General features: G+C 69.5%; 45 protein-coding genes and 1 pseudogene (1 of these 46 running past the window's edge). 21 read left to right on the top strand and 25 right to left on the bottom strand.

Going from position 1 to position 43,748, the window contains the following annotated elements; all coding sequences use genetic code 11:
• Positions 1-83: 83 nt before the first annotated feature.
• A pseudogene (locus tag BR39_RS27495) lies at positions 84-185 on the bottom strand (hypothetical protein); the annotation flags it as partial.
• Positions 186-420: 235 nt separating this feature from the next.
• On the opposite strand from BR39_RS27495, the gene aspS reads away from it, so the two are divergent.
• Positions 421-2,259, top strand: a complete 1,839-nt coding sequence (gene aspS / locus BR39_RS0125115) for an aspartate--tRNA ligase (RefSeq protein WP_029917321.1) — start codon at positions 421-423, stop codon at positions 2,257-2,259.
• 92 nt (positions 2,260-2,351) lie between these two features.
• On the opposite strand, the gene BR39_RS0125110 is transcribed toward aspS, so the two are convergent.
• From BR39_RS0125110 to BR39_RS0125100, 3 genes are all read right to left on the bottom strand, one after another.
• The gene (locus tag BR39_RS0125110) at positions 2,352-3,299 is read right to left on the bottom strand and encodes a pentapeptide repeat-containing protein (protein ID WP_029917320.1); all 948 of its coding nucleotides are present in this window, start codon (positions 3,297-3,299) and stop codon (positions 2,352-2,354) included.
• A 97-nt stretch (positions 3,300-3,396) separates the two neighbouring features.
• A complete protein-coding gene (locus BR39_RS0125105; RefSeq protein WP_029917319.1) occupies positions 3,397-3,891 on the bottom strand; it encodes a pentapeptide repeat-containing protein in 495 nt (164 codons plus the stop codon).
• 81 nt (positions 3,892-3,972) lie between these two features.
• Positions 3,973-6,741, bottom strand: coding sequence for a ribonucleotide reductase (locus BR39_RS0125100; protein ID WP_035019083.1), 2,769 nt, complete (start codon positions 6,739-6,741; stop codon positions 3,973-3,975).
• Positions 6,742-6,986: 245 nt separating this feature from the next.
• On the opposite strand from BR39_RS0125100, the gene BR39_RS0125095 reads away from it, so the two are divergent.
• Together BR39_RS0125095 and BR39_RS0125090 are read left to right on the top strand one after the other, a co-directional pair.
• On the top strand, positions 6,987-7,382 hold the full coding sequence (locus BR39_RS0125095; protein WP_029917317.1) for an NADH:ubiquinone oxidoreductase subunit NDUFA12: 396 nt from the start codon (positions 6,987-6,989) through the stop codon (positions 7,380-7,382).
• A 1-nt stretch (position 7,383) separates the two neighbouring features.
• Entirely contained in the window at positions 7,384-8,073 is a 690-nt protein-coding gene (locus BR39_RS0125090; RefSeq protein ID WP_029917316.1) for a DUF2155 domain-containing protein, read from the top strand.
• Here the strand turns inward: BR39_RS0125090 and aat are convergent.
• From aat to BR39_RS0125070, 4 genes are read right to left on the bottom strand one after another with little or no spacing between them, the layout of a single operon-like run.
• Positions 8,010-8,663 (bottom strand): leucyl/phenylalanyl-tRNA--protein transferase, encoded by a 654-nt coding sequence (gene aat, locus BR39_RS0125085; protein ID WP_029917315.1) that lies wholly within the window; start codon positions 8,661-8,663, stop codon positions 8,010-8,012. The two genes, BR39_RS0125090 and aat, sit on opposite strands and share 64 nt — an antisense overlap.
• A 21-nt stretch (positions 8,664-8,684) precedes the next feature.
• Positions 8,685-10,028 (bottom strand): acetyl-CoA carboxylase biotin carboxylase subunit, encoded by a 1,344-nt coding sequence (gene accC, locus BR39_RS0125080; RefSeq protein WP_029917314.1) that lies wholly within the window; start codon positions 10,026-10,028, stop codon positions 8,685-8,687.
• A 5-nt stretch (positions 10,029-10,033) separates the two neighbouring features.
• Complete coding sequence (gene accB, locus BR39_RS0125075; protein ID WP_029917313.1) at positions 10,034-10,540, bottom strand: acetyl-CoA carboxylase biotin carboxyl carrier protein; 507 nt, start codon at positions 10,538-10,540, stop codon at positions 10,034-10,036.
• A 40-nt stretch (positions 10,541-10,580) separates the two neighbouring features.
• Entirely contained in the window at positions 10,581-11,024 is a 444-nt protein-coding gene (locus tag BR39_RS0125070; RefSeq protein ID WP_029917312.1) for a type II 3-dehydroquinate dehydratase, read from the bottom strand.
• Positions 11,025-11,103: 79 nt separating this feature from the next.
• Between BR39_RS0125070 and thiS the strand changes: the two genes are divergently transcribed.
• Complete coding sequence (thiS, locus tag BR39_RS0125065) at positions 11,104-11,304, top strand: sulfur carrier protein ThiS (protein ID WP_029917311.1); 201 nt, start codon at positions 11,104-11,106, stop codon at positions 11,302-11,304.
• 50 nt (positions 11,305-11,354) lie between these two features.
• Entirely contained in the window at positions 11,355-12,170 is an 816-nt protein-coding gene (locus BR39_RS0125060) for a thiazole synthase (protein WP_029917310.1), read from the top strand.
• On the opposite strand, the gene BR39_RS0125055 is transcribed toward BR39_RS0125060, so the two are convergent.
• The 3 genes from BR39_RS0125055 to BR39_RS0125045 form a co-directional block, all read right to left on the bottom strand.
• The gene (locus tag BR39_RS0125055; protein WP_029917309.1) at positions 12,167-12,916 is read right to left on the bottom strand and encodes a DsbA family protein; all 750 of its coding nucleotides are present in this window, start codon (positions 12,914-12,916) and stop codon (positions 12,167-12,169) included. The two genes, BR39_RS0125060 and BR39_RS0125055, sit on opposite strands and share 4 nt — an antisense overlap.
• A gap of 19 nt (positions 12,917-12,935) precedes the next feature.
• Positions 12,936-14,366, bottom strand: a complete 1,431-nt coding sequence (locus BR39_RS0125050) for a M48 family metalloprotease (RefSeq protein ID WP_029917308.1) — start codon at positions 14,364-14,366, stop codon at positions 12,936-12,938.
• A gap of 148 nt (positions 14,367-14,514) precedes the next feature.
• Positions 14,515-17,211, bottom strand: coding sequence for a ribonuclease E/G (locus BR39_RS0125045; protein ID WP_029917307.1), 2,697 nt, complete (start codon positions 17,209-17,211; stop codon positions 14,515-14,517).
• Positions 17,212-17,770: 559 nt separating this feature from the next.
• Between BR39_RS0125045 and BR39_RS0125040 the strand changes: the two genes are divergently transcribed.
• From BR39_RS0125040 to prfB, 3 genes are all read left to right on the top strand, one after another.
• On the top strand, positions 17,771-18,970 hold the full coding sequence (locus tag BR39_RS0125040; RefSeq protein ID WP_156035888.1) for an N-acetylmuramoyl-L-alanine amidase: 1,200 nt from the start codon (positions 17,771-17,773) through the stop codon (positions 18,968-18,970).
• Between the two features lie 169 nt (positions 18,971-19,139).
• On the top strand, positions 19,140-21,527 hold the full coding sequence (locus BR39_RS0125035) for a penicillin-binding protein 1A (RefSeq protein ID WP_029917305.1): 2,388 nt from the start codon (positions 19,140-19,142) through the stop codon (positions 21,525-21,527).
• A 99-nt stretch (positions 21,528-21,626) separates the two neighbouring features.
• Positions 21,627-22,746, top strand: a protein-coding gene (prfB, locus tag BR39_RS0125030; protein WP_156035887.1) for a peptide chain release factor 2 whose coding sequence is annotated in 2 segments (ribosomal slippage) — positions 21,627-21,695 and positions 21,697-22,746 — 1,119 coding nt in all. Because the reading frame shifts where the segments join, the coding sequence is not laid out codon by codon here.
• A 58-nt stretch (positions 22,747-22,804) separates the two neighbouring features.
• Here the strand turns inward: prfB and BR39_RS0125025 are convergent.
• From BR39_RS0125025 to BR39_RS26865, 5 genes are all read right to left on the bottom strand, one after another.
• Positions 22,805-23,290 (bottom strand): polymer-forming cytoskeletal protein, encoded by a 486-nt coding sequence (locus BR39_RS0125025; RefSeq protein ID WP_029917303.1) that lies wholly within the window; start codon positions 23,288-23,290, stop codon positions 22,805-22,807.
• The gene (locus BR39_RS0125020; RefSeq protein WP_029917302.1) at positions 23,271-24,425 is read right to left on the bottom strand and encodes a peptidoglycan DD-metalloendopeptidase family protein; all 1,155 of its coding nucleotides are present in this window, start codon (positions 24,423-24,425) and stop codon (positions 23,271-23,273) included. Before BR39_RS0125020 ends, BR39_RS0125025 begins: the two co-directional genes overlap by 20 nt.
• 205 nt (positions 24,426-24,630) lie before the next feature.
• Positions 24,631-25,092, bottom strand: coding sequence for a peroxiredoxin (locus BR39_RS0125015; RefSeq protein ID WP_029917301.1), 462 nt, complete (start codon positions 25,090-25,092; stop codon positions 24,631-24,633).
• A gap of 75 nt (positions 25,093-25,167) precedes the next feature.
• Positions 25,168-26,511 (bottom strand): tyrosine--tRNA ligase, encoded by a 1,344-nt coding sequence (gene tyrS, locus BR39_RS0125010; RefSeq protein ID WP_197026761.1) that lies wholly within the window; start codon positions 26,509-26,511, stop codon positions 25,168-25,170.
• 91 nt (positions 26,512-26,602) lie between these two features.
• Positions 26,603-26,653 (bottom strand): hypothetical protein, encoded by a 51-nt coding sequence (locus BR39_RS26865; protein WP_197026763.1) that lies wholly within the window; start codon positions 26,651-26,653, stop codon positions 26,603-26,605.
• 43 nt (positions 26,654-26,696) lie between these two features.
• On the opposite strand from BR39_RS26865, the gene BR39_RS0125005 reads away from it, so the two are divergent.
• Positions 26,697-27,800 carry an anhydro-N-acetylmuramic acid kinase gene (locus BR39_RS0125005; protein WP_029917299.1) on the top strand — a complete coding sequence of 368 codons (1,104 nt, stop codon included), beginning with the start codon at positions 26,697-26,699 and terminating at the stop codon, positions 27,798-27,800.
• An 819-nt stretch (positions 27,801-28,619) separates the two neighbouring features.
• Here the strand turns inward: BR39_RS0125005 and BR39_RS0125000 are convergent.
• The 3 genes from BR39_RS0125000 to BR39_RS0124990 all read right to left on the bottom strand — a co-directional run bounded on the left by BR39_RS0125000 (position 28,620) and on the right by BR39_RS0124990 (position 31,136).
• The gene (locus BR39_RS0125000; protein ID WP_029917298.1) at positions 28,620-29,915 is read right to left on the bottom strand and encodes an NAD(P)/FAD-dependent oxidoreductase; all 1,296 of its coding nucleotides are present in this window, start codon (positions 29,913-29,915) and stop codon (positions 28,620-28,622) included.
• Between the two features lie 57 nt (positions 29,916-29,972).
• Entirely contained in the window at positions 29,973-30,377 is a 405-nt protein-coding gene (locus BR39_RS0124995; RefSeq protein ID WP_035019080.1) for a VOC family protein, read from the bottom strand.
• Positions 30,378-30,482: 105 nt separating this feature from the next.
• A complete protein-coding gene (locus tag BR39_RS0124990; protein ID WP_029917296.1) occupies positions 30,483-31,136 on the bottom strand; it encodes an alpha/beta hydrolase in 654 nt (217 codons plus the stop codon).
• A gap of 199 nt (positions 31,137-31,335) precedes the next feature.
• Between BR39_RS0124990 and BR39_RS0124985 the strand changes: the two genes are divergently transcribed.
• From BR39_RS0124985 to BR39_RS0124940, 10 genes are read left to right on the top strand one after another with little or no spacing between them, the layout of a single operon-like run.
• Positions 31,336-31,827, top strand: a complete 492-nt coding sequence (locus BR39_RS0124985; protein WP_029917295.1) for an Rrf2 family transcriptional regulator — start codon at positions 31,336-31,338, stop codon at positions 31,825-31,827.
• Positions 31,824-32,969 (top strand): cysteine desulfurase family protein, encoded by a 1,146-nt coding sequence (locus BR39_RS0124980; protein ID WP_029917294.1) that lies wholly within the window; start codon positions 31,824-31,826, stop codon positions 32,967-32,969. The genes BR39_RS0124985 and BR39_RS0124980 overlap by 4 nt, the downstream gene beginning before the upstream one ends.
• Positions 32,969-34,438 (top strand): Fe-S cluster assembly protein SufB, encoded by a 1,470-nt coding sequence (sufB, locus tag BR39_RS0124975; RefSeq protein WP_029917293.1) that lies wholly within the window; start codon positions 32,969-32,971, stop codon positions 34,436-34,438. The genes BR39_RS0124980 and sufB overlap by 1 nt, the downstream gene beginning before the upstream one ends.
• Positions 34,435-34,830 (top strand): VOC family protein, encoded by a 396-nt coding sequence (locus BR39_RS0124970; RefSeq protein ID WP_029917292.1) that lies wholly within the window; start codon positions 34,435-34,437, stop codon positions 34,828-34,830. The genes sufB and BR39_RS0124970 overlap by 4 nt, the downstream gene beginning before the upstream one ends.
• Positions 34,823-35,572, top strand: a complete 750-nt coding sequence (gene sufC / locus BR39_RS0124965; protein ID WP_029917291.1) for a Fe-S cluster assembly ATPase SufC — start codon at positions 34,823-34,825, stop codon at positions 35,570-35,572. The genes BR39_RS0124970 and sufC overlap by 8 nt, the downstream gene beginning before the upstream one ends.
• Positions 35,572-36,603, top strand: coding sequence for a Fe-S cluster assembly protein SufD (sufD, locus tag BR39_RS0124960; RefSeq protein WP_029917290.1), 1,032 nt, complete (start codon positions 35,572-35,574; stop codon positions 36,601-36,603). Before sufC ends, sufD begins: the two co-directional genes overlap by 1 nt.
• A complete protein-coding gene (locus tag BR39_RS0124955) occupies positions 36,603-37,841 on the top strand; it encodes an aminotransferase class V-fold PLP-dependent enzyme (protein WP_029917289.1) in 1,239 nt (412 codons plus the stop codon). The genes sufD and BR39_RS0124955 overlap by 1 nt, the downstream gene beginning before the upstream one ends.
• Positions 37,842-37,846: 5 nt before the next feature.
• Complete coding sequence (locus BR39_RS0124950) at positions 37,847-38,194, top strand: SUF system Fe-S cluster assembly protein (RefSeq protein ID WP_029917288.1); 348 nt, start codon at positions 37,847-37,849, stop codon at positions 38,192-38,194.
• A gap of 14 nt (positions 38,195-38,208) precedes the next feature.
• Positions 38,209-38,601 (top strand): iron-sulfur cluster assembly accessory protein, encoded by a 393-nt coding sequence (locus BR39_RS0124945; RefSeq protein WP_029917287.1) that lies wholly within the window; start codon positions 38,209-38,211, stop codon positions 38,599-38,601.
• Entirely contained in the window at positions 38,601-38,801 is a 201-nt protein-coding gene (locus BR39_RS0124940) for a hypothetical protein (protein ID WP_029917286.1), read from the top strand. The genes BR39_RS0124945 and BR39_RS0124940 overlap by 1 nt, the downstream gene beginning before the upstream one ends.
• A gap of 4 nt (positions 38,802-38,805) precedes the next feature.
• Here the strand turns inward: BR39_RS0124940 and BR39_RS0124935 are convergent, their stop codons facing one another.
• The 4 genes from BR39_RS0124935 to BR39_RS0124920 all read right to left on the bottom strand — a co-directional run bounded on the left by BR39_RS0124935 (position 38,806) and on the right by BR39_RS0124920 (position 40,948).
• Positions 38,806-39,171 carry a hypothetical protein gene (locus BR39_RS0124935; protein ID WP_156035886.1) on the bottom strand — a complete coding sequence of 122 codons (366 nt, stop codon included), beginning with the start codon at positions 39,169-39,171 and terminating at the stop codon, positions 38,806-38,808.
• Positions 39,172-39,254: 83 nt separating this feature from the next.
• Positions 39,255-39,572, bottom strand: coding sequence for a hypothetical protein (locus tag BR39_RS0124930; protein ID WP_029917284.1), 318 nt, complete (start codon positions 39,570-39,572; stop codon positions 39,255-39,257).
• A complete protein-coding gene (locus tag BR39_RS0124925; protein ID WP_029917283.1) occupies positions 39,565-40,353 on the bottom strand; it encodes a 1-acyl-sn-glycerol-3-phosphate acyltransferase in 789 nt (262 codons plus the stop codon). The genes BR39_RS0124930 and BR39_RS0124925 overlap by 8 nt, the downstream gene beginning before the upstream one ends.
• A 34-nt stretch (positions 40,354-40,387) precedes the next feature.
• Entirely contained in the window at positions 40,388-40,948 is a 561-nt protein-coding gene (locus BR39_RS0124920; RefSeq protein ID WP_029917282.1) for a TetR/AcrR family transcriptional regulator, read from the bottom strand.
• 96 nt (positions 40,949-41,044) lie between these two features.
• Between BR39_RS0124920 and BR39_RS0124915 the strand changes: the two genes are divergently transcribed.
• Positions 41,045-42,037, top strand: coding sequence for a glycosyltransferase family 9 protein (locus BR39_RS0124915; RefSeq protein ID WP_029917281.1), 993 nt, complete (start codon positions 41,045-41,047; stop codon positions 42,035-42,037).
• Position 42,038: 1 nt separating this feature from the next.
• Positions 42,039-42,434 carry a DUF6165 family protein gene (locus BR39_RS0124910; protein ID WP_029917280.1) on the top strand — a complete coding sequence of 132 codons (396 nt, stop codon included), beginning with the start codon at positions 42,039-42,041 and terminating at the stop codon, positions 42,432-42,434.
• 5 nt (positions 42,435-42,439) lie between these two features.
• On the opposite strand, the gene BR39_RS0124905 is transcribed toward BR39_RS0124910, so the two are convergent.
• Positions 42,440-43,261, bottom strand: a complete 822-nt coding sequence (locus BR39_RS0124905) for an arginase family protein (protein WP_029917279.1) — start codon at positions 43,259-43,261, stop codon at positions 42,440-42,442.
• Between the two features lie 32 nt (positions 43,262-43,293).
• Positions 43,294-43,748, bottom strand: partial view of an FUSC family protein gene (locus BR39_RS0124900; protein ID WP_029917278.1) — the 3' end only. It continues 661 nt past the right edge of the window; only the last 455 of its 1,116 coding nucleotides appear in the window; its start codon lies beyond the right edge, outside the window — the gene reads right to left on this strand; the stop codon is at positions 43,294-43,296.

Here is a 43,748-nt window from a genome sequence, read left to right as displayed (position 1 = left end):
CCCTTAGGCCCGCGCCCCCGGCGGCCGGGAAAGCTGGAAACAGCCGCCCCGGGTCCGGCTAAGCCTCAACAGGGCTGCCCACCGGACGCTGGCGGATAACGCATCGCGCGGAGCGACTGGCTTCGTCGAAACGGTACACACTTTTGCACTCCGGACGTCGTCCGGCGCTCCGCGTCCCTTTCCATCAGCTCACAGCCATTTGGCGTGGGATCACACCGACTTGCCCCCACCTGGCGGCTTCGCCGCCTGTCCGCCCCCGTAGGGGGCGGAGCCTTCGCACCAGCGCTCTTCCCCCTCCGGGGGAAGACGACCGCGAAGCGGTCCGTAGGGGGCAAGTGATCCGGCCCAGAATCCTTGACATCCACGCCCCCTCATGCGCCTTTCCGCCCCTCGAAATTCACCGCGTTCCAAAGACTTTCCATGACCTCGACGCACGCCTATCGCACCCATACCTGCGGCGCCCTGCGGGCTTCCGACACCGGAAACGCCGTCCGCCTGTCGGGCTGGATCCACCGCAAGCGCGACCACGGCGGCCTGGTCTTCATCGACCTGCGCGACCATTACGGCCTGACCCAGCTGGTGCTGCACCCCGAAACCCCGGGCTTCGACGTGGTCGAGCGCCTGCGCGCCGAGAGCGTGATCCGGGTCGACGGCGAGGTGATCGCCCGCGACGCCAGCGTCGTGAACCCCAACCTGCCGACCGGCGAGATCGAGCTGCGCGTCTCGGCCGTGGAAGTGCTGTCGACCGCCGACGAGCTGCCGCTGCCGGTCTTCGGCGAGCCGGACTATCCCGAGGAAATCCGCCTCAAGCACCGCTATCTCGACCTGCGCCGCGAGACCCTGCACAAGAACATCGTGCTGCGCTCGCGCGTGATCCAGTCGATCCGCTCGCGGATGTTCGCGCAAGGGTTCAACGAGTTCCAGACGCCGATCCTGACGGCCAGCTCGCCGGAAGGCGCGCGCGACTTCCTGGTGCCCTCGCGCCTGCATCCGGGCAAGTTCTACGCGCTGCCCCAGGCGCCCCAGCAGTTCAAGCAGCTGCTGATGGTCTCGGGCTTCGACCGCTACTTCCAGATCGCCCCGTGCTTCCGCGACGAGGACCTGCGCGCCGACCGCTCGCTGGAATTCTACCAGCTGGACGTCGAGATGAGCTTCGTGACGCAAGAAGACGTGTTCGCGGCCATCGAGCCGGTGATGCACGGCGTCTTCGAGGAGTTCTCGAACGGCAAGCCGGTGTCGCCGATCGACGGCGAGCACACCTTCACCAACGACTTCGGCGTCAGCTCGACCCACAAGGGCTTCGAGCGCCTGACCTACGCCCAGTCGATGGCCTGGTACGGCAGCGACAAGCCGGACCTACGCAACCCGATCAAGATGGCCGACGTCTCCGAGCACTTCCGTGACGGCGGCTTCGGCCTGTTCGCCAAGATCCTGGGCGCCGACGCCAAGAACAAGGTGTGGGCCATCCCCGCGCCGACCGGCGGCAGCCGCGCCTTCTGCGACCGCATGAACTCGTGGGCGCAGGGCGAAGGCCAGCCGGGCCTGGGCTACGTCTTCTGGTCGGAGGACCAGGGCGGCTGGGGCGGCCCGATCGCCAAGAACCTGGGCGAGCCGACGCAGGCGCTCATGGAGTCGCTGGGCCTGGGCTCGGGCGACGCGGCCTTCTTCGTGGCCGGCGACCCGGCCGTGTTCGCCAAGTTCGCCGGCCTGGCCCGCACCCGCGTCGGGACCGAGCTGAAGCTGGTGGCCGAGGAGCAGTTCAAGTTCTGCTGGATCGTCGACTTCCCGATGTTCGAGTGGAACGAGGACGAGAAGAAGGTCGACTTCTCGCACAACCCGTTCTCGATGCCGCAGGGCGGTCTGGAGGCCCTGGAGACCCAGGACCCACTGACCATCCGCGCCTATCAGTACGACATCGTCTGCAACGGCTACGAGCTGTGTTCGGGCGCGATCCGGAACCACAAGCCCGAGATCATGCTCAAGGCCTTCGAGACCGCCGGCTACGGCGCCGAGGTGGTCGAGGAACAGTTCGGCGGCATGCTGAACGCCTTCCGCTACGGGGCCCCGCCCCACGGCGGCCTGGCGCCCGGCATCGACCGGATCGTCATGCTGCTGGCCGAGCAGGTCGCCATCCGCGAGGTCATCGCCTTCCCGCTGAACCAGCAGGGCCAGGACCTCCTGATGAACGCCCCGGCCGAGGTCCTGGACAAGCAGTACAAGGAACTGCACATCCGCTCGGCCCCGCCCATCAAGGTGTAGGGCTGGCGGCGTCGCTCCCATACGAAGAGGCCCTCCGATCCCGGATCGGAGGGCCTTTTTCGTTGGGTCGCCTCGGGGGCCTCGAAGGCCGCTCAGTACTTCGGCGGCTTGGGGGGCTTCGGCGGCTTGGGCGGGACCGGCGGCGGGTTGGCGGCCAGGCGGGCGGCGGCCTCGATCTCGGCGCGGTGGGCTTCGACCTCGGCCCGGGCGGCCTCGGCCTGGGCGCGCTCGAAGCTGGGGCTGATGCGGATGCGCATGTTGCCGCCCGAGCAGTTGCGGACGCTCAGGCCCCGCGGCAGGCGGGTGGCGCCGTCGCCGCAGGCCTCGTCCAGCTGGTCCTGGTCCAGGCCGCGGGCGTTGGACAGGTCGGCGCCGCTGAGGCTGGCGCCCGACAGGTCGGCGCCCCGGAAGTCGGCGCCGTTGAAGATCGCGCCGCGCAGGGTCGAGCCGGTGAACTCGGCGTCCTTGAAGCTGGCGCGCTCGAAATTGCCGCCGCTCAGGTTGCTGGCGTTCAGCTCGGCCGAGGCGAAGTTGGCGCCCTTGGCGTTGACGCCCTGCAGGTTGGCGCCGACCACCTCGCTGCTGGACAGGTTGGCGCGCTCCAGGTTGGCGCCCTGGAAGCTGGCGCCGTGCAGTTCGCTGCTGGACAGGTCGACCCGCGACAGGTCGGCGCCGATGAAGTTGGCCCCGCTGCTCTCGATGCCCGACAGGCGGGCGTCGGTGAAGATGGCGTGCGAGAAGCCCGCGCCGCGCATCTCGGCGCCGCGCAGGTCGGCCCGCGACAGGTCCGCGCCGGTGAAGTTGGAGCCGAAGAAGCTGGCGCCGCGCAGGTCGGCGCCGATCAGGTTGGCCTTGGCGTAGTTGGCGCCGGTGAAGCGGGCGCCGGTCAGCTTGCGGCCCGACAGCTCGCAGTTCACGCAGGCGCCGCCCAGCGAGATCATCCGGGCCACGTCCTTGTCCTCGACGCCGGCATAGGCCTGGTGAGCCACGGCCGACAGGGCGAGGGACAGAGCGGCGACAGCGATCCGCAAGCGGGACATCAAAACCTCCAGACCGGTCAAGATAAGCGACCGTGTGGGTTACGATTTGGGGCCCACGACGCTCAAGCGCCACTTAAATCGCGGTAATGACGGAAGTTTAACGGCAGGAGGGCACGGAAAACCCATGCGGCAAACGGGTGGACGGATCGCCGCAGGCCCGGTTCAGCTGGCCCTGGGTCAGGCCGACGGCCCGGTCCATCTCGGCTCCCGAAAGGTTCGCGCCGGTCAGGGTCGCGCCCCGGAAGTTGGCCCCCTGCAGATAGGCGCCGACCAGGCTGGCGTTGGTCAGGTTGGCCCCGGCGAAGCTGGCCCCGCCGAACACGCCGCCGTAGAAATTGACGTCGCGCAGGTCGCCGCCGGCGAAGCTGGTCCGGTTCATCTCGGCCAGGCTGAGATCGGCCTGGCGCAGGCGGGCGCCGGCCAGGTTGCGGCCCTTCAGCACCTTGCCCGACAGATCGGCCTGGAAGAGGTTGCAGCGCGGGCAGTTGGCGCCGGCCCGGACATTGGCGATCTGTCCGGCGTTCTGCGCCGAGGCGGGCGCGGCCAGGGCCAGCAGGCCGGCGGCGGCGAGGATCGGGAGCAGCGGTTTCATTCTGGCGCGCGTCTTTCGGCGGAAACGTCGATCAAACATGGCCTTGCAAGCTTAAGGCCAGGCAAACGACGGCGGGCCACGTCAGCCCGCGTCGCTCTCGCCTTGCGGTCCGCCGTTGGCCTGGGTCCCGCAGCTGTCGCAGACCACCAGCCCGCCCTTGCGGCTGAGGGCCAGGTCGCCGCAGGCCGGGCAGACGTCGCCGCTGGCCCCCGCCGGACGCGGTTGCTCGTCGCGGCGGCCGCCGAACGGCAGGAACACCAGGTTGTCGGGCGCCGCGCCGCGCGAGAAGCCCCTGGAGATGAACTTGCTGGCGGGCAGGGGCTCGGCCTCGGCCGCGCCGTCCTCCACGCCTTCGCCCCGGCCCAGGCCGTCGGCGTTGAACTCGCCCGGATCGGCGTTGGCCAGGTCGTCGCGCCCCAGATACGAAACGCCCAGCTCGCGGAAGATGTAGTCGAGGATCGAGGTCGCCGACTTGATCGAGTCGTTGCCCGTCACCGGACCGGCCGGCTCGAACTTCGTGAAGACATAGGCGTCGACGAACTCGTCCAGAGGCACGCCGTGCTGCAGGCCCAGCGACACGGCGATGGCGAAGTTGTTCATCAGGCTGCGGAAGGCGGCGCCCTCCTTGTGCATGTCGATGAAGATCTCGCCGACCTCGCCGTCCTCGTATTCGCCGGTGTGCAGATAGACCTTGTGGCCGCCGACCGCGGCCTTCTGGATATAGCCCTTGCGGCGGTCGGGCAGCTTGCGGCGAGCGCGGCCGCCGCGCTCCACGACCCGCTCGACCACGCGTTCAACGATCCGTTCCTTGACCTGCACCGGCGGGGCCTCGGCGGCGGGCGCTTCGGCGCGGACGGGCCTGGGCGCCTCGGCTTCGGGCTCGGGCAGGGACAGGGCGAAGCCTGGGGGCGGGACGGCGCGGTTCAGGCGCAGGGCGCGGACCCCGGCGCGGGCCGCGGCGGCCTGCAGGCGGGCGGCGTCGGCGGGGCGGGCGTCGAACGGCGCGTCCAGCACGGCCGGGACCGCCAGGCAGGTGAAAGTCTCGACCGCGGCGATCATCGCCAGGCGATCGGCCAGGGCCGGCGTCTCGAGGGCGGCAAACAGCGCGCGCAGTTCGCCTTCCAGGGCCTCGCAGTCCGACAGCCGGCGCGCGCCGAGGGCGTGGCGCTCTGCCGCCTCGGTCTCGGCCTCGGAGAAGCCGGCGAAGGCCAGGGTGTCGAACTCGGGATCGGCCAGGGCCTCGGCGGGGACGCCCAGCACGTCGCTGAGGAAGCCGGCCCCGATCACGGAAGGAGCGAAGGCGGCGCGCAGGCTGGCGGCGTGGCGCAGGGCGTCCTCGGCCTGCTCGATCTCGTGGGCGGTGAAGCCGCGGGCCTGCAGGACCATGTGGTCGATCGCCGGGGATTCCGCCAGCGAGCCATGACCCATGGCGTGGCGGCGGGCGGCGTCGAAGTCGGCGCCGGCCTCGTTCAGGCAGGTGTGGGCCGCGGCGCTGAAGATCGGGACCAGCAGGCCGTCGGCGGTCTGGGCGGTCGAGATCGGCGCGGCGCCGGCCGCGTGGCCCAGGGTCTTGCCGCCCAGGCGCAGGGCGGCCTCGGGATCGGCGAACGCGGCGACCAGGCGCGACGAGCGCAGGCCGTGCTTGCGGGCCAGGCCGTGGGCGACGGCCAGGGCGGCGGCGGCCTCCGAGGCCAGCGGCGAGCGCAGGGCGGCGGCGCGCACGCGGCGCTCGGCCAGGCCGCGCAGGACGCCCTGGCGTTCCTGGGTGAAGGCGGGATCGGCGCCCAGGGCCGCGGCGGTCTCGGCGCTGGCGCTCATCGCCGCGCCGACCGTCAGCGCCCACAGGGCCGAGGCGGCGTCGCGCCCCGCGTCGCCGGCGGCCGAAAGGCCTTGGACCAGCAGCCAGTCGCCGACCCCGGCCAGGCCGATCTCGGCCGGACGATCGCCGCGCTCGATCTCCAGGGCGGTGGCCCACAGGCCCACCACCTGGTTGAAGCCGGCGGAGTCGAAAGCGTCGTCGTGCTGGAAGGCGGTGACGTCGACGGCGGCGCGGACCGGCGCGTCCTTGGCCAGGGCGTCGGCGTCCTCGGGCGACAGGGCCAGGATCAGGGCGCTGGTCTCCCAGCCGATCTGCGCCGCGAAGCTGGCGGCCTCGTCGACCGCCGCCACGCCTTGGCGCGAGGCCGTGGCGACCAGCAGCGAGGGCGCGCTCGCGTCGGCGTCGATCAGCCCCGTGCGCGGCGCGCCGGCCAGGGCGATCGCGTCCAGGATCATCCGGTCGTCGGCGCCCAGGTCTCGGGCCCGGCGCGCGGCGCGGCCCAGGGCGCTGTTCTTGGTCGGGTCGGCGCAAGCCTTGGCGTCGCCGTGGCAGCGCTGGACGGCGTCGCCGACCTGGGCCAGGGCCGCGTCGAGGCGCGCGGCGGCCCTGGCCGCCAGCCGGGCCGAACGCCAGCGGGCCAGATGCGCTTCGACAGCGGGCTTGAACTCGATCTCGGCGATATCGGGCAGGCGCTGGGCCGCGGCCGGCGTTCCGACCGGCGAGGCCACGCCCGTCAGCATGGTGGCCAGCAGGGCGTCGCGGAAGGCGTCGGCGTCGGCGGCGTCGCCGAACACGCCGTCCGAAAGGCCCGTCTTGGCCACGGCGTCGGCGTAGCGGGCCGGACCGCCGCCCAGCGGGGCCTCAGGGTCGAAGATCCCGTCGTTGCGTTCGGCGGCCCAATCCAGCCAGGCCTCGACCCGGGCGTCGGTCCAGTCTTCCGGGGCCAGCACCTCGACGACGGCGTTCGGGCGCTCGATCTCGCGCGGCGCGATGCGCGGAGCGGAGGCGGGGTGTCGGGACTGGATGCGCATGGGCGATTCCGCGGCCTGGGCGCCCGGGTGCGCCAAGAATTAGCCATCCTAGATCGCCGAACAACGGCCTTCAATAGATGTGGGGTGCCCGAAGGCCGTGATCCACAAGATGTTGAAGCTGGAACGTGACGTCCGATGCTGGACGCTGGAAGGCCGCCGACCTATAGTCCGGCCGCTTCGCAACGCCTCGGCGTTGCCTGGAAACCCTCCCAGTTTGGGACCTTTGCGAGATTGGTGCTGACGCGGTGCTGAAAGCGATCTTCACGTGGTGGAACGGCGCGACTATCGGTCAGCGCTTCCACATTAGCCGTCGTGGCGTGTTCGTGGGCCAGGACGACTACGGCAACCGCTACTACGAGGCGCGGGACAACAAGGACAGCTACGACGCCCGCAAGCGTCGCTGGGTGATCTACGACGGCTACGCCGAGGCTTCCAAGGTGCCGCCCGAATGGAGCGGCTGGCTGCACTATACGTTCGACGAGCCGCCGACCACGGCGCCGCTGAAGCGTCGCGCCTGGGAGAAGGACCACCATCCCAACCTGACCGGCACGATCTACGCCTGGCGTCCGAAGGGCTCGCTGGCCCGGGGCGGCGAGCGCGCGGTCGCCACCAGCGACTACAAGCCCTGGTCGCCCGAATAGGATGACGATCCGGCGGTCCCTGACGGGCGTGACGGCGGCGGCCCTGGCCGCCTCGCTGATCGGCGGCGGCGCCTGGGCGCTGCAGAACGCGCCGCAACAGCCGCCGGCCGCCCAGACCCCACCGACCGCGCCCACCCCGGCCCCCGCGCCGGTCCAGCCGCGCCCCGCGCCGACGCCGCGTCCTGCGCCGACGGGGCCCGGGGCCCAACCGATCGTCCCGCAATCCAGCACGACGACGACCTCGGCGCCGCCCGCGGCCTCGACCGCGCCGGCCCAGCCCGCGCCGGCCGCCAAGCCCGCCGCGACCGAACCCGAGAAGCCGGCCGAGCCCCTCAAGCGCGCCCGGTCATCCGTCGCCATCCTCCAGGCCCTGGACAAGGTGACGACCGAGACGATGCGGTTCGAAGCCCCGGTCGGCCAGCCGATCCGCTACAAGACCCTGGTGTTCACGGTCCGCGCCTGCGAGACGACCGCGCCCGACGAGGACGCCCCGGACTCGATCGCCTACGTCACCGTCGACACCCAGCCCAAGGCGCTGCCGGGCCGCGTGGCGCCGCCCGGGCGTCAGATCTTCAAGGGCTGGATGTACGCCAACTCGCCGGGCCTGAACCCGCTCGAGCATCCGGTCTATGACGCCTGGCTGATCGCCTGCAAGACCTCGGCCCCGGTCGCGCCGGCCGCCAGCCGATAGAAGTCGGCCTGGGCCGTCCAGGCCCGGCCCAGCCGGCGACGATAGTCGGCGCGCGTGATCTCCATCGTTCCGAACTGTTCGAGGTGCTCGGTGATGAACTGGGTGTCCAGCAGCCGGTAATCGCCGGCGATCAGCCGTCCGGCCAGATGGACCAGGGCCACCTTGCTGGCGTCGCGGCGGGTCGAGAACATGCTCTCGCCGAAGAAGCAGGCCCCGAACGCCACGCCGTAGAGGCCGCCGACCAATTCTTCGCCGTCCCAGCATTCGACGCTGTGCGCCAGGCCGCGCGCGAACAGCTGGCCGTAGAGGCGCTGGATCGGCGTGTTGATCCAGGTCTCCAGCCGACCAGGGCGCGCGGCGGCGCAGGCCTCGACCACGGCGTCGAAGGCGGTGTCGATGCGGACCTCGAACGGTTCGGCCCGGACTGTGCGGGCCAGTCGGCGCGGGACGTGCACGCCGTCCAGCGGCAGCACGCCCCGGCGCTCGGGGTCGATCAGGAAGATGCTCTCGTCCTGGCGGGCGTCCGCCATGGGGAAGACGCCGCGCTCGTAGCAGGCGATGAGATCATCGACCGTGAAGGCGTCGTCCATGGCGATCCCAGACGTTGAGCCTTAGCCCTGCGCCTTGATCCAGCGCTCCAGCCAGTGGATGTCGTAATCGCCGGCCAGGATGTCGGGTTGCACCAGCAGGTCCTGGAACAGCGGGATCGTGGTCTCGATGCCGCCAACGACCATCTCGCCCAGGCAGCGGCGCAGGCGCGCGATACACTCCTCGCGGTCGCGGCCGTGGACGATCAGCTTGCCGATCAGGCTGTCGTAATAGGGCGGGATCGCGTAACCGGTGTAGATCGCCGAATCCAGCCGCACGCCCAGGCCGCCGGGGGCGTGGAAGTCGGTGATGGTGCCGGGCGAAGGCGTGAAGGTCCGCGCGTTCTCGGCGTTGATCCGGCACTCGATGGCGTGGCCTTCGAACACTACGTCGTCCTGGGTGAACGACAGCGGCAGGCCGGCGGCGATGCGGATCTGCTCGCGCACCAGGTCGATGCCGGTGATGGCCTCGGTGACCGGGTGCTCGACCTGCAGGCGGGTGTTCATCTCGATGAAGAAGAACTCGCCGTTCTCCCACAGGAACTCGATGGTGCCGACGCCGAGGTAGCCGATGGCCTTGACCGCATCGACGACGATCTTGCCGATCTTGGCGCGGTCCGCCGCGCCCAGGGCGGGCGAGGGGGCTTCTTCCAGCACCTTCTGGTGGCGGCGCTGCAACGAGCAGTCGCGCTCGCCCAGGTGCACCACGTTGCCGTGGCTGTCGGCGATGACCTGCAGCTCGATGTGGCGCGGCTTCTGGAGGTAGCGCTCCATGTAGACCGTGTCGTCGCCGAACGCCGCGCGGGCTTCCGAACGGGCGGTCGAGACCGCCTCGGCCAGGTCCTCGCGGGTCTGGGCCACCTTCATGCCGCGACCGCCGCCGCCCGAGGCGGCCTTGATCAGCACCGGGAAGCCGATGCGCTCGGCGGCCTCGAAGGCCTCTTCCTCGGTGGACACGCCGCCGTCCGAGCCGGGGACGACCGGGATGCCGGCGTCCTTCACGGCCTGCTTGGCGGTGATCTTGTCGCCCATCATCCGGATGTGTTCCGGCTTGGGGCCGATGAAGGTGTAGCCGTGCGCACCGACGATCTCGGCGAAGCGGGCGTTCTCGGATAGGAAGCCGTAACCCGGGTGGATCGCCTGGGCGCCGGTGATCTCGGCGGCCGCGATGATCGACGGGATGTTCAGGTACGACTTGGCGGCCGAGGCGGGGCCGATGCAGACGCTCTCGTCGGCCAGGCGCACCCACATGGAGTTGGCGTCGGCTTCGGAGTGCACGGCCACGGTGGCGATGCCCATTTCCTTGCAGGCGCGGTGAACCCGGAGCGCGATCTCGCCCCGGTTCGCGATGAGGATCTTGTCGAACATGAGCGTTACTCGATGACGACGAGCGGCTCGCCGAACTCGACGGGCTGGGCGTCGGCGACCAGGATCTCGACGATCTTGCCGGCCTTCGGGGCCGAGATCGGGTTCATGGTCTTCATGGCTTCGACGATCAGCAGCGTCTGGCCGGCCGCGACGGTGTCGCCGACCTTGATGAAGGCGTCCGCGCCCGGCTGGGGCGACAGGTAGGCGGTGCCGACCATCGGCGACTTGACCGCGTCGCCGCGAACGGCGGCGGCCGGAGCGGCGGCTTCAGCGGCGGGGGCGGGCGCGGCGGCGACCGGAGCCGGCGCGGCCACGGCTTGCGGGGCGGCGATATAGGTGGTCTGGGCGGCGGCGACGGTCAATTCACGGGCCACGCGGATCTTCAGGCCGGCGTGCTCGACCTCGATCTCGGACAGGCCGGTGTCCTTCAGGATGTCGGCCAGCTTGCGGACCAGGCGGGCGTCGATCGACGGGGTCTCGACCGGATCGGCGGGGGCCTTGGGATTGGACATGGAAGCTTACCTTGCTGTCTTCTGAAGCCGGGGTCGCCGGCTAGTTCGCGCCGATCAGGCCGGCTGCGGCCTCGATCGCCAGTTCATAGCTCGCCGCGCCGAAGCCGGAGACCAGTCCGGTCGCCGCGAGCGAAACGAAGGTGTGGCGGCGGAAATCCTCACGCGCCGCCGGGTTGGACAGGTGACACTCGATGACCGGAATCTTCAAGGTCTTCAGAGCGTCGAGCAGAGCGATCGACGTGTGGCCGTAGCCCGCCGGATTGATCACCAACGCGCAGGCCTCCGTCCGGGCTTCCTGGACCCAGTCGATCAGCACGCCTTCGTGATTGCTCTGCCGGAAGACGACGGAAAGGCCCCGAGCGGCCGCCCGCGCTTCGCAGCGCGCACGGACATCGTCGAGCGTGTCCTTGCCGTAGATCTCGGGCTCGCGCGTTCCCAACAGGTTGAGGTTGGGCCCGCTCAGCACATGGATGGGTTTTGCCATTCGGCTCCGCCGTCGATTCCGGGAGGTCTTGTATAGCCGGTTCCCTCGCGTCACAAGCAGGGCTCGCTTCGGAGGTGACATGAAGCTTCTCTTGAACGGCGAGGAACGCGACATCGCCGACATCGTCAGCATCGCGGACTTGGTCGCGACCCTGGGCCTGGACGCCCGCAAGGTGGCGGTCGAGCGCAATCTCGAGATCGCGCCGCGCTCGACCTATGGCGATACGATCCTGGCCGACGGCGATCGGATCGAGATCGTGACCTTCATCGGCGGCGGCTAAGGGGTCTCCCGGGGTTTGAAACCCCGCCCTCGCGAGCGTACATGCAGGCCATGAACGCGCACGTCCCCCCCGAATCCGCCGTCCCCGCCGATGAGGCGCAAGACACCTGGACCGTCGCCGGCCGCACCTTCCGCTCGCGGCTGATCGTCGGCACCGGCAAGTACAAGGACTACGCCACCAACGCCGCCGCGGCGAAAGCGGCGGGCGCCGAGATCGTCACCGTGGCCGTGCGCCGGGTGAACCTGACCGACCCGACCCAGCCGCTGCTGGTCGACTACGTCAAACCGACCGAATTCACGTTCCTGCCGAACACGGCGGGGTGCTTCACCGGCGAGGACGCCGTGCGCACCCTGCGCCTGGCCCGCGAGGCCGGCGGCTGGGACCTGGTGAAGCTGGAAGTGCTCAGCGATCCCAAGACCCTCTATCCCGACATGGAAGAGACCCTGCGCTCGCTGAAGCTGCTGGTCGCCGAGGGCTTCCAGGTGATGGTCTACTGCTCGGACGACCCGGTCTACGCCCGCAAGCTGGAAGAGGCCGGCGCGGTGGCGATCATGCCGCTGGGCGCGCCGATCGGCTCGGGCCTGGGCATCCAGAACCGCGTCAACCTGCGGATCATCGTCGAGAACGCCAAGGTCCCGGTCCTGGTCGACGCGGGCGTGGGCACGGCCTCGGACGCGGCGATCGGCATGGAGCTGGGCTGCGACGCCATCCTGATGAACACCGCCATCGCCGAGGCCAAGGACCCGATCCGGATGGCCCGCGCCATGAAGCACGCGGTGATCGCCGGCCGCGAGGCGTACCTCGCGGGCCGGATGCAGAAGCGCCTCTACGCCGATCCCAGCTCGCCGCTGGCCGGCCTGATCTAAACCGGAGCCGAGGCCTTCTTGGCCTTGGCCGCCCGGGCCTGGTCGATGGCCAGGTTCAGGGCGTGCATGTCGGCGCCGGGGATCATCATGTCGCCGACGAAGAAGGCGGGCGTGCCTTCGATGGCCAGGGCCTCGGCCAGGGCGTGGGTGTCGGCCAGATGCTGGGTGACGGCCTCGGATTCGCCGACCGCGCGGGCCTTGGTCAGGTCGATGCCCATCTCCTGGGCGATGCGCATGACGGCTGCGGCGTCGAGGCTCTTCTCGGCCATCAGGCGCTTGTGCAGCTCGATCGTCTTGCCCTGGTCCTTGGCGCCCAGGACCAGGCGGGCGGCGGTCTCGGAATCGTGGCCGAAGATCACGAAGTCCTTGAACACGAAGCGCACGTCGGGGTTCTTCTGGATCAGATCGACGATCTGCGGCGCGGCCAGCTTGCAGTAGCCGCAGCGGTAGTCGAAGAACTCCACGACCGTGATCGAGCCGTTCGGATTGGCCACGAAGTCGCGCGGATCGCGCTCCAACGCCTGGCGGTACTTGTTGATCGCGCCCTTGGCGGAGCTGGCCTTCTCGGCCGCCTGCTTGGCCTGGAGCTTGTTGCTCATCTCGACCAGCACCTCGGGGTGCTCGATCAGATAGGCGTGGACCTTCTCGCCGAAGGCCTTGTCGGCGTTGGCCTGCCCGCAGCCGATCAGGGAGAGGGCGGCGATGGACGCGGCGGCGATCGCCAACGGGCGGAAGGTCTGGAGCATGAAGGTCTCTGGAAATGGGCTAGCGGCGCAGGCCCGAGGTGACGGCGCCTTCCTTGGCCAGGTCCTTGAGGTCCTGGTTGGAAGGGTTCGAGGTCAGGACGATGTCGGTGGCGCGACGCCATTCGACGCTGTCCTTCTTGAGCAGTTCGCGGGCCCGCATGGCGAAGACGCGCGCCTCCTGGGTGGCGCCCATGTTGAAGTACTGCTCGGCGGTGGCCAGGCGGGCCTTGCCGTCCTCGCCGCGCTTGTCATAGGCCTGGGCCAGCAGACGCCAGGCGACGGCGTTGTCGCTCTCGTCCAGCAGCGAGCGCTTCAGCTCGGCGATGCCTTCCTCGACCTTCTTGGGATCGTCCTGGCCGATCAGGGTCTGACCCAGGTTGACGCGCAGCAGGGCGGCGTCGGGCTTGAGGGCCACCGAGCGGCGCTGGGGCTCCTCGGCTTCCTTGACGCGGTTGAACTCGAACAGGATCTGGCCCTTGAGCTCCCAGAGATAGGGATTGTTCTCGTTCTCGGCGATCAGGCCGTCGAGGATCTTCAGGGCCCGGTCGGGCTCCTTCATCTGATAATAGGCGATCGCGCGGGCGTAGCGGGCCGGGAAGGCGCGGTCGTTTTCCTTGTACTTCACGATCGCCACGCCGGGATTGATGAAGCCCTCCAGCTTGGCCTTCATGATCTCGTGCTCGGCCAGCGAGGCCGGGTCGTCGACGGTGTTGTAGTGCGGCAGCTTCTCAACCCGGCTGCGCAGGGCGTCGATGCGGTCGCCCGACAGGGGGTGGCTGCGGAAATAGGCATAGCGCCGCGACTGGTCGAAGACCTCCTGGTAACGGAAATTGTCGAAGAACTCGACGAGGCCGCGGCCGGACTGGCCGGTGGCTTCCAGGAAGCCGGCCCCGGCCTGGTCGGCGCGCGATTCCTGGTCGCGGCTGTAGCCCAGGGCGCCCAACTGGCCGAAATAGCTGGCGTTGCCCAACAGCACCGCCCCGGCGTCCGGCGCCCCGGCCAGGGCGGCCAGAACGCCCAGGCCCATGGTCAGGATCATCGGCTTGAGGCCGGCCCGCATCATTTCGCCCGAACGCAACGGGTGCGCCCCGGCCAAGTGTCCGGTTTCGTGGGCGATGACGCCCTTCAGCTGGTTGGGCGTCTCGGTCTGCAGGATCAGGCCGGTGTTCAGGCCCATCATCAGGCCCTGGGTGGCGAAGGCGTTCAGTTCCTTGTCGCCGACCAACAGGATACGGACCGTCTTGGGATCCAGGCCCGCCGCCGCGTAGATCGGGTCGGCGTCGCGGTGCAGGATCTCTTCGATCTCGGTGTCGCGGATCAGCGAGACGCCGTCCTGGGCGCGCGCCGGTGCCGCGGGGGCCAGGATGGCCGCCAGCAGGGCCAGCGCGGACAGCGCCGAACCCGTCTTCCTGGTCACGCTTTCGGAAGCCGCCCTTATCCGGGAGGTCATCGAAACTCTCCTGATCGCGCCCCCGCGCTCAAGCCGGCAGTCTAACGCGGTTCTCGACCACCTGGGAACATCGGTCGGACGAGCTTCCAGCGGATATAGGGGGGAAGCTCGGCGGAACCAGGGCGCCGCCGAGCTTCATCCAAGGGGCCTAGCCCCGACGCCACCAGCCGCGCTTGGGCTTTTCGGGGGGCGTCAGGATCTCGGCCGGGTCGGGCTCGACCGCGACGGGGGCGGGGGCCGGCTCCGCCGCGGCGACCGCGACGGGTTCCGGTTCGGCGACCGGCTCGGGCGCGGCCTCGACCACGACCGGAGCCGCGACTTCGACGTCAGCCACGACCAGGGGCGCGTCTTCGACCGTCTCGACGACGGCCGCTTCGGCCGGAGCCTCGGCGGCGTCGGCGGCGTCGGCCTTGCGGCCGCGACCTCGCGGACGACGCGCCTTCTTGGGCGCCTCCTCCTGCGGGGGCAGCTCCACCCAGACGTCGGCCGGCGGGCCTTCGATCACAGGCGGCGGCAGCGGCGCGGCTTCCAGCTCGGCGACGTCGACGCGCGGGGCGGGGCCCCGCTCGGCGCGCGGGGCGTCCGAGACCTCGGTGCGTTCGCCACGGTCGCGACCGCGGCCACGACGGCCGCGCTCACCGCGTTCGCTGCGCTCGGCGCGTTCGGGACGCTCGGCGCGCTCGGCCGCGGGGGCTTCCGCCCGTTCCGGACGCTCGGCGCGCTCTGCCCGTTCGGGACGCGCGCCGCGACCGTCCAGTTCGGCCGGATCGTGCCAGACGAACGCGTTCTCGCCGAACGGCACCCGCGGACGGGTCCAGGCGAAGACGTCGGCCGGACGATCGCCGTCCTCGCGACCGCCGCGACGGCCGCCGCGACGACCCCGACGGCGACGGCGACGACGCGATTCCTCGTCCTCGCCCTCGATGTCGCCTTCGGCGCGATCGACGCCCTCGGCGTCGTCCTCGTCGTCGCCGGCCGCTTCGGCCTGGCCTTCTTCACGATCGTCGCGACGACCGCCGCGACGGCGGCGCTTGCGGCCCCGACGGCCGCCTTCGTCGTCGGACGTCTCGGCGCGGGCCGGACGGGCGGCGCGGGGCGCGTCGTCGTCTTCGCTCTCGTCTTCGTCCTCGGAGACGATGTCGTCGTCTTCGTCTTCCTCCTCGTCCTCGAACGCCTCGTCGTCGTAGTCGGGCTCGGGCTCGATGGGCGCGAAGATCTGCGGGGCAGGGCGTTCGCCCAGCTCCGTGCGGTCGATGTCGTGCTCGGCCTGGTGCAGGCTGTCGTCGACCAGGACCGTGACGAACAGGGCGTGGGTCTGCTGCAGGCGCAGAAGATAAGCGCGCTTTTCGTTGAGGATGTAGATGCCGACCGGGCGGCTGACCTTCAGGGTGACGGCGCCGCCGCCCTTCAGGGCCTCGACCTCGACCGCGCGCAGGGCGGCCAGGGCGCTGGACTCGACCGAGCGCACGCGGCCGGTGCCGTCGCAGTGTTCGCAGACGTGGGTGGTGCCTTCCAGCACGCCGGTGCGGCGGCGCTGGCGGCTGATTTCCATCAGGCCAAACCCGCTGATCTTGCCCATCTGGATGCGGGCGCGATCGTCCTTCAGGGCGTCCTTGAGGACCTTCTCGACGGTGCGGTTGTTCTTGGCCTCATCCATGTCGATGAAGTCGATGACGATCAGGCCGGCCAGGTCGCGCAGCCGCAGTTGGCGCGCGGCTTCCTCGGCGGCCTCGACGTTCGTCTTCAGCGCGGTGGCCTCGATGTTGCGCTCGCGCGTGGCCTTGCCCGAGTTGACGTCGATGGCGACCAGGGCCTCGGTCTGGTTGATCACCAGATAGCCGCCGGACTTCAGCGGCACGACCGGCGAATAGATCTGGGCCAGATGGTCCTCGATCTTGTTCTTCACGAACAGCGGCGCGGGCTCGCGGTACGGGAAGACCTTCTTGGCCTGGCTCGGCATCAGCATGCGCATGAAGTCGCGCGCTTCCTTGTAGCCGGCCTCGCCCTCGACCCAGATGCCCTCCAGGTCCTTGTCGTACATGTCGCGGATGGCGCGTTTGACGAGGTCTTCCTCCTCGTAGATCAGCGCCGGGGCGATCGAGTGCAGCGTGTTGTCGCGGATGTTCTCCCACAGACGCAGCAGGTACTCGTAGTCGCGCTTGATCTCGGCCTTGGTGCGCTTGGCGCCAGCCGTGCGGACGATCAGGCCCATGCCCTGCGGCACGTCCAGACCCTGGACGACGCTCTTCAGGCGCTTGCGGTCGGTGACCGTGGTGATCTTGCGGCTGATGCCGCCGCCACGGGCGGTGTTGGGCATCAGGACGCCGTACCGGCCGGCCAGCGACAGATAGGTGGTCAGGGCCGCGCCCTTGTTGCCGCGCTCTTCCTTGACGACCTGGACCAGCATGATCTGCCGGCGGCGGATCACTTCCTGGATCTTGTACTTGCGCATCAGGCGGCGCTTGCGGCGCGCCAGTTCTTCCTCGACGGCGTCTTCCTCGTCATCGACCGCGTCGCCGTCCTCGTCCTCGCGGGCGTGGTGGTGATCGTCCTCGTCGTCGCCGGAATCGTCGCGCATCAGCGCTTCGCGGTCGGCGACCGGGATCTGGTAGTAATCCGGGTGGATTTCGTTGAAGGCCAGGAAGCCGTGGCGGTTGCCGCCGTACTCGATGAACGCAGCCTGCAGGCTGGGCTCAACGCGGGTCACCTTGGCGAGATAGATATTTCCGCGGAGTTGCTTGCGGGTCTGGCTCTCGAAATCGAACTCTTCAACGCGGGCGCCATCCACGACCACCACACGCGTCTCTTCTGCGTGGGCGGCGTCGATCAACATCTTCTTCGACATAAAAGGTATCTCCACGGCGCGCGGCGGACGCTAGGTCCGGGCGCCGATATGATTGAAAGGCGCGCACGTCACCGCCCGTCGCCCCGCCGAAGCGGTTGCGGAAGGTCGGTCGCCAAAGGCGGTCGGGTGCGGCGCAGCCCATAAGGTTTCTGTGTTCCTTAAACGCGCCGGAGGCGCGGATCGGATGGAGCGTCGACGCCGGGGGCGGCTTAAGGGCCCGACGCGGGCCCTGCGGGACGATCCATGCGAAGGCTTCGCGCCTCACGCTGGTAATCGAACCCAAACTCGTTCAGTCCGGCGGTTCCGGCCATGAATGCGAATTGCATCCTCAAAGAATGCAGCCGCGTCCGTGAGATAGGAACCGCTCACGCTTTCCGCCATGACGATCACGGCGCTCAGCGCGCGGACCATAGTGTAGCAACATCGCGCCGCAAAAGAAAAGCGCTCGACTGCACGCCCCTGCGCGGCCATGTCGCGTGCGAGGTTAACGCTTTCTCTACCGTAAAATGCGCATATCAGTTTTTCGGTTTAAGTTGAGCGCCTGGGGGCGACGGTAGGCATGAGCAGGGTTCTGATCTCGGCGGCGAGGACAGGATGGGCGCGGGCGGCGATGATCGTCGGCGGCCTGGCCCTGGCTGGCGTCGCCGTGGCCATGGCCCAGGGCCCCGCGCCGGCCGCCGGCGTGCAGAAGGTCCGCTTCGGCGGCGACCGCAACGAAACCCGCATCGTCATCGACCTGGACCGCGCCGCCACCGGCAAGCTGCTGGCCGACGGGGCCGGCGACCGCCGCGTGGTGATCGGCCTGCCCAACGTGACGACCGGCGGCGACCTGCAGGGGACCGGCCAGGGGCTGGTCGAGCGCTGGGCGATCGACGAGGCAGCCGGCGGCGCGCGCCTTCGCCTGGACCTTAAAGCCAACGCCGAGGTCCGCCGGCGCTTCCTGCTGCCCCCGAGCGACGGCGCCTCGGCCTACCGCTATGTCATCGACCTGAAGTCCACGGACGCGCCGGGCGCCGCCCAGGCCCCGGTCCTGAAGCCGACCCTGGTCTCGGCCCCGGTCAAGGCTTCGGCCCTGCGCCTGAAGAAGGTCATCGTCATCGACGCCGGTCATGGCGGCAAGGACCCGGGCTCGTCGGGCGCCAACACCGCCGAGAAGGATGTCACCCTGGCCGCCGCCAAGGCGCTGAAGGCCAAGCTGGAGAAGTTGGGCCGCTACACCGTGGTCATGACCCGCCAGTCCGACACCTTCGTGCCGCTGGAAAGCCGCGTGCAGATCGCCCGCCGGGCCGACGCCGACCTGTTCATCTCGCTGCACGCCGATTCGGGTCCCGACGCCGCCACCCGCGGCGCCAGCGTCTACACCCTGTCGGAAAAGGGCACCGAGCGCGTGGCGCGGGTGCTCGAGAAGGACGACTGGCTGATGAAGGCCAACCTGCCGGGCCGCGACCGCGCGGTCAGCCAGATCCTGCTGGATCTGTCGCAGCGCGCCACCAAGAACCGCTCGGCCGCCTTCGCAGAAACCCTGCTGCAGTCGGTGGGCGAGGAGACGACCCTGCTGCGCCGCAGCCACCGCGACGCCGGTTTCATCGTGCTGCTGGCCCCCGACGTGCCCGCCGTGCTGCTGGAAATGGGCTTCATCACCAATCTCGACGACGAACAGCTGCTGAAGACCCCGGCCGGTCGCGACCGGCTGATGGACGCCGTCGCCGGCTCGATCGAATCCTATTTCGCCACCCAGACCCGGCTCGCCGCTCGCTAGCCCGGCGAGAGCCGTTGGCGCCTCGTCCGATGCGCGCTAGAGCCATGCGGGGGAAGACGCGTCGGACGTGGCCGATCCCTGCGACGGCGAAACCGCTTACCTTTTTGCCGATCGCGCTCTAGAGGATTCGAACGGAGCGGGCGAAATTGCGTCGCCCGACGGAGGCTGCGTGGATCTGAAGCCCAGAGAACGATGGATCGCCATCGCCGGCGTCGCGGTGTTGTCCGCGATCGCCGTGGCGGGCTTCACCATCGCCATCTACGCCGCCTGGCTGTTCCACGACATGCCCGACGCGGGCGAGCTGCAGGATTATCGTCCGCCCACCGCCACGCGCGTCTACGCCTGGGACGGCACCCTGATCGGCGAGTACAGCAAGGAACGCCGGATCTTCGTCCCTTACGACCAGATCCCGCCCCAGCTGGCCCAGGCCTTCCTGGCGGCCGAGGACCACAACTTCTTCAAGCACGGCGGCGTCGACGTCGGCGGCTTCTCGCGCGCTATGCTCAACAACATCGGCAACGCCGCGCGGGGCCGGCGCCTGGAAGGCGGCTCGACGATCACCCAGCAGGTGGCCAAGAACGTCCTGCTGACCAGCGACGCCACGGTCGGGCGCAAGTTCAAGGAAGCGATCCTGGCCCACCGACTGGAGCAGTCGCTGTCCAAGCAGCAGATCCTCGAGCTCTATCTGAACGAAATCTGGCTGGGCTACCGTTCCTACGGGGTGGGCGCGGCGGCCTACAACTATTTCGGCAAGTCGCTGCCCGAACTGAGCCTGGCCGAATGCGCCTATCTGGCCGCCTTGCCGAAGGGGCCGGACAACTACCATCCGATCCGCAACAAGGCGAAGGCCAAGGCCCGCCGCGACTGGATCCTGGGCCAGATGGCCGAACAGGGCTGGATCAGCCAGGCCGACGCCCGCAAGGCGATGGCCGAGGACCTGATCGTCCAGGCCGCTCCCAGCCGCGCCAAGTACCGCGACGCCGACTATTTCGTCGAGGAGGTGCGCCAGCGCGGCGTCGCCACCCTCGGCCCCCGCCTGAACGAGGGCGGCTACTACATGCGCACCACCCTGGACCCCAGGCTGCAGACCGCGGCCCGGGTGGCGCTGATGGAAGGCCTCGAGAAGTACGACCGCCGCCACGGCTGGCGCGGCGCCTGGGGTCATGTCGACGCGCTGGACGCCGCCCAGGATGGAAGTTGGGAGAAGCAGGCGCTGAAGAAGGCCCCGCCGTCGGAGCGCCGCGGCTGGCGCCCGGCCATCGTCACCTCGGCCTCGGGCGGCGTCCGCCTGGCCAAGGGGGAAGGCGAGGGGGCCATCGCCGGCGAGGACATGGCCTGGGCCAACGCCACCAAGGGCCTGAAGGTCGGCGATCTGGTGTTCGTCGAGAAGTCCGGCAGCTCGCCGAACTACCGCCTGCGCCAGACCCCGATCGTCAACGGCGCCCTGGTGGCGATGGAGCCCTATACCGGCCGCGTCGTGGCCCTGGTCGGCGGCTACAGCTTCTCGCTGTCGAACTTCAACCGCGCCACCCAGGCGATGCGCCAGCCGGGCTCGGCCTTCAAGCCGTTCGTCTACGCCACGGCCCTGGAGAACGGCTACACGCCGGCCAGCGTGGTGGTCGACGCCGCCATCACCCTGAAGGGGGCCAACGGCGAGGACTGGAGCCCGGAGAACTACCACAAGAAGTTCTATGGGGCCCTGCCGCTGCGCAAGGGGCTGGAGCAGTCGATCAACGCCATGACCGTGCGCCTGGCCCAGAGCGTCGGCATGAAGAAGATCGTCGAGACCGCCAAGAAGACCGGCGTGACCCACGACATGGCACCGGTTCTGGCCATGGCCCTGGGCGCGGGTGAGACCACGCCCTTCAAGCTGACCACGGCCTACACCGCGTTCGTCAACGGCGGCCGCCGGGTCGACCCGCACCTGATCGAGCTGGTGCAGGACCGCGAGGGCAAGGTGATCTTCCGCGCCGACAAGCGCGACTGCGTCCGCTGCAACGCCGGCTTCAACGGCGATGAGAGCCCGCGCATCCCGGCGCTGGGCGAGCAGGTCATGGACCCGATCACCGCCTACCAGATCACCTCGATGCTGCAGGGCGTGGTCCAGCGCGGCACCGCGGCCCAGGCCAGTTCGCTGGGCTATCCGCTGGCGGGCAAGACCGGCACAACCAACGAATACCGCAGCGCCTGGTTCATGGGCTATTCGCCCAACCTGGTGGTCGGCGTGTTCATCGGCTTCGACGACAACCGCTCGCTGGGCGAGGGCGAAACGGGCGCGACCGGCCCGGTGCCGATCTTCATGGACTTCATGCGCGAGGCCCTGAAGGGCCAGCCCAAGACCGAGTTCAAGGCGCCCAAGAACGCCAAGTTCGCCATGGTCCGGGGCATCCGCGAGGCCTTCCGCCCCGGCACCGAGCCCAAGGTCGTGGCGCCGACCGAGAGCACCGGCCCGCAGCCCTACGACGAGGCCTGGCCCGGCGGCCAGATCGGCCCGAACCCGACCCAGGGTCCGACCAAGCCGCCCACCCAGGCGCCGGACATCAGCGGCCTCTACTGATCGACGGCCGATCACCCCCCAATCTTTCGGGGAGTCATTGCGCCGACTCCGGGCGCGGGCTATGTCCCGCGCCCTTCAACACTGTCACGGAGCTACGTGATGAGACCGGATGTCGAGGCCGCCGCGGCCGACATCGAGCAGTCCGTGGGACTGCTCAGGAGGCGTCTTTGACTGGGATGTCGCCCTTAGAAAGCTCGATGAGCTGAACGCCCGGGTCGAGGACCCGACCCTCTGGGACCGCCCGTCGGAAGCCCAGGCGGTCTCCCGCGAACGCGCCAGCCTGGCCGCCCGCGTCGAGGCCGTGCAGAGCATCGAACGCGACGTCAAGGACGCCGTCGACTACGCCGAACTGGCCGACATGGAAGGCGACGAAGCCTCCCTGGAGGACGCCCGCGCCCAACTGAAGGCCATCAAGGAACGCGCCGCCCGCGCCGAACTCGAGGCCCTGCTGTCGGGCGAGGCCGACGGCAACGACGCCTATATCGAGATCAACTCCGGGGCCGGCGGCACCGAGTCGTGCGACTGGGCCGGCATCCTGCTGCGGATGTACACCCGCTGGGCCAACGCCCACGGCATGACCACCGAGCTGATCGAAGAGACCGACGGCGACCAGGCCGGGATCAAGTCCGCGACCCTGCTGGTCAAGGGCCCCAACGCCTATGGCTGGCTGAAGACCGAGGCCGGAGTGCACCGCCTGGTGCGCATCAGCCCCTACGACAGCAGCGCCCGGCGCCACACCTCGTTCGCCTCGGCCTGGGTCTATCCGGTGGTCGACGACACGATCGAGATCGAGATCAACCCGGCCGACGTGCGCACCGACACCTACCGGGCCTCCGGGGCCGGCGGCCAGCACATCAACAAGACGGACTCGGCCGTGCGCCTGACGCACATCCCGACCGGCATCGCCGTGGCCTGCCAGGCCGGCCGTTCGCAGCACCAGAACCGCGAGGAGGCCTGGAAGATGCTACGCGCCCGGCTCTACGAGGCCGAGCTGCAGAAGCGGGAAGCCGCCCAGCAGGCGCTGGAGGACCAGAAGACCGACATTGGCTGGGGTCACCAGATCCGCAGCTACGTCCTGCAGCCCTACCAGATGGTCAAGGACCTGCGGACCAACGTCGAGACCTCCGACACCCAGGGCGTGCTGGATGGCGACCTGGACGCCTTCATGGGCGCTTCCCTGGCCCAGCGGGTCGGGGCGACGCGGGACGCCTCGGCCTAGGGCCGGCGCGGTCCTCGAAAAAGCAAAACGCCCCGGAGCGATCCGGGGCGTTTCTGTTTTAGCCGGCCGGCTTGGCCAGGGCGGGCGTCGGCGCCGGCTGCGGCGCGGGGGCCGGCTGCGGCGGCGCGGCCGGACGCTGGAACTTCAGGCTGCGGCCCTGGAAGAAGGCCCCGGTCTCCATCGCCAACTGCTCGTGGGTGATGTCGCCGTCGATGTAGGAGGTGCCGTAGAGGCGGACCTGCTTGGCGGTGATCGCCCCGACGATGCGTCCGCGGACCTCGACAGCCTCGGCATAGACCGAGCCCTCGATGTGGCCGGTTTCGCCGATCGTCAGCCGACCGACGCGCACGTCGCCGCGGACCACGCCGTCGATCTGCAGCTCGCCGTCGCCGGTGATGCCGCCCTCGATGGTGATGTCGGGCGAAATCAGCGACGCCACCTTTGGCGGCGCCTTGCGGGCGGTTTCGGGAACGGGCGCCATGGACATCGGCAGCGGCTCGATGCGGGCCGGTCCCTTGGGCGCCTTAGCTTGCTTGCTGAACATACTCACCAGCCTTCAAGAAACGGTTCGGGTTCTGGGCCCGTCCGTTGACCCATACTTCGTAGTGCAGATGCGGACCGGTCGAACGGCCGGTCGAGCCCATGGCCGCGATGCGCTGGCCGATCGCCACGCGCTGGCCGACCCGGACCGAAGCGGCCTGCAGGTGGGCGTAGCGGGTCTTGAAGCCGTTGCCGTGGTCGATCTCGACAACGTTGCCGTAGCCCGAGCGCACGCCGACGAACGAGATCACGCCCGGGGCGGTCGCCATGATCGGCGTGTAGAACGAGCCGGGGAAATCCAGGCCCGAATGGAAGGCCGGGCGATGGGTGAACGGGTCGAAGCGGACGCCGTAGCTGCTGCTCAGCGCCGGATTGTTGGTCGGGCGGTAGAAGGGCAGCTTCTGCGAGGCGGCGCTCAGCTGGCGCATGTCCGACATGTCGGTGGCGGCGTGCTGGATCCGGCCGGCGAATTCCTCGTCGACGTCGAGCACGGCGGCCAGGGCGCGGGGGTCCTTGGCCTCGATCAGCGGGCCGCCCAGCGACGAGCCGCCCCGGCCGGTGAACGAACCGGCGTCGAGGCCGGCCATCCGCATGGCCAGGCGCAGGCGCTCGGCCCGGCTCTTGGCGAAGGTCTCGGCGGCGTCGATCAGGCGCTCCTGATCCATCCGCGTGGCCTGGATGCGCTCGACCGGCGAGGCGCCCAGCGTATGGGGCTTGGAAATCTGCAGGGCCTGGACCGCGCCGGGCACGCCCTTGAAGTCGCTGAGCAGGAGGGCGAGGGCGGCGTGGCGCTTCTCGACCGAGCTGGCCAGCTCGTCCAGCGAACCGCTGCTGGCCGACAGCTGGGCCACGGCGCTGTTCAGGCGGGCCTGGCGATCGGCGTTGAGGCGCTCGTAATAGGCCTTCTGCTTGATGACCATCTGGTCGGTCGAGCTGACCGACAGGGCGTTGACCATCATGGCGGCCGTGCACACGCCCATCCACAGCGCCGCCGCGGCGACGCCCGTGGCGCACATCAGTTGCTTGCCGGTGGAGAAAACGTAGCCGCGCATCTCGCCGCCGGAGCGCACATACAGGTGGCGCTCGGGGAACAGCTCTTCCAGGGATTGTCGCAGTCGCTTGAAGCGCGTGATCGCCATCGCCCTAGGAAACCCCCGTTTTCAAGGTCCCGGCGATATGCAACGAGAAAGCGGAAACGCGCAAGATACTTCGCGCCCGACGTGAACGCAGGGCGACGTTTTGCTTAAACAATTCAACCGATAAAAGGTTCCGCGACCGATTGCCACCGTTCGGGGGCTTTTAGTGTTGCGATAACCGCACGCCTGAGGCCGGCGCGCCACACCGCTACTTCAGGGCTTTGGCGGCCGTCAGCACCGCCTTGATGTGGTTGGGCACCTTCACCTTGCGCCACACGTTGCGGACCACGCCCTCGCGGTCGATCAGGAAAGTCGAGCGGTCGATGCCCATGTACTTGCGGCCGTACATGCTCTTCTCGACCCAGGCCCCGTAGGCCTCGACGATCTCGCCGGTGGAATCGGCCGCCAGTTCGACGGTCAGGTCGTGCTTCTTGCGGAACTTGGCGTGCGAGGCGACGCTGTCCTTGGACACCCCGACAATCACCGCGCCCAGCTTGGCGAATTCCTCGACCTCGGACGAGAACTGCAGGGCCTCGGAGGTGCAGCCGGCCGTGTCGTCCTTCGGATAGAAGTAGAGCACGACGTTCTTGCCCTTCAGGCCCGAAAGGCTGACGCGGCCGGTGTCGGTGGCTAGGTCGAAGTCGGGGGCCTTGTCGCCGGGTTCCAGCATCGTGCTCTTCCTCAAGTCACTCGCAACGGGTCGAAGGGCCCGGACGAGTCTCGGACCCGTCCGGGCATACGATACCTAAACGGGCTTCACCAACACGATCTTCTTCTTGCCGGCCGCCAGCTTGACGACGCCGTCGACCAGGTCGGCCTCGGTGACCACGCGGTTGGCGTCGGGCTCGGCCTTGTCGTTGACCTTGACCCCGCCGCCCTGGGCCAGGCGACGGGCCTCGCCGCGCGAGGCGGCCAGGCCGGCGTCGGCGAACAAGTTGGCCAGGACGATCCCGGCCTTCAGGTCCGCGGCGGGAACCTCGAAGGTCGGCAGGTCGGCCGACAGCGCGCCTTGCTCGAACGCCTTCTCGGCGGCGTCGCGGGCCTTGCGGGCCTCGTCCTCGCCGTGGGCCATGCGGGTGGCCTCGTCGGCCAGCACCTTCTTGGCGTCGTTGATCTGGGCGCCCGGCAGGGCCTCCAGCTCGCCGATGCGGTCCAGGGGCAGGTCGGTGAACAGCTTCAGGAACCGGCCGACGTCGGCGTCTTCCGTGTTCCGCCAGAACTGCCAGTAGTCGTAGGGGCTCAGCTGCTCGGCGTTCAGCCACACCGCGCCCGACATGGTCTTGCCCATCTTGGCGCCCGAGGCGGTGGCCAGCAGCGGCGTGGTCAGGCCGAAGGCGGCCTTCTGGTCGACGCGGCGCGTCAGCTCCACGCCGTTGAGGATGTTGCCCCACTGGTCCGAGCCGCCCATCTGCAGCACGCAGCCATGGGCGCGGTTCAGCTCCAGGAAGTCGACCGCCTGCATCAGCATGTAGTTGAATTCGAGGAAGGTCATCGGCTGCTCGCGCTCGAGCCGCAGCTTGACCGAGTCGAAGGCCAGCATCCGGTTGACCGTGAAGTGCACGCCGTAGTCGCGCAGGAACTGCACGTAGCCGAACTTGCTCAGCCACGCGTCGTTGTCGACCATGATGGCGTCGGTCGGCCCGTCGCCGAAGGTCAGGAACTTGGCGAACACCTGCTTGATGCCGGCGATGTTGGCCGCGATGTCGGCGTCGCTCAGCAGCTTGCGGCTCTCGTCCTTGCCGGTGGGGTCGCCGACCTTGGTCGTGCCGCCGCCCATCAGGACGATCGGCTTGTGGCCGGCCTGCTGCAGGCGGCGCAGCATCATGATCTGGATCAGCGAACCGACGTGCAGCGAAGGGGCGGTGGCGTCGAAGCCGATGTAGGCGGTGACGATCCCGCCGGCGGCCGCCGCGTCCAGTTCCGCCGGATGGGTGATCTGGTGGATGTAGCCGCGCGCCTGCAGGGTCTGGAGGAATTCCGACTTGAAGGCGGCGGGGGCGGCGGACATGGCTCGACTCTCTGAATTGGACGTATTCGAAGACAACGGGGGGCCGTCTAGCACGGCGGGATCGGGTTGTGAGGACTTCATTTGGGGTCTCCGGGAGGGGCCGGAGCGCATGATCGATCTTGGACGACCCCGGCGAGGCGGGGTGGCGGCGACGTGCTTCGTCGGCCTCCCGCTATGGCAGCGGGCGGTAATACGGACGAGGCATGACGCGGGCGTCGATCATGGGGCCTAGCTACCCGGCGCGGGCCGTGGCAGTCAACCAGACCATGCGTATCCTGGGATTCATGACCGGCACCTCGCTCGACGCGGTCGACATGGCGGTGCTCGAGACCGACGGCGTCGAGATCCAGGCCTTCGGGCCGTGCGGCGAGCGGAAACTGCGCGAGGCGACCCGCGACCTCCTGCTGGTGGCCACGGAGGTGGCGCGGGGCTGGCCGCGCGACAAGCCCGCGCCCGACATCTTCGCCGAGGCGGCCCAGGCCGTGGCCGACGAGCATTTCCACGCCGCCGAGAGCTTCCTGGCCGAGCACGGCCTGGCCTGGTCCGAATTCGACCTGCTGGGCGTGCACGGCCAGACGGTGCTGCACGAGCGGCCGCATCCGGGCCGGATCGGCCGGACGGTGCAGTTGCTGGACGCCGAGCGTCTGGCCCGCGCCTGCGGGCGGCCGGTGGCCTTCGACTTCCGCACGGCCGACGTGGCGGCGGGCGGGCAGGGGGCGCCGCTGGCCCCGATCTATCACGCGGCCCGGGCCCGGGCCTCGGGCCTGCCGGCGCCGGTGGCGGCGCTCAACATCGGCGGGGTGGCCAATATCACCCTGATCGGTCCCGACGATGACCTGCTGGCCTTCGACACCGGGCCGGGCAACGGCATGATCGACCTGATGCTGCAGGCGCGCGGCCTGGGCCGCTTCGACGAGAACGGCCGGCTGGCGGCGGCGGGCGTCGTCGACGAGGCGGTGCTGAACACCTTCCTGGCCAGCGACTATTTCTCCGGCCCGGCCCCCAAGTCGCTGGACCGCTATGATTTCCCGCTCGACCTGGTCGATCCCCTGTCCTCCGAGGACGCCGCCGCCACCCTGGTGGCCTTCACCGCCGAGGCCGTCGTCAAGGCGTTCGAGCACGGCCAGCGCCCCGACGCCCTGATCGTCTGCGGCGGCGGCCGTCACAATCCGCAGATCATGAAGGCGCTGACCGAACGGGCGCCGGTCCCGGTCAAGACCGCCGAAGCCGTCGGCTGGCGCGGCGACGCCATCGAGGCCGAGGCCTTCGCCTACCTGGCCGCCCGCACGGCGCGCGGGCTGCCGATCAGCTTCCCCGGAACCACCGGCGTGGCCGCGCCGATGACGGGCGGCAGGATCATCGAGCCTTAGCAGGTCCTGTTCCTCCGATGCGGTCAGCACTTGCCCCCTACGGACCGCTTCGCGGTCGTCTTCCCCCGCAGGGGGAAGAGCGCTGGTGCGAAGGCTCCGCCCCCTATGGGGGCGGACAGGCGGCGAAGCCGCCAGGTGGGGGCAAGGGGGTGAGCCACGGCTTTTCAGCCTCACGCGATCTCTCGCTGAAGGTATGGAAAGGGCTGCGGAGCGCCGGACATCGTCCGGAGTTTGAAAAAGAATACCGTTTCGACGAAGCCCGATCGCTCCGCGCGGTCGTTATCCGGAAGCGCGGCGGCGCCGAGTTCTGTTCGAACCTCGCCGCCTTGAAGCCTCCGACGGGCGGGCCAGGTCAACGACACCCGGTCCCGGACCGCGAGCGTCTCACCGCCCGCCTGCTGCTCAATCGGCCTCCATCCAACGCTGTATCCGTGTTCCGAGCCCAGCCGGCACCAGATGGATGGAGTTGATCCTCTCGGACCGCCGACAGAGCTTCCCGCTCGATCGCCCCTCGCCGCCGCATCGGTCGCTGGCCATGCGCCCTTTCCCGCGTCGAGGTGGGAGCATTATGCGGGCGTCTGGAAGGGGGAGGATAAGTTTGGTCGAAAAAATCCAGGGTGTTGATTTCGCTGAGCTTTGTCTCGCGAGCACCGAGCACGACGACCTGTCCCTCCCCCTTGTGGGGAGGGTGGCCCTGGCGGAGCCAGGGTCGGGTGGGGTTTGCTGAGTCAGCAAGACGAGTCAGCAGGCCCCACCCGTCGGCTTCGCCGCCTCCCTCCCCACAAGGGGGAGGGAGTCATCGTCAGGCATCCTGCACGCTCAATGCAGCTTCAGCCGCCCCGCCACCCGCTGCTGCAGCAGCCGGGCCAGGGCCAGAACGATCGTCTTGGGCGTGCCCATGATCGCCCGGTGGTGGTCCAGATGCAGCGAGATGTAGGCCCACTTGGCGATCAGGCCCTCGACGAAGAAGTTCGGCCCGCCCAGCCCGCCCATCAGGGCGCCGACGCCCCGGTTCTCGCCCAGCGAGACCAGCGAGCCGAAGTCCTTGTAGACGAACGGCGCCTCGACCCGGCGCTGGCCGAGGCGGGCGATCAGGGCCTTGGCCAGGTAGCTGGCCTGCTGGTGGGCGGCCTGGGCGCGGGCGGGCACAATGCTGCCTTCCTTGCCCTCCGTCCCGACCCACGGCACGGCGGCGCAGTCGCCCAGGGCCCAGACGTCGGGGGCCGAGGTCTCAAGCCGGTCGTTGACCACGAACTGGTTGGTCTTGTTGGTCTCCAGCCCGTAGGCCGTGTTGCCGGGCGCGGCCTTCACGCCCGCCGCCCAGACGATCAGGTCGGCCGGGATGTCGCCCTGACTGGTCTCCAGCCGGTCGGGATGGACGGCGACGACCTTGGCCCCGGTGTGGACCCGCACGCCCTTGCGCTCCAGGGCCACGGTGGCCTGGTCGGAGATCTTCTCGGGCAGGCCGCCCAGGATGCGCGGCGCGGCCTCGACGATGGCGATGTCCAGCCGGAAGCGCTGCTCGCTGCCCAGGCTGCCCAGCAGCTCGCGATGGGCCTCGATCAGCTCGGCCGACAGCTCGACCCCGGTGGCCCCGCCGCCGACGATGGCCACGCTCATGGTCTTCTCGGCCGAGAACGAGGCCTTCATGAAGGCGGCCAGCAGGCGGGTGTGGAAGACCTCGGCGTCCTCGGTGCGTTCCAGCAGGTGGGCCTGGTCGGCGCCCGGGGTGCCGAACAGGTTGCTGCCGCTGCCGATCGCCAGCACGCCCCAGGTGAAGGTCACGCTACGCTCGGGCACCAGCACCTTGCCGCCTTCCGCCAGGATCGGCTTGAGGCTCAGGCGCTTGGCGACCGGGTCGAAGCTGTCCAGCTCGCCCAGCAGGAAGCTGAAATGGTTGGCGCGGCCCAGGATCGAGTAGGAGAGCCCCTCCTGGTGGGTGTCCAGCGTGCCGGCGGCCACCTCGTGCAGGGTCGGCTTCCAGATGTGGAAGCTGGAACGATCGATCAGCAGGACGCGCTCCTTGCCGGCCTTGCGGCCCAGCTTGCGTCCCAGCCGCGCCGCCAGTTCCAGCCCACCGGCTCCCCCGCCGACGATCACGATGTCGTAGTGCATGCCCGCCATCCAGAAATTCCTCAGATGGTGAATATATAGGAGGTTCGAAGAACGATGTCAGGCCAGGTTCAACTGCCAGGACACCCCGAACCGGTCGTTCACCCAGGCGAAGCGCCGGCTGAAGCCGTAGTCGCCCGCCGGCATCAGCACCGCCCCGCCTTCGGCCAGGGCGGCGGCCAGGCGCTCGACCTCGGCCTCCGAGGCGCAGTCTACGAACAGGGACGAGGAGGGGGTGAAGCCGAAGGCGTGCTTCACGAAGCTGTCGGAGACGAAGACCTCCTGGCCGCCGATCCGGAAGCGGGCGCGGATCACGGTGCCGTCGGGACCGGGTCCGGCGGCGCCGTAGCGTTCGATGTCGAGGATTTCCCCGTCGGGGAACAGCGAGACGTACCAGGTCATCGCCGCTTCGGCGTCCTGGTTCTGGAACATCAGGAACGGCCGTATGGTCTGGCTCACCGTCATCCTCCGCGAACAGCGTTCGACGCAGAATGACGGTGAGTTGTCCAGGATCGCAAGCTTTATGGTACCGGTAACTCGCGATCAGCGAGCCTTAACCGGCGCCAGGGCCTACGGGATCGGATTGGCTTCCAGGCGCTTGTCCAGATAGTCGCCGACGCTCTTCTCGACCGACGGCAGGTGCTCGGCCCAGAAGTGGGTGGCCTTGTCGACCACTTCGTAGTCGATGACGATGCCCTTCTGGGTGCGCAGCTTGGAGACCACGCGCTCGACCTCGACCGGCGGCACGACGGTATCGGCCGCGCCCGTCAGGATCAGGCCCGAGGCCGGGCAGGGGGCCAGGAAGCTGAAGTCGTACATGTTGGTCGGCGGCGACACCGAGATGAAGCCGTCGGTTTCCGGACGGCGCATCAAGAGCTGCATGCCGATATAGGCGCCGAAGCTGTAGCCGGCGACCCAGGTCTGGGCGGCGGCGGGATTGTTGGACTGCAGCCAGTCCAGGGCCGTGGCCGCGTCGGCCAGCTCGCCGATGCCGCTGTCGAACTCGCCCTGGCTGCGGCCCACGCCGCGGAAGTTGAAGCGCAGGGTCGCGAAACCGCGCTTCATGAACAGGTGGTACAGCTGCACCGAGACCGGGTGGTTCATGTGCCCGCCCGCCTTGGGGTGCGGGTGCAGGATCAGCGCGATCGGGGCGTTGTCGGTCTTGCCCGGCGAATAACGGCCCTCGATGCGGCCCGAAGCTCCGGTCAAAATCACGTCAGGCATTCAAGGTCCCTATCCAAAAAGGGGCGACGGGGCCGCGTTCCTGGGCCCGGAAGGGCGAAGGAATACTTGACCACTGCGCTTGGTCTTCCTAAATCCGCACCGCGCGGCTCGGTCTTTTCGCAAGAGCCTCGTCGCGAAGTCGCGGCTTGTAGCACACGCCTAAGCCGATGCGCGGGGAATCCGCAAGGAGATAAGGCGCATGCGCCTGAGCACCAAGGGACGCTACGCGGTCATGGCCATGACCGATCTGGCCCGCCAGCAGGACCAGGCCGAAGGGCGCGCCGTCGCCCTGGCCGAGATCGCCGCGCGCCAGCAGATCTCGCTTTCCTATCTCGAGCAGCTTTTCGCGCGCCTGCGCCGCAAGGGCCTGGTGGTCAGCGCCCGGGGCCCCGGCGGCGGCTATCGCCTGGCCCGCGAGGCCCGCGACACCGCCATCGCCGACATCGTCCTGGCCGTGGACGAGCCGCTGCGCGCCACCCGCTGCGGCGTCGCGATCGGCGCCAAGGGCGGCAAGACCGCCGCCAGGGGCTGCATGGCCGGCGGCGCCCAATGCCTGACCCACGACCTGTGGGAAGAGATGGGCCGCCAGATCCACGGCTACCTGGCCAGCGTGTCGGTCGCCGACGTGCTGGACGGCACGCTGCGGGAGCGCGCCCTCAAGGCAAGAGCTGGGGAGATGGCGGCGGCGTGACCAAGCCCTCGATCTATCTCGACTACAACGCCACCGCCCCGATCCGCCCCGAGGCGCGGGACGCGGTGCTGCGCGCCTTCGAGACCGCGGGCAATCCGTCGTCGGTGCACGCCAGCGGCCGGGCCGCCCGCGACATCGTCGAGACCGCCCGCAAGCAGGTCGGCGAGCTGGTCGGGGTCGTGCCGGGCTCGGTCACCTTCGTCAGCGGCGGCACCGAGGCCAACGCCCTGGCCATCGGCAGCGCCGCCTTCGCCGGCTTCAACCGCGTCATCGTCAGCGAGGGCGAGCACGACGCCGTCCTCGAAACCGCCGCCGCCTCGGGCCTGCAGGTCCTGAAAATGCCGCTGGACGCCGACGGCGTCGCGCGCCTGGACTGGCTGGAAGAGGCCCTGAGCGACGAGGGCCGGGCCCTGGTCTGCCTGATGCTGGCCAACAACGAGACCGGCGTGATCCAGCCGATCGCCGAGACCTCGGCCCTGGTGCGCGCGGCCGACGGCTGGCTGCACGTCGACGCCGTCCAGGCCGCCGGCAAGATCGCCATCGACTTCACCGCCCTCGGCGCCGACACGATGGCGCTGTCGGCCCACAAGCTGGGCGGACCGCAGGGCGTCGGCGCCCTGGTGGCCGGCACCCGCGCCACGATCGTCCGCCAGCAACACGGCGGCGGCCAGGAGCGCGGCCGCCGGGCCGGCACCGAGAACGTCGCCGGGATCGCCGGCTTCGGCGCGGCCGCCGAGGCGGCGGCTCGCGACTTGCCCTCGATGGCCAATCAAGGCACATGGCGCGACGCCTTGGCCGAACGGGTCAAGGCCGTCGGCGCGGTCGTGCTCGGGGAGGGCGCCCAAGAGCGCTTTGGGCGTCTGCCCCAAACCCTTTGTCTGGCGGCCGAGGGCTTCGCCTCGCAGATCCAGGTGATGAACCTGGACCTGGCGGGGGTGATGGTCAGCGCCGGCAGCGCCTGCTCTTCGGGCAAGGTCAAGGCCAGCCGCGTGGTGGACGCCATGGGCCGGGCGGACCTGGCTCCGTTCGCCCTGCGTGTCAGCGGCGGCTGGGCCACGACCGAGCAAGATTGGATTTCCTGCGGCGACGCCTGGCTCGCCGCCTATTCGCGTATCGGCGCCCGGCGCCGGGAGGTGGCGTAGTGGCCGCGGTCAAAGAGACCATTGATACCGTCGCGTCGCTCGAGAAGTACGAGCACGGATTCACGACCGATATCGAACAGGAGTTCGCCCCCAAGGGCCTCTCCGAGGACATCGTGCGCTTCATCTCGGCCAAGAAGGACGAGCCCCAGTGGATGCTGGACTGGCGTCTGGAGGCCTATCGTCGCTGGCTGGAGCTGGAAGAACCGACCTGGGCGAAGGTCGACTTCCCCAAGATCGACTACCAGGACAGCTATTACTACGCCGCCCCCTCCACCAAGGCCGGGCCCAAGAGCCTGGACGAGGTGGATCCCGAGATCCTGGCCGTCTACGAGAAACTGGGCATCCCGCTGAAGGAACAGGCCGTGCTGGCCGGCGTCGAGGGCGCGCCGCGCTACGCCGTGGACGCGGTGTTCGACAGCGTCAGCGTGGTCACCACCTTCAAGAAGGAGCTGGCGGCGGTCGGCGTCATCTTCTGCTCGATGAGCGAGGCGATCCGCGAGCATCCGGAACTGGTCAAGCAGTATCTGGGCAGCGTCGTGCCGACGTCCGACAACTATTTCGCCTGCCTCAACAGCGCGGTCTTCAGCGACGGCTCGTTCGTCTACATCCCGCCGGGCGTGCGCTGCCCGATGGAGCTGTCGACCTATTTCCGCATCAACGCCAAGGACAGCGGCCAGTTCGAGCGCACCCTGATCATCGCCGACAAGGGGGCCTACTGCTCGTACCTGGAGGGCTGCACGGCCCCCATGCGCGACGAGAACCAGCTGCACGCCGCCGTGGTCGAGCTGGTGCTGCTGGAAGACGCCGAGATCAAGTATTCCACGGTCCAGAACTGGTATCCGGGCGATCCGGAAACGGGGAAAGGCGGCATCTACAACTTCGTCACCAAGCGCGCCGACTGCCGCGGCGACCGTTCCAAGGTGTCGTGGACCCAGGTCGAGACCGGCTCGGCCATTACCTGGAAGTATCCGTCGTGCGTGCTGCGCGGCGAGGGCAGCTCGGGCGAGTTCTACTCGATCGCCGTGACCAACGGCCACCAGCAGGCCGACACCGGCACCAAGATGATCCATCTGGGCGCCAATACGAAGTCGCGGATCGTCGCCAAGGGCATCAGCGCCGGCAAATCGACCAGCACCTATCGCGGCCTGGTCTCGGCCCACCCCAAGGCCAAGGGCGCGCGCAACTTCACCCAGTGCGACAGCCTGCTGATCGGCAAGACCTGCGCGGCCCACACGGTCCCGTACATCGAGGCCCGCAACGGCCATTCGGTGTTCGAGCACGAAGCGACGACCACGCGCCTGTCGGACGACCAGCTGTTCTACTGCCAGCAGCGTGGGCTTTCGCAGGAGGAGGCCGTGGCCCTGCTGGTCAACGGCTTCGTCAAGGACGTGCTGCAGCAACTGCCCATGGAATTCGCCGTCGAAGCCCAGAAGCTGGTGGCGATCAGCCTGGAAGGCAGCGTGGGATGACCCTGGTCGCCATCGACCATGTGCAGCTGGCCATGCCCCCGGGCGGCGAGGACGCCGCGCGCCGGTTCTACGGCGACGTCCTGGGCCTGCCCGAGACGCCCAAGCCCGAGCACCTGGCCCGGCGCGGCGGCTGCTGGTTCGAGGACGGCGGCCTGAAGATCCACCTGGGCGTCGAGGCCGACTTCCGTCCCGCGCGGAAGGCGCATCCGGGGCTGCTGGTCAGCAACCTTCCGGCGCTCAAGGCCAAGCTGTCGGACGGCGGCTTCGCCCTGAAGGACGACGAGCCCCTCGAAGGCTACGACCGCATCTATGTCGACGACCCGTTCGGCAACCGCATCGAACTGCTGGAGCCGCTGAGCGGCGCCCGAAAGACCAACGAGACCCATGCTTAAGATCGAAAACCTCCACGCCCGCGTCGAAGACAAGCCGATCCTCAAGGGCGTCACGCTCGACGTGCCGGCCGGCGAGGTGCACGCCATCATGGGGCCGAACGGGGCCGGCAAGTCGACCCTGTCGTACGTGCTGAGCGGCCGTGGCGGCTATGAGGTCACGCAAGGGACGGCCACGCTGAACGGCGAGGACCTGCTGTCGCTGGAGCCCAACGAACGGGCCGCCAAGGGCGTGTTCCTGTCGTTCCAGTATCCGCTGGAGATCCCGGGCGTTCCGGCCCTAACCTTCATCCGCACCGCCCTCAACGCCCAGCGCCGCGCGCGCGGCGAGGACGAGATCGCCGCCCCGGCCTTCCTGAAGCTGGCCAAGGAAAAGGCCGCGGCGTTGAAGATCGACTTCGACATGCTCAAGCGCGGGCTGAACGTCGGCTTCTCGGGCGGCGAAAAGAAGCGGATGGAAATCCTGCAGATGGCGATGCTTTCGCCCAAGTTCCTGATCCTGGACGAGACGGACTCGGGCCTGGACATCGACGCCCTGAAGATCGTCTCCGAAGGCGTCAACGCCCTGCGCGCGCCCGATCGCGGCATGCTGGTCATCACCCACTACCAGCGCCTGCTGGACTACATCAAACCCGACCGCGTCCACGTGCTGGCCGCCGGCCGCATCGTCGCCTCGGGCGGGCCGGAACTGGCCCTGCAGCTGGAAGCCGAAGGCTACGACAAGTACGTCGGAGCGGCCGCCTGATGAGCCTGGCCTCCGCCCTCAAGACCGGCGACCTGACCCAGCTGCCGTCGCGCCGCGACGAGGACTGGCGCTGGACCGACCTGCGCGGCCTGATCCGCGCCGTCCCGCCCGCCTCGCCGGCGTTGGACGGCGACGTCGCGCCCGGTCCGTTCGACGGCCTGGCCGCCGACGAGATCCTGTTCGTCAACGGCCGCCAGCGCCACGCCGCGACCAGCGGCACGGGCGACGTGGTGACCCTGCGCTTCGTCTCGGCCAGCGAAGGCACGGCCCACGCCGCCGCCTACGCCATCGTCGTCGAGCCCGACACGACCCTGGTGCTGCTGGAAAGCCATGAGGGCCGAGCGGGCGGCTACTTCTCGGACGTCACCCTGGACATCGCGGTGGGCGAGGGCGCCCGCGTCGAGCGGATCGTGCTGATCGACGACCACGCCGAGGCCATCGACGTGGTCACCGCCGAAGTCGACCTGGCTCCCGGCGCGGTCTTCAACCAGACCGTCCTGACCGCCGGCGCCCGCCGCCAGCGGATCGAGACCCGCATCAACCACCCCGGCGCCCACGCCAACGTCAGGCTGGACGGCGTCTATGTGCTGGCCGACCAGCGCCACGCCGACCAGACCACCATCGTCACCCACGGCGGCGTCGACGGGATCACCAGCCAGCTGACCAAAGGCGTCGTCGATGGCCAGGCGCGCGGCGTGTTCCAGGGCCGGATCGTCGTCCAGCCCGGCGCCGACCAGACCGACGCCCGCATGGGCCACCACGCCCTGATCCTGTCGGACCGGGCCGAGGTCGACGCCAAGCCCGAACTGCTGATCTTCGCCGACGACGTCTCGTGCGCCCACGGCAACACCATCGGCGCCCTGGACGACGAGCAGGTCTTCTACGCCCGCCAGCGCGGCATCCCCGAGCTGGAAGCCAAGGCCATGCTGACCCAGGCCTTCCTGGGCGAGGTGGTCGAGCGCATCGAGCACGAGGGCGCGCGCGACATCGCCGTCGCCTGGGTCGCGGCCAAGCTGGGGAGGGCGGCGTAATGGCCCTGGACACGCCCTTCGCGCCCGCCTTCGACGTCGAGGCGATCCGCGCCCAGTTCCCGATCCTGGGCCGCCAGGTGCACGGCAAGCCGCTGGTCTATCTGGACAGCGCCGCCAGCGCCCAGAAGCCCGAAGCCGTGCTGAACGCCATGACCGGCCTGGCCCGCACCAGCTACGCCAACGTCCACCGCGGCCTGCACACCCTGGCCAACGAAACGACGCAGGCCTACGAGAACGCTCGCGAAACCGTGGCCCGGTTCATCAACGCCGAGCCGTCGGAGGTCGTCTGGACCAAGAGCGCCACCGAGGCGGTCAACCTGGTCGCCGACACCTTCGGCCGCTCGCTGAAGGCCGGCGACGAGATCGTGGTCTCGCAGATGGAGCACCACGCCAACATCGTGCCGTGGCACTTCCTGCGCCAGCGCTACGGCGTGGTCCTGCGGTTCGTGCCCGTCACCGACGACGGCCGCCTGGACATGGAGGCCTACAAGAGCCTGCTGTCCGCGCGCACCAAGATGGTGGCCATCAGCCACATGTCGAACGTGCTGGGCACCATCAACGACGCCGCCGAGATCGTCCGCCTGGCCCATGCGGCCGGCGCGCCGGTGCTGCTGGACGGCTGCCAGGCCATCGTCCACAGCAAGGTCGACGTGAAGGCCCTGGACGTCGATTTCTACGTCTTCTCCGGCCATAAACTCTACGGACCGACTGGCGTCGGCGTGCTGTACGGCAAGGCCGAGCGCCTGGCGGCGCTGCCCCCGTACCAGGGCGGCGGCGAGATGATCGGCTCGGTCTCGGAAGAGGTCATCACCTACGCCGACCCGCCGCACCGCTTCGAGGCCGGCACCCCGGCGATCCTCGAGGCCGTCGGCCTGGGCGCGGCCATCGAATGGCTGAACACGATTGATCGGGACGCCGCGCTGGCCCACGAGCACGCCCTCTACCAGCGGGTCGTCGACCAGCTGGACGGCGTCAACGGCGTGCGAATCCTGGGCGCGGCCCCGGGCAAGGGCGCGGTGCTGAGCTTCGTGGTCGAGGGCGCCCACGCCCATGACGTGGCCCAGGTGCTGGACCGTTACGGCGTGGCCGTCCGCGCCGGCACCCACTGCGCCGAGCCCCTGATGAAAAGGTTCGGCGTCACGTCGAGCGCCCGGGCTTCCTTCGCCCTATATAACACCCTGGACGAGGCCGACGCGTTCGTGAGCGCGCTGGCCAAGGCCCGTAGTTTCTTCAGTTGAGCCTCATGACCGAACCCGCCACCACGTCCGCGATCCCTCAGGCCGAACTCGACCGCCTGACCGACCAGCTGATCGAGAAGCTCAAGACCGTGTTCGACCCGGAAATCCCGGTCGACATCTACGAGCTGGGCCTGATCTACAAGGTCGACGTCAGCGACGAGAAGGACGTGGCCATCGACATGACCCTGACCGCTCCGGGCTGCCCGGTGGCCGGCGAGATGCCGGGCTGGGTCAAGGACGCGGTCATGGAGATCCCGGATATCAAGTCGTGCCACGTCGACCTGGTGTTCGAGCCGCCGTGGGATCCCTCGCGGATGAGCGACGAGGCCAAGCTGCAACTGAACATGTTCTGATCGGTTCGAGAGCCATGGAAACCGCCGTCACCCCGCGCGTTCGTCGCCCTCGACCCAAGGTCGTCACCCTGACGCCGGCCGCCGCCGCGCGGGTGAAGGAGATCATGGACAGGGCCGACAAGCCCTATGCCGGGCTGCGGGTGGGCGTGAAGAACGGCGGCTGCGCGGGCTCGGAATACATCTTCGAATACGCGGCCGAGAAGGGCCCGATCGACGAGGTGGTCGAGGACCAGGGCGTCACCATCCTGATCGACCCCAAGGCCGTGCTGTTCCTGATCGGCACCACGATCGACTACGAGACCACCAAGCTGTCGTCGAAGTTCGTGTTCAACAACCCGAACGAGACCGACGCCTGCGGCTGCGGCGAGAGCGTGACGATCCAGCCGGCGCCGGAGGCTTTGGACTGATGCTGGCCCGCACGCCGTCCTGCGTCGAATGCGGCCTGCCGTGGGGCGCGCCGCGCTTCCGTCACGAAGACGAGGCGCCGCTGTACTGGTCCGACACGGGCCTGCTGTGCTCGGCCCCGTGCGCCCAGGCCCATTTCGCCAGGCGCCGGGAGGACGGCACCTTCGTTCCCGTGCCGGCCGAGTGTCCGGTCGAGGTCTAGGACCTCAGGTCGTCGGGGCCGTCCCCGCGCCGAAGGCGATCGCGCCGAACGCCACCGCCAGGGCCACGAAGGGCAGGACCGAACCTATGGCCAGGAACCGCATCCGCCCGGTGCCCCCGCTGACGAAGCCGCCGATCGCCGCCAGCAAGGTCGTCAGCGGCAGGGCGAAACAGGCGTAGACGAAGGTGTAGATGGCCGCGTTCACGCCGCCGTCCGACGCCATCACCGACATGGCGGCCAGGCCCAGGGCCGGGACCGTCAGCACCAGCCAGATCGCCCCGACCACGAAGGCCAGGATGCGGCGGCCGCGCGACGCCCTTGCCGGCCGAAGCGGCGCCGCTGCGTCGATCGAAGTGTAGGTCGAGCGCATGAAGACCACCTATGGAAGTGATTTGAGAATTATCGACCTCAGGAAGAATCGCAAGTCTTCGATACGGCTCTTTCCGCACGACCTCAGAGGCAGCCTTTCCCGAACAGGCAGGCGCCCGTGATGCAGGGGAAAGGCGTGACCGCGAGGACGGCCATCACGCCGCTCGGGATCGTGACCCAGGCCAGGCCGCCCACGTCTCGAAAGGCCCGACGCACCAGGCACAGCCAGAAGATCGCGGTGACGCCCGTCGCCGCCATGATCGCATAGGCCATCCCGTCGCTGGTCGATAACGCGATCACCGTGGACAGGCCTAGGGCGAAGACGGCCGCTCCGTAGGGCGCGGCGAGATGGAACGCACGGCTGGATGGAAGTTCGAAGGCCGGCCCACCGCGACTAGACAACCGCCGTCTCCGGCCTCGTCGGAATGTTCTTCCGCCCGTTCCACTCGACCAGCACCGACGGCTTGACCGGCTCGCCGCGCGCCTGGGCGATCAGCTGGTTTGTGCGGGTCTCGATGACCTCTTCCATCTTGGCCATGAACGCGCTCTTGGACAGACCCTGGGGCAGGGGCGGCAGGAACTCGATGGTGGCCGTGCCCGGGGTCTTCGTCTTGTCCTGCTGCTTCCAGAAGCAGCCCAGGTTCGTCGCCACCGGCACCACCGGCAGGCCGAAGTCCTGGCTCATGTGGTAGACGCCGGTCCGGTAGCGGAACCGCTCGCCCGGCGCGGCCAGGTGGCCCTCCGGATAGATCAGGATGCGGCGGCCTTCGGCGGCCACCTGGGCGGCGCTCTGCGACAGGGCCTTGCGGGCTTCGGGCCCGCCGCAGCTGTCGACCACGATGGCGCCGAACTTCTTGAGGATCGCCCCGACCAGCGGGAACTTCTCCAGGTGGTCGCCGGTCACGAAGCTGAGATTGTCGACATTGGCGAACATCACGAAGCCGTCGCCCCAGCTGTGGTGCTTGGCGGCGATGATGAAGGCGCCCTTCGGCAGGTTCTCCTGGCCCTTCAGCTCGATCTTCACGCCGGCGAAGACCCTCAGGGCCCAGATCATCCGCTGGCTGTAGAGCCGCAGGGCGAAGGCGATCGGCTTGCGGCCCGGGAGCAGGGCGGAGAGGGCGGCCGACAGGCCGTAGAAGATCGACAGAACCCAGTAGTAGGCGTTGAACAGCGCGCTGCGCATGGTTCGTTGTCCCAAGGAGCCCTTCGGGGCGGGTTTATCGGGCGGAAAGCACGGCCTGGACGGCCGCCGTCATCAGGGGAGCATGAGCGGAAAGGTCGTCGTCGCCCAGGCGGCCGTAGGCCTTGTTCTGGGCGGTCTGGGTGATCACGCCCATGGCCATGGCCGCAACGACGCGCGGGTCGCCCGGCGGCAGCTCGGCGTCCATCATCGCGCGCTTGATCAGCCCCTCGACCACCGACACCGGGTCCAGGCCGTCCTCCTGGTAGTAGGGCAGGAAGTGGTGCAACTGCAGCAGGTGGAAGGCGAACAGCAGCCAGTCCTCGTCGGCCACGGTGCAATAGGCGCGGACCACGGCGGCGGCTTTGGCCTGGATACCCGTCGCCATGTCGGCATTGACCGAGATCAGGTCGGAAAGCCGCCGGTGCGTGGTCATGAACAGGCCCACGGCCAGTTCGTCCTTGCTCTTCCAGTGACGGTAGATCGCGCCTTCCGACACGCCGGCCTTGGCGGCGATCAGCTTGGTGGTGGCCGCGTCGACGCCGCGCTCGACGAAGACCTCGAGGGCGGCGCGTTCGATCTTGGGCTTGGCGTTCATGGCGCGAAGCTAGCACGCCTCCCACGCCTTGCAAGTGATTACTCACATTCGCCGTTCCGCGTTGACCTGGACGCGCGCGGCGGCCTAAGGCGGGCCATGGTCCAGACGATCCTGATCTATTCCATGGGCGAGGTGATCGGCGACGGGCTGATCAAGCTGCCGTTCATCGCCGGCCTGCGCGCCGCCTTTCCCCAAGCCAGGATCACCTGGTGCGCCGCCAAGGGCGAAACGGTCTATGCCGGCCCGCTGAAAGGCGTGGTGGCCGGCTATGTCGACGAGATCCTGACCGACGGTCCGACCGGCGACGCGCCGCTGGACGTGCTGCCCTGGGTCAAGCCGTTCGGCGGGCGGACCTTCGACCTGGTGATCGACACCCAGGAGAACCTGCGCCGCAGCCTGGTGGCCCGCCGCGCGGTCGCAAATGGGGGTTCGTTCGTTTCGGCCGCCGCCCAGGCCCGCAAGCCCGGCTGGCCGGCCGCCGTGGTCGAGCGCCTGGCCCGGCTGCTGGCCCTGGCCACCGACGGGACGGGCGCGCCGCGTCCCCTGACCCTGACCGATCCCGCCGCCGCCGACGCCGCCCGCGCCCTGCTGCCCACCGCCCGTCTCGGCGGACCGGTCTATGTCGGCCTGGCGCCCGGCGCCGGCGGCCAGGACAAGCGCTGGCCGCTGGAGCGCTACCTGGAGCTGGCCCGCTGCATCGAGGCGTCCGGCCGCAAGGCGGTGTTCTTCTTCGGTCCCGACGAGGCGGCCGACGCCCAGGCGGCGCGCGAAGCGGTCCCCGAGGCCCTGTTCCCGGAGAAGGACCGCACCGACGGCTTCCCGCAGGTGAAGGGGCCGATGCTGGCCATCGCCCTGGCCGGACGCCTGACCGCCGCCGTCGCCAACGACGCCGGCCCGGGCCACATGCTGGCGGCCGGTGGCGCGCCCCTGCTGTCGCTGCAGAAGACCCATCGCAAGGCGGTCAAGTTCCGCCCCGCCGCGCGCCGTCTTGAGCTGCTGGTCGCGGAGGACTACGGACAGGACATGGCCGCCCTGCCGCTCGACGTGGTGGAGGCCGCCCTGCAACGCCTGATCGCCGGAGCCTCCTGACATGCCCATCCTAGCCCCCGTCTCGGCCGGCGAACTGATCGACAAGATCACTATCCTGCGGGTCAAGGCCGCGCGGATCGGCGACGCGGCCAAGGAGGCCAATGTCCGCAAGGAGCTGGCCCTGCTGGAAGAGATCGCCGCGCGCGAACTCACGTCCTCGCCGGAGCTGGACGACCTGACCGACCAGCTGACCGAGATCAACGCCGCCCTCTGGGACATCGAGGACGGCAAGCGCGACTGCGAGCGTCGTCAGGACTTCGGCCCGCGATTCGTCGAGCTGGCCCGCCGCGTCTATGTCGACAACGACCGCCGCGCGGCCGTGAAGCGCCAGATCAACACCCTGGCGGGTTCCGACATCGTCGAGGAGAAGAGCTACAAGCCGTACCTGGCCGGGTAGGGCGGTTAGGACGCCAGGCGCGCGATCAGCGGGGCCAGGGCGTCCAGCAGGGCGTCGACGTCGCCGGGCGCGCCCGTCGCGGCGAAGACGTCCTCGAACTCGGCGATCTCCAGGCCGATCACCCGGTTGCGGGCCAGGACCGCGCCGGCCTCTCGCAGATCGGCGAAGGAGAGACCGTTCTCCACACTGTATTCCGTCGGGACCAGCCCCGGGTCCAGCACGTCGCAATCCAGATGCACATAGACCGGCCGGTCGCCGATCGCCTCGGCCAGGCGCCGGGCGATCCCCGGGCCGGCCGCCACCAGCCGGGGTCCGCCGCCGGCGATCAGGGCGGCCTCGCACGGATCCAGGTCCCGCGCCCCGACCAGCACGACGTCGGCCAGGCCCAGCCCGCAGCCCAGGCCGCTGTCCCAGACCCCGGCGGCGGCGGTCAGCACCATGCCGCCCAGGTAGCCGGTCGTGGAATGGGCGGGCTGGTTGCAGTCGCCGTGGGCGTCGAACCACACGACCAGGGCGTCGGGATGGTGGCGCAGCACGACGGGCAGGGCGGCGATCGAGGCCGCGCACCGGCCCTGGGTCACCAGCGACGCCTTGCCGTCGGCCAGCACGGCGTCCAGGCGCGCCGCCAGGGCCTCAAACCCTGGACGGGCCGCCTCCAACTCCTTGGACCAGCCGGCCGCCAGGGGCGGGGCCTGGGCGCCCACGTGCTCGGCGGCCAGGCCCAGGCGGGCCTCGAGCGCCGCGCCCACGGCCAGGGCGCCGGCCGCGCCGCGCGGATTGCGGTCGCCGGCGCGACCCTGGAAGACGGTGAGGGCGAGAGAAGACATGCCGCTTAGCTAGTCGCTGACCCGCGTTCGCGCTAGGCGCGCTTGCCGACGGTCTCCTCGACCCGCTCCTCGAAGTCGCCGAGGTTGCCGAACAGGTTCTCGATCGCGAACACCAGGCCGAAGACCCGCGCCGCGTCGTCGAAGGCCAGGGCCCGGGTGCCGCCGCCGGCCCGCAGGGTCTCGACCGCCCCCTGGAACGCCTGGTGGGCCTCGGCGAAGGCCAGGCGGTCGGGGCGGGGACCGCCCGACAGCAGGGCGGCGCAGGCCCTCAGGAACACGGCGCTGGCGTTCAGCATGGCCGCCGACGGCAAGGCCAGGCCGGGCGAGGGGAAGGCCTCGCGCAGCGCCCGGCCGATCATCACGCTGTCGTTGCGCAGCCGCCAGAGGGTGCGGGGCAGGGCGTCCGTCACCGAATGGTCGCTGAGCCGGCTGGCGCTCTCGCGATCGGCCTCGGTCATGGCCGTCTGCAGTTTGGACAGGGCCTTGA

It is taken from the genome of Caulobacter sp. UNC358MFTsu5.1 (assembly GCF_000712075.1).
Taxonomy (GTDB): Bacteria; Pseudomonadota; Alphaproteobacteria; order Caulobacterales; family Caulobacteraceae; genus Caulobacter.
The sequence above is the reverse complement of the archived record's forward strand: the minus strand, read 5'-3'. Positions and strand labels throughout refer to the sequence as shown.

Excerpts from the sequence above, each read along its gene's own strand:
- BR39_RS0125015 (WP_029917301.1), bottom strand. The coding sequence starts at position 25,092 with ATGCTGGAACCCGGCGACAAGGCCCCCGACTTCGACCTAGCCACCGAC.
- BR39_RS0124970 (WP_029917292.1), top strand. The coding sequence starts at position 34,435 with ATGACCCTGGTCGCCATCGACCATGTGCAGCTGGCCATGCCCCCGGGC.
- BR39_RS0124955 (WP_029917289.1), top strand. The coding sequence starts at position 36,603 with ATGGCCCTGGACACGCCCTTCGCGCCCGCCTTCGACGTCGAGGCGATC.
- BR39_RS0125040 (WP_156035888.1), top strand. The coding sequence starts at position 17,771 with ATGAGCAGGGTTCTGATCTCGGCGGCGAGGACAGGATGGGCGCGGGCG.
- BR39_RS0124925 (WP_029917283.1), bottom strand. The coding sequence starts at position 40,353 with ATGCGCAGCGCGCTGTTCAACGCCTACTACTGGGTTCTGTCGATCTTC.
- BR39_RS0124920 (WP_029917282.1), bottom strand. The coding sequence starts at position 40,948 with ATGAACGCCAAGCCCAAGATCGAACGCGCCGCCCTCGAGGTCTTCGTC.
- BR39_RS0125070 (WP_029917312.1), bottom strand. The coding sequence starts at position 11,024 with ATGGCAAAACCCATCCATGTGCTGAGCGGGCCCAACCTCAACCTGTTG.
- tyrS (WP_197026761.1), bottom strand. The coding sequence starts at position 26,511 with ATGAAGTCCTCACAACCCGATCCCGCCGTGCTAGACGGCCCCCCGTTG.
- BR39_RS0125060 (WP_029917310.1), top strand. The coding sequence starts at position 11,355 with ATGAACGCGCACGTCCCCCCCGAATCCGCCGTCCCCGCCGATGAGGCG.
- sufD (WP_029917290.1), top strand. The coding sequence starts at position 35,572 with ATGAGCCTGGCCTCCGCCCTCAAGACCGGCGACCTGACCCAGCTGCCG.
- BR39_RS0125090 (WP_029917316.1), top strand. The coding sequence starts at position 7,384 with ATGACGATCCGGCGGTCCCTGACGGGCGTGACGGCGGCGGCCCTGGCC.
- aat (WP_029917315.1), bottom strand. The coding sequence starts at position 8,663 with ATGGACGACGCCTTCACGGTCGATGATCTCATCGCCTGCTACGAGCGC.
- BR39_RS0124935 (WP_156035886.1), bottom strand. The coding sequence starts at position 39,171 with ATGCGCTCGACCTACACTTCGATCGACGCAGCGGCGCCGCTTCGGCCG.
- BR39_RS0125020 (WP_029917302.1), bottom strand. The coding sequence starts at position 24,425 with ATGGCGATCACGCGCTTCAAGCGACTGCGACAATCCCTGGAAGAGCTG.
- BR39_RS0125045 (WP_029917307.1), bottom strand. The coding sequence starts at position 17,211 with ATGTCGAAGAAGATGTTGATCGACGCCGCCCACGCAGAAGAGACGCGT.
- BR39_RS0125100 (WP_035019083.1), bottom strand. The coding sequence starts at position 6,741 with ATGCGCATCCAGTCCCGACACCCCGCCTCCGCTCCGCGCATCGCGCCG.
- BR39_RS0125025 (WP_029917303.1), bottom strand. The coding sequence starts at position 23,290 with ATGTTCAGCAAGCAAGCTAAGGCGCCCAAGGGACCGGCCCGCATCGAG.
- BR39_RS0125000 (WP_029917298.1), bottom strand. The coding sequence starts at position 29,915 with ATGCACTACGACATCGTGATCGTCGGCGGGGGAGCCGGTGGGCTGGAA.
- BR39_RS0124985 (WP_029917295.1), top strand. The coding sequence starts at position 31,336 with ATGCGCCTGAGCACCAAGGGACGCTACGCGGTCATGGCCATGACCGAT.
- sufC (WP_029917291.1), top strand. The coding sequence starts at position 34,823 with ATGCTTAAGATCGAAAACCTCCACGCCCGCGTCGAAGACAAGCCGATC.
- BR39_RS0124905 (WP_029917279.1), bottom strand. The coding sequence starts at position 43,261 with ATGTCTTCTCTCGCCCTCACCGTCTTCCAGGGTCGCGCCGGCGACCGC.
- BR39_RS0124995 (WP_035019080.1), bottom strand. The coding sequence starts at position 30,377 with ATGACGGTGAGCCAGACCATACGGCCGTTCCTGATGTTCCAGAACCAG.
- BR39_RS0124990 (WP_029917296.1), bottom strand. The coding sequence starts at position 31,136 with ATGCCTGACGTGATTTTGACCGGAGCTTCGGGCCGCATCGAGGGCCGT.
- BR39_RS0124910 (WP_029917280.1), top strand. The coding sequence starts at position 42,039 with ATGCCCATCCTAGCCCCCGTCTCGGCCGGCGAACTGATCGACAAGATC.
- BR39_RS0125050 (WP_029917308.1), bottom strand. The coding sequence starts at position 14,366 with ATGACCTCCCGGATAAGGGCGGCTTCCGAAAGCGTGACCAGGAAGACG.
- aspS (WP_029917321.1), top strand. The coding sequence starts at position 421 with ATGACCTCGACGCACGCCTATCGCACCCATACCTGCGGCGCCCTGCGG.
- BR39_RS0124945 (WP_029917287.1), top strand. The coding sequence starts at position 38,209 with ATGGAAACCGCCGTCACCCCGCGCGTTCGTCGCCCTCGACCCAAGGTC.
- BR39_RS0125105 (WP_029917319.1), bottom strand. The coding sequence starts at position 3,891 with ATGAAACCGCTGCTCCCGATCCTCGCCGCCGCCGGCCTGCTGGCCCTG.
- BR39_RS0124950 (WP_029917288.1), top strand. The coding sequence starts at position 37,847 with ATGACCGAACCCGCCACCACGTCCGCGATCCCTCAGGCCGAACTCGAC.
- BR39_RS0124940 (WP_029917286.1), top strand. The coding sequence starts at position 38,601 with ATGCTGGCCCGCACGCCGTCCTGCGTCGAATGCGGCCTGCCGTGGGGC.
- BR39_RS0125055 (WP_029917309.1), bottom strand. The coding sequence starts at position 12,916 with ATGCTCCAGACCTTCCGCCCGTTGGCGATCGCCGCCGCGTCCATCGCC.
- accC (WP_029917314.1), bottom strand. The coding sequence starts at position 10,028 with ATGTTCGACAAGATCCTCATCGCGAACCGGGGCGAGATCGCGCTCCGG.
- accB (WP_029917313.1), bottom strand. The coding sequence starts at position 10,540 with ATGTCCAATCCCAAGGCCCCCGCCGATCCGGTCGAGACCCCGTCGATC.
- thiS (WP_029917311.1), top strand. The coding sequence starts at position 11,104 with ATGAAGCTTCTCTTGAACGGCGAGGAACGCGACATCGCCGACATCGTC.
- BR39_RS0124915 (WP_029917281.1), top strand. The coding sequence starts at position 41,045 with ATGGTCCAGACGATCCTGATCTATTCCATGGGCGAGGTGATCGGCGAC.
- BR39_RS0125005 (WP_029917299.1), top strand. The coding sequence starts at position 26,697 with ATGCGTATCCTGGGATTCATGACCGGCACCTCGCTCGACGCGGTCGAC.
- BR39_RS0125110 (WP_029917320.1), bottom strand. The coding sequence starts at position 3,299 with ATGTCCCGCTTGCGGATCGCTGTCGCCGCTCTGTCCCTCGCCCTGTCG.